The 49,686-nt window shown below is 31.5% G+C and carries 57 protein-coding genes and 2 tRNA genes; 19 read left to right on the forward strand and 40 right to left on the reverse strand.

Going from position 1 to position 49,686, the window contains the following annotated elements; all coding sequences use genetic code 11:
* From B5E87_RS15640 to B5E87_RS08795, 4 genes are all read right to left on the reverse strand, one after another.
* Nucleotides 1-295 (reverse strand): transposase family protein (locus B5E87_RS15640; RefSeq protein ID WP_143746892.1); only part of this gene is annotated, 295 nt, incomplete at its 3' end.
* Nucleotides 296-391: 96 nt separating this feature from the next.
* Nucleotides 392-808: a DUF6431 domain-containing protein gene (locus B5E87_RS15695; RefSeq protein WP_353477938.1), complete on the reverse strand. Its 417-nt coding sequence runs from the start codon at nucleotides 806-808 to the stop codon at nucleotides 392-394.
* Nucleotides 809-1,137: 329 nt separating this feature from the next.
* Nucleotides 1,138-1,518, reverse strand: a complete 381-nt coding sequence (locus B5E87_RS08790) for a hypothetical protein (RefSeq protein ID WP_087244556.1) — start codon at nucleotides 1,516-1,518, stop codon at nucleotides 1,138-1,140.
* Entirely contained in the window at nucleotides 1,493-1,639 is a 147-nt protein-coding gene (locus B5E87_RS08795; protein WP_087298223.1) for a helix-turn-helix transcriptional regulator, read from the reverse strand. Before B5E87_RS08795 ends, B5E87_RS08790 begins: the two co-directional genes overlap by 26 nt.
* A 209-nt stretch (nucleotides 1,640-1,848) precedes the next feature.
* Between B5E87_RS08795 and B5E87_RS08800 the strand changes: the two genes are divergently transcribed.
* On the forward strand, nucleotides 1,849-3,459 hold the full coding sequence (locus tag B5E87_RS08800) for a nucleoside kinase (protein WP_087244558.1): 1,611 nt from the start codon (nucleotides 1,849-1,851) through the stop codon (nucleotides 3,457-3,459).
* 36 nt (nucleotides 3,460-3,495) lie between these two features.
* Here the strand turns inward: B5E87_RS08800 and B5E87_RS08805 are convergent, their stop codons facing one another.
* The 3 genes from B5E87_RS08805 to gpr form a co-directional block, all read right to left on the reverse strand.
* Entirely contained in the window at nucleotides 3,496-3,780 is a 285-nt protein-coding gene (locus B5E87_RS08805) for a hypothetical protein (RefSeq protein WP_087244559.1), read from the reverse strand.
* On the reverse strand, nucleotides 3,777-4,487 hold the full coding sequence (gene spoIIP, locus B5E87_RS08810) for a stage II sporulation protein P (RefSeq protein WP_087244560.1): 711 nt from the start codon (nucleotides 4,485-4,487) through the stop codon (nucleotides 3,777-3,779). Before spoIIP ends, B5E87_RS08805 begins: the two co-directional genes overlap by 4 nt.
* Before the next feature lie 88 nt (nucleotides 4,488-4,575).
* Entirely contained in the window at nucleotides 4,576-5,544 is a 969-nt protein-coding gene (gene gpr, locus B5E87_RS08815) for a GPR endopeptidase (RefSeq protein WP_087244561.1), read from the reverse strand.
* A 122-nt stretch (nucleotides 5,545-5,666) separates the two neighbouring features.
* On the opposite strand from gpr, the gene rpsT reads away from it, so the two are divergent.
* The 6 genes from rpsT to B5E87_RS15260 all read left to right on the forward strand — a co-directional run bounded on the left by rpsT (nucleotide 5,667) and on the right by B5E87_RS15260 (nucleotide 9,439).
* Nucleotides 5,667-5,930 (forward strand): 30S ribosomal protein S20, encoded by a 264-nt coding sequence (gene rpsT / locus B5E87_RS08820; protein ID WP_087244562.1) that lies wholly within the window; start codon nucleotides 5,667-5,669, stop codon nucleotides 5,928-5,930.
* 104 nt (nucleotides 5,931-6,034) lie between these two features.
* On the forward strand, nucleotides 6,035-6,352 hold the full coding sequence (locus B5E87_RS15700) for a DUF6442 family protein (RefSeq protein WP_087244563.1): 318 nt from the start codon (nucleotides 6,035-6,037) through the stop codon (nucleotides 6,350-6,352).
* Nucleotides 6,353-6,361: 9 nt separating this feature from the next.
* A complete protein-coding gene (locus B5E87_RS08830; protein ID WP_087244564.1) occupies nucleotides 6,362-6,682 on the forward strand; it encodes a DUF6442 family protein in 321 nt (106 codons plus the stop codon).
* Between the two features lies 1 nt (nucleotide 6,683).
* Nucleotides 6,684-6,902: a helix-turn-helix transcriptional regulator gene (locus tag B5E87_RS08835; protein WP_087244565.1), complete on the forward strand. Its 219-nt coding sequence runs from the start codon at nucleotides 6,684-6,686 to the stop codon at nucleotides 6,900-6,902.
* A 50-nt stretch (nucleotides 6,903-6,952) separates the two neighbouring features.
* Nucleotides 6,953-8,740, forward strand: coding sequence for an oligoendopeptidase F (gene pepF / locus B5E87_RS08840; RefSeq protein WP_087244566.1), 1,788 nt, complete (start codon nucleotides 6,953-6,955; stop codon nucleotides 8,738-8,740).
* Between the two features lie 102 nt (nucleotides 8,741-8,842).
* A complete protein-coding gene (locus B5E87_RS15260) occupies nucleotides 8,843-9,439 on the forward strand; it encodes a helix-turn-helix domain-containing protein (RefSeq protein WP_206080708.1) in 597 nt (198 codons plus the stop codon).
* A gap of 128 nt (nucleotides 9,440-9,567) precedes the next feature.
* On the opposite strand, the gene B5E87_RS08850 is transcribed toward B5E87_RS15260, so the two are convergent.
* A complete protein-coding gene (locus B5E87_RS08850; RefSeq protein ID WP_087244567.1) occupies nucleotides 9,568-11,211 on the reverse strand; it encodes a hypothetical protein in 1,644 nt (547 codons plus the stop codon).
* A gap of 175 nt (nucleotides 11,212-11,386) precedes the next feature.
* Here B5E87_RS08850 and ispG point away from each other — a divergent pair, with 175 nt between their 5' ends.
* The gene (gene ispG / locus B5E87_RS08855; RefSeq protein ID WP_087244568.1) at nucleotides 11,387-12,448 is read left to right on the forward strand and encodes a flavodoxin-dependent (E)-4-hydroxy-3-methylbut-2-enyl-diphosphate synthase; all 1,062 of its coding nucleotides are present in this window, start codon (nucleotides 11,387-11,389) and stop codon (nucleotides 12,446-12,448) included.
* A 49-nt stretch (nucleotides 12,449-12,497) separates the two neighbouring features.
* Here ispG and B5E87_RS08860 read toward each other — a convergent pair whose 3' ends face one another.
* The 3 genes from B5E87_RS08860 to tig form a co-directional block, all read right to left on the reverse strand.
* Entirely contained in the window at nucleotides 12,498-13,004 is a 507-nt protein-coding gene (locus B5E87_RS08860; RefSeq protein WP_087244569.1) for a hypothetical protein, read from the reverse strand.
* A 94-nt stretch (nucleotides 13,005-13,098) separates the two neighbouring features.
* Nucleotides 13,099-13,269 carry a hypothetical protein gene (locus B5E87_RS15200; RefSeq protein WP_164483489.1) on the reverse strand — a complete coding sequence of 57 codons (171 nt, stop codon included), beginning with the start codon at nucleotides 13,267-13,269 and terminating at the stop codon, nucleotides 13,099-13,101.
* Between the two features lie 110 nt (nucleotides 13,270-13,379).
* A complete protein-coding gene (tig, locus tag B5E87_RS08865) occupies nucleotides 13,380-14,333 on the reverse strand; it encodes a trigger factor (RefSeq protein WP_087244570.1) in 954 nt (317 codons plus the stop codon).
* A 124-nt stretch (nucleotides 14,334-14,457) separates the two neighbouring features.
* On the opposite strand from tig, the gene B5E87_RS08870 reads away from it, so the two are divergent.
* A complete protein-coding gene (locus B5E87_RS08870) occupies nucleotides 14,458-14,718 on the forward strand; it encodes a hypothetical protein (protein ID WP_087244571.1) in 261 nt (86 codons plus the stop codon).
* On the opposite strand, the gene B5E87_RS08875 is transcribed toward B5E87_RS08870, so the two are convergent.
* Together B5E87_RS08875 and B5E87_RS08880 are read right to left on the reverse strand one after the other, a co-directional pair.
* On the reverse strand, nucleotides 14,691-15,554 hold the full coding sequence (locus B5E87_RS08875) for a deoxyribonuclease IV (RefSeq protein ID WP_087244572.1): 864 nt from the start codon (nucleotides 15,552-15,554) through the stop codon (nucleotides 14,691-14,693). The two genes, B5E87_RS08870 and B5E87_RS08875, sit on opposite strands and share 28 nt — an antisense overlap.
* Nucleotides 15,554-16,924, reverse strand: a complete 1,371-nt coding sequence (locus B5E87_RS08880; protein ID WP_087244573.1) for a DEAD/DEAH box helicase — start codon at nucleotides 16,922-16,924, stop codon at nucleotides 15,554-15,556. The genes B5E87_RS08875 and B5E87_RS08880 overlap by 1 nt, the downstream gene beginning before the upstream one ends.
* A 299-nt stretch (nucleotides 16,925-17,223) precedes the next feature.
* On the opposite strand from B5E87_RS08880, the gene B5E87_RS08885 reads away from it, so the two are divergent.
* On the forward strand, nucleotides 17,224-17,847 hold the full coding sequence (locus B5E87_RS08885; RefSeq protein WP_087244574.1) for a helix-turn-helix domain-containing protein: 624 nt from the start codon (nucleotides 17,224-17,226) through the stop codon (nucleotides 17,845-17,847).
* Between the two features lie 113 nt (nucleotides 17,848-17,960).
* Nucleotides 17,961-18,296: a hypothetical protein gene (locus tag B5E87_RS08890; protein WP_087244575.1), complete on the forward strand. Its 336-nt coding sequence runs from the start codon at nucleotides 17,961-17,963 to the stop codon at nucleotides 18,294-18,296.
* Here B5E87_RS08890 and B5E87_RS08895 read toward each other — a convergent pair.
* Both B5E87_RS08895 and B5E87_RS08900 read right to left on the reverse strand, forming a co-directional pair.
* Nucleotides 18,289-19,857, reverse strand: a complete 1,569-nt coding sequence (locus B5E87_RS08895; RefSeq protein ID WP_087244576.1) for a MutS-related protein — start codon at nucleotides 19,855-19,857, stop codon at nucleotides 18,289-18,291. The genes B5E87_RS08890 and B5E87_RS08895 overlap by 8 nt on opposite strands.
* A 50-nt stretch (nucleotides 19,858-19,907) precedes the next feature.
* On the reverse strand, nucleotides 19,908-20,480 hold the full coding sequence (locus B5E87_RS08900) for a MerR family transcriptional regulator (protein WP_158095586.1): 573 nt from the start codon (nucleotides 20,478-20,480) through the stop codon (nucleotides 19,908-19,910).
* 82 nt (nucleotides 20,481-20,562) lie between these two features.
* On the opposite strand from B5E87_RS08900, the gene B5E87_RS08905 reads away from it, so the two are divergent.
* Nucleotides 20,563-21,474, forward strand: coding sequence for a 4-hydroxy-3-methylbut-2-enyl diphosphate reductase (locus B5E87_RS08905; RefSeq protein WP_087244578.1), 912 nt, complete (start codon nucleotides 20,563-20,565; stop codon nucleotides 21,472-21,474).
* Nucleotides 21,475-21,526: 52 nt separating this feature from the next.
* Here the strand turns inward: B5E87_RS08905 and B5E87_RS08910 are convergent, their stop codons facing one another.
* The 24 genes from B5E87_RS08910 to B5E87_RS15575 form a co-directional block, all read right to left on the reverse strand.
* Nucleotides 21,527-22,870 carry an MATE family efflux transporter gene (locus tag B5E87_RS08910; RefSeq protein WP_087244579.1) on the reverse strand — a complete coding sequence of 448 codons (1,344 nt, stop codon included), beginning with the start codon at nucleotides 22,868-22,870 and terminating at the stop codon, nucleotides 21,527-21,529.
* Between the two features lie 61 nt (nucleotides 22,871-22,931).
* The gene (locus tag B5E87_RS08915; protein WP_087244580.1) at nucleotides 22,932-23,201 is read right to left on the reverse strand and encodes a hypothetical protein; all 270 of its coding nucleotides are present in this window, start codon (nucleotides 23,199-23,201) and stop codon (nucleotides 22,932-22,934) included.
* Between the two features lie 37 nt (nucleotides 23,202-23,238).
* The gene (locus B5E87_RS08920; RefSeq protein WP_087244581.1) at nucleotides 23,239-23,796 is read right to left on the reverse strand and encodes a histidine phosphatase family protein; all 558 of its coding nucleotides are present in this window, start codon (nucleotides 23,794-23,796) and stop codon (nucleotides 23,239-23,241) included.
* 114 nt (nucleotides 23,797-23,910) lie between these two features.
* Nucleotides 23,911-24,462, reverse strand: a complete 552-nt coding sequence (locus B5E87_RS08925; RefSeq protein ID WP_087244582.1) for a DMP19 family protein — start codon at nucleotides 24,460-24,462, stop codon at nucleotides 23,911-23,913.
* Between the two features lie 9 nt (nucleotides 24,463-24,471).
* Nucleotides 24,472-24,930 carry an NUDIX hydrolase gene (locus B5E87_RS08930; RefSeq protein ID WP_087244583.1) on the reverse strand — a complete coding sequence of 153 codons (459 nt, stop codon included), beginning with the start codon at nucleotides 24,928-24,930 and terminating at the stop codon, nucleotides 24,472-24,474.
* A 1-nt stretch (nucleotide 24,931) separates the two neighbouring features.
* Nucleotides 24,932-25,675, reverse strand: coding sequence for a Nif3-like dinuclear metal center hexameric protein (locus B5E87_RS08935; protein ID WP_087244584.1), 744 nt, complete (start codon nucleotides 25,673-25,675; stop codon nucleotides 24,932-24,934).
* Nucleotides 25,665-26,348, reverse strand: coding sequence for a tRNA (adenine(22)-N(1))-methyltransferase (locus B5E87_RS08940; RefSeq protein ID WP_087244585.1), 684 nt, complete (start codon nucleotides 26,346-26,348; stop codon nucleotides 25,665-25,667). The genes B5E87_RS08935 and B5E87_RS08940 overlap by 11 nt, the downstream gene beginning before the upstream one ends.
* A gap of 1 nt (nucleotide 26,349) precedes the next feature.
* A complete protein-coding gene (rpoD, locus tag B5E87_RS08945; RefSeq protein WP_087244586.1) occupies nucleotides 26,350-27,630 on the reverse strand; it encodes an RNA polymerase sigma factor RpoD in 1,281 nt (426 codons plus the stop codon).
* An 8-nt stretch (nucleotides 27,631-27,638) separates the two neighbouring features.
* Nucleotides 27,639-29,381, reverse strand: a complete 1,743-nt coding sequence (gene dnaG / locus B5E87_RS08950; protein WP_087244587.1) for a DNA primase — start codon at nucleotides 29,379-29,381, stop codon at nucleotides 27,639-27,641.
* 15 nt (nucleotides 29,382-29,396) lie between these two features.
* Complete coding sequence (locus tag B5E87_RS08955; protein WP_087244588.1) at nucleotides 29,397-30,767, reverse strand: glycine--tRNA ligase; 1,371 nt, start codon at nucleotides 30,765-30,767, stop codon at nucleotides 29,397-29,399.
* A 137-nt stretch (nucleotides 30,768-30,904) separates the two neighbouring features.
* A complete protein-coding gene (locus B5E87_RS08960) occupies nucleotides 30,905-31,819 on the reverse strand; it encodes an alpha/beta fold hydrolase (protein ID WP_087244589.1) in 915 nt (304 codons plus the stop codon).
* A gap of 1 nt (nucleotide 31,820) precedes the next feature.
* A complete protein-coding gene (locus B5E87_RS08965; RefSeq protein WP_087244590.1) occupies nucleotides 31,821-33,635 on the reverse strand; it encodes a YgiQ family radical SAM protein in 1,815 nt (604 codons plus the stop codon).
* Between the two features lie 71 nt (nucleotides 33,636-33,706).
* Nucleotides 33,707-34,447, reverse strand: coding sequence for a DNA repair protein RecO (recO, locus tag B5E87_RS08970; RefSeq protein ID WP_224759474.1), 741 nt, complete (start codon nucleotides 34,445-34,447; stop codon nucleotides 33,707-33,709).
* Nucleotides 34,425-35,321, reverse strand: a complete 897-nt coding sequence (gene era, locus B5E87_RS08975; RefSeq protein WP_087244591.1) for a GTPase Era — start codon at nucleotides 35,319-35,321, stop codon at nucleotides 34,425-34,427. The genes recO and era overlap by 23 nt, the downstream gene beginning before the upstream one ends.
* Entirely contained in the window at nucleotides 35,318-35,713 is a 396-nt protein-coding gene (gene cdd / locus B5E87_RS08980) for a cytidine deaminase (RefSeq protein ID WP_087244592.1), read from the reverse strand. The genes era and cdd overlap by 4 nt, the downstream gene beginning before the upstream one ends.
* Nucleotides 35,714-35,716: 3 nt before the next feature.
* The gene (ybeY, locus tag B5E87_RS08985) at nucleotides 35,717-36,178 is read right to left on the reverse strand and encodes an rRNA maturation RNase YbeY (protein WP_087244593.1); all 462 of its coding nucleotides are present in this window, start codon (nucleotides 36,176-36,178) and stop codon (nucleotides 35,717-35,719) included.
* An 11-nt stretch (nucleotides 36,179-36,189) separates the two neighbouring features.
* A complete protein-coding gene (locus B5E87_RS08990) occupies nucleotides 36,190-38,217 on the reverse strand; it encodes a cysteine peptidase family C39 domain-containing protein (RefSeq protein ID WP_087244594.1) in 2,028 nt (675 codons plus the stop codon).
* 59 nt (nucleotides 38,218-38,276) lie between these two features.
* A complete protein-coding gene (locus B5E87_RS08995) occupies nucleotides 38,277-39,458 on the reverse strand; it encodes an aspartate aminotransferase family protein (RefSeq protein ID WP_087244595.1) in 1,182 nt (393 codons plus the stop codon).
* Nucleotides 39,459-39,461: 3 nt separating this feature from the next.
* Nucleotides 39,462-40,583 carry a M20 metallopeptidase family protein gene (locus B5E87_RS09000; RefSeq protein WP_087244596.1) on the reverse strand — a complete coding sequence of 374 codons (1,122 nt, stop codon included), beginning with the start codon at nucleotides 40,581-40,583 and terminating at the stop codon, nucleotides 39,462-39,464.
* A 9-nt stretch (nucleotides 40,584-40,592) separates the two neighbouring features.
* The gene (gene dapD, locus B5E87_RS09005) at nucleotides 40,593-41,297 is read right to left on the reverse strand and encodes a 2,3,4,5-tetrahydropyridine-2,6-dicarboxylate N-acetyltransferase (protein ID WP_087244597.1); all 705 of its coding nucleotides are present in this window, start codon (nucleotides 41,295-41,297) and stop codon (nucleotides 40,593-40,595) included.
* The gene (dapF, locus tag B5E87_RS09010) at nucleotides 41,290-42,135 is read right to left on the reverse strand and encodes a diaminopimelate epimerase (RefSeq protein ID WP_087244598.1); all 846 of its coding nucleotides are present in this window, start codon (nucleotides 42,133-42,135) and stop codon (nucleotides 41,290-41,292) included. The genes dapD and dapF overlap by 8 nt, the downstream gene beginning before the upstream one ends.
* Nucleotides 42,136-42,334: 199 nt before the next feature.
* Nucleotides 42,335-43,180 (reverse strand): hypothetical protein, encoded by an 846-nt coding sequence (locus B5E87_RS09015; RefSeq protein WP_087244599.1) that lies wholly within the window; start codon nucleotides 43,178-43,180, stop codon nucleotides 42,335-42,337.
* A gap of 82 nt (nucleotides 43,181-43,262) precedes the next feature.
* Complete coding sequence (locus tag B5E87_RS09020) at nucleotides 43,263-43,775, reverse strand: ChbG/HpnK family deacetylase (RefSeq protein WP_087244600.1); 513 nt, start codon at nucleotides 43,773-43,775, stop codon at nucleotides 43,263-43,265.
* Nucleotides 43,771-43,947 carry a ChbG/HpnK family deacetylase gene (locus tag B5E87_RS15575; RefSeq protein ID WP_275112311.1) on the reverse strand — a complete coding sequence of 59 codons (177 nt, stop codon included), beginning with the start codon at nucleotides 43,945-43,947 and terminating at the stop codon, nucleotides 43,771-43,773. The genes B5E87_RS09020 and B5E87_RS15575 overlap by 5 nt, the downstream gene beginning before the upstream one ends.
* 225 nt (nucleotides 43,948-44,172) lie before the next feature.
* Here B5E87_RS15575 and B5E87_RS09030 point away from each other — a divergent pair, with 225 nt between their 5' ends.
* The 4 genes from B5E87_RS09030 to B5E87_RS09045 all read left to right on the forward strand — a co-directional run bounded on the left by B5E87_RS09030 (nucleotide 44,173) and on the right by B5E87_RS09045 (nucleotide 45,977).
* Nucleotides 44,173-44,829: a VanZ family protein gene (locus tag B5E87_RS09030; RefSeq protein ID WP_087244602.1), complete on the forward strand. Its 657-nt coding sequence runs from the start codon at nucleotides 44,173-44,175 to the stop codon at nucleotides 44,827-44,829.
* Nucleotides 44,830-44,853: 24 nt separating this feature from the next.
* Nucleotides 44,854-45,558, forward strand: coding sequence for a hypothetical protein (locus tag B5E87_RS09035; RefSeq protein ID WP_087244603.1), 705 nt, complete (start codon nucleotides 44,854-44,856; stop codon nucleotides 45,556-45,558).
* A gap of 262 nt (nucleotides 45,559-45,820) precedes the next feature.
* Nucleotides 45,821-45,897 (forward strand) — tRNA-His (locus tag B5E87_RS09040).
* Nucleotides 45,898-45,903: 6 nt separating this feature from the next.
* Nucleotides 45,904-45,977, forward strand: a tRNA-Gly gene (locus B5E87_RS09045).
* A 74-nt stretch (nucleotides 45,978-46,051) separates the two neighbouring features.
* Here the strand turns inward: B5E87_RS09045 and B5E87_RS09050 are convergent.
* Nucleotides 46,052-46,408 (reverse strand): transcriptional regulator, encoded by a 357-nt coding sequence (locus tag B5E87_RS09050; RefSeq protein ID WP_087244604.1) that lies wholly within the window; start codon nucleotides 46,406-46,408, stop codon nucleotides 46,052-46,054.
* A 1,378-nt stretch (nucleotides 46,409-47,786) separates the two neighbouring features.
* Between B5E87_RS09050 and B5E87_RS09060 the strand changes: the two genes are divergently transcribed.
* The 3 genes from B5E87_RS09060 (at nucleotide 47,787) to B5E87_RS09070 (ending at nucleotide 49,221) form a co-directional block, all read left to right on the forward strand.
* Nucleotides 47,787-48,086: a matrixin family metalloprotease gene (locus B5E87_RS09060; protein ID WP_087244606.1), complete on the forward strand. Its 300-nt coding sequence runs from the start codon at nucleotides 47,787-47,789 to the stop codon at nucleotides 48,084-48,086.
* Between the two features lie 11 nt (nucleotides 48,087-48,097).
* Nucleotides 48,098-48,622: a hypothetical protein gene (locus tag B5E87_RS09065; RefSeq protein WP_087244607.1), complete on the forward strand. Its 525-nt coding sequence runs from the start codon at nucleotides 48,098-48,100 to the stop codon at nucleotides 48,620-48,622.
* A 191-nt stretch (nucleotides 48,623-48,813) separates the two neighbouring features.
* A complete protein-coding gene (locus B5E87_RS09070; protein WP_158095587.1) occupies nucleotides 48,814-49,221 on the forward strand; it encodes a hypothetical protein in 408 nt (135 codons plus the stop codon).
* Nucleotides 49,222-49,686: the final 465 nt, after the last annotated feature.

The raw sequence follows: 49,686 nt of genomic DNA on the forward strand, positions 1-49,686 counted from the left end.
TTGGACATCTATATCTGCGAGCTCTGTAATTGATGATGCATTTCTTGTTTGTCAGTATGGAATGGTTGATATGCTTGACACTATAGTCCTTGACTCTGTCTGTCATGTTGAGGCAGACAGGACACTGGTGGGGCTTCTTCTTCAGTGTCACATCAATATAGATACCATCCTTTTGATGATGGATATCGAATGTTTCGATATCCTTGTCCTCGATATTGAAGAAAACAAGGAAATCATTCTGGGAAATGATGCAGCTGGACATGGTCGTGGTATTATCACACATCGTCATCACCATCCAAAGCCAATAGAATCTGTAATTTCATAAAACATCCCGTCCTTTCTTTTTCTACATCTTCATGATAGAGGAAATGGAAGCAGAAAGACATAAAGGTCATGTGGTTTGAAAAGAGAAATACAGTTTTCTGGAAAATTTCTTATAGATGAGCAGTTCATCTATTGGGCAGTTGCCAAGCTTAACGATGAAATAGTATATGTGAGACAGTTCGATAATAAGATGATCTGTTGAATCAGAAAGAATGGAAACAATATCATCGAAGGAGACAGCAGATAGGAAAGGAATCATGGGAAAAAGAAGCAGCGCATGAGTTTTGCCGCAATGAGGGCATATGACTCTCTGGATGTTGATGGAGCTGTCCTTGAAGTTTCTTTTATAGTAGCCATGAACAGACAAGCCTCTATGAGAGCATTTTGGACATGACAGAAGAGACAAATCCAGTGAAAAGATAACATTGGAATAATTTTTTTGATTAATGGTATTGATTTTTCTGCTGGTTTTTAATATTATCATATTGTCGTTAGGACAAGATGAGACTCAACTTTGGTCGGGAGGGTTTCATCTTTTTTTCTTTCTATAGATTTCAGAAGATATATCCTGATAATACCATTATAGAATTTCCCGTGATTTTAAACCAGCATAAGAGAAAACAAAAAAAGAGATTTCCCGTAAAACTTATTCGTTTTGGGAAACCCCGTGACTTCTTAGACTATCTTCTTTTTTTAATCATAAACATATGATTACCAATAATTTCATCATAAATGAGCTAAAAAATATACAAATAAACATTTATATTCAAGATAAAAAAATGAATCCGCATCTTAATTATCAAACTTTTATATCTAGTGAATATTCTTAAGCTTCATTCGTCTTGCTTTTATCTTTCCAAGAACACCCGACAAGTACATTGCAATCACAATTAACATACCAAAGTCCAAACCCAGCCCTGCACTTGCTATATATTCGTATAAACTGTCTGGTGTATTCAAACCTAATGTTTCAATTACTAAAAACGCTATCATTCCTAACAAAGCAGCAATCGTTAACCAAAATAATTTTATCTTTATTTTTTGATTTATTGTTTCCGCATAATTCGATAACTTTAATACTGTTTCTTTGACTTCTTCATTCATTTTCTCACCCTTCCTTTCTCCATCAATAATTTCAGGGATACCCACATTATAGAACTCAGCCAAATTAATCAAAATACTTATGTCCGGCATATTTGTGCCTCTTTTCCCAATTTGAAATTGTCTGTCGTGTGACGTAAATTTTATCAGCTAACTGTTCCTGTGATAAATGTAGTTGATCACGATATTTCTTGATTTGTTGTCCTATTTCCATTGTATTTCCTCCTCTTTTCATACTTATTATATAATGTCTTTATTTACAATGTCTAATACCTATAATAAATATTTATCATGCTTACAAAGCATGTTTTATCATTAATGCTTTTCTTGTATTCCTTGCATCAATTCCATATATTTTTATGATATTATACATATCAATCATTGTGAAAACATGGTAAGATATTTGATAGAGGAAGTGTTAATATGTTACTGACTATTCATCAACATAAAATTGAAATCAATCAGCCTACAAGTTTAGAAACAATTACGAAAAAGTATTTTCCAGACCAGCAGATTTATGCTGGTATAGTGAATGGGAAATTATACGAACTCAATCATATTATTGAAAATGATGCGACTATTGAATGGGTCGATGAACAAAGCATCATTGGTAAACAAATCTATGAAAGAACACTCACATTTGTTTTTATTGTGGCGACAAAACAATTATTTAAAGATGCTGTGATTCATGTTGAATTTACGTTTCAGGATGGACTATACTGCTCTATTCAAAAAAAGGAAAGTCTGACACCACAGGATGTTGATCAAATCAAACAAAGAATGTTAGATTTGATTCAAAAACACTCCAAAATAACACGTCATGTCATGCCACAAAATCAGGCTATTGACTTTTTTAAACAAAATCATCATGAAGATAAAGCTCATTTATTACAATATCGTTCAAAAGACACATGCAGTATTTATGAAATGGAAGGCATTTATGATTATTTTTATGGTTTTATGCTTCCTGATGCTTCATATCTCAAACAGATTTCTCTACAGTTCTTTGCGCCAGGATTACGTTTAGGACGTTATGATATCACTTTTCAACACTATAAACTTTTCCAGATTATGAAAGAATATGAAGAATGGGGTGAGTTAATAGATGTTCCTACTGTCGCAAAGATGAATGAAAAAATTGTCAAAGGTCAAATCAATGAACTAATGTTAATGTCAGAAGCGATGATTGAAAAGAAATTAGCAGAATTAGCAACATATATAGTCAAAGAAAAAGAGCATCTCAAAATGATTTTAATTGCAGGACCTAGTTCTGCAGGCAAGACAACTTTTTCTAAGCGTTTAGGTATTCATTTAAAAATATTAGGGATGAGCCCTATCACAATTTCTATGGATGATTTTTATTTGAATCGTACACAAACTCCTAAGCTTCCTGATGGCAGTTATGATTTTGAAAATATTGAAGCTGTGGACTTAAAATGTTTCAATGAAACCATGCTTCATCTGATTCATCATAAACCTGTTTATTTACCTCGTTATCATTTTCAAACAGGTTTCAGAGAATATGATAAACATCCTACTGTATTATCTGATCGTCAAATTCTTATCATTGAAGGTATTCATGGATTAAATCCACGTACTTCTTACTATATACCTGAAAATGCGAAAATGAGAATATATATCAATGCTTTAACTCATTTAAATTATGATAATCATAATCGTATTCCAACATCGGATTATCGCCTGATTCGTCGTATTGTCCGTGACTATCAGTTTAGAAATGCTGATGCTACAGAAACAATCCGTCGTTGGAAAAATGTAAAAAATGGAGAAGACAAATATATTTATCCTTATCAGGAAGAAGCTGATGCTATTTTTAATACATCTATGGTATATGAGCTCGCTGTCTTAAAACCAATTGCTCAAAAGTTATTATTACAAGTATCCCCAGAATCTAAAGAATACATTGAAGCTAATCGTCTTTGTAAACTGCTAGATTACTTTGTAGAAGCCAAAGTGAGTGTACCACAAACTTCAATTCTCGCTGAATTTGTAGGTAATTCTATCTTTCAATAAAAAAGATGTCGATGTGTTTAACATACCGACATTTTTTCATGAAATAAACAGACTAATAAAATCAGAAAATATTTTTGCGATAAATTCAATAATATTGACACACCATTGACTCAATGTTTCCATCATTGTCCCCACACGATTATCTGATGTATCCTGTAAAGTAATGACTGACTGAATTTCTTTTCTTGAAGATACATCTTCTTCAAACTGATCAATCTGTCTTTCAAACAAAGTTCTAGATACCTGATGATCACCAAAGAATAAGCTCATCACACATATAAGAAGCAATACACAGCATAAATCAATCCAAAACTGTTTCATGCACTTAAATATTCATCTAAAACCATTGCTAAAATATTCAAAGAATTTTGAACTTCTTCATATGTGTTTTCATTTGCTCCAACTTCTATTAACACCATATTATCAGTAACACCTTGATTATAATGACTTTGTTTAAGATAAACACCTCGACATATTTTAGGAATCTTTTCATTCAACATATCAGCCAGTTTTTCACAACGTTTATTGACTGCACTGTAATGAGAACTTCCCTTTCCCACAACAAACATTAATTTTGCATAATTTTTATGATCCACAGTAATTGTTGATAAGTTCTTTTTAATAGAATCCCTATGAAAATCAATAACCAAATCATACTTTCCATGTTTTTCAACTGCCTGTGTTAAATACTTTTGTGAAACACTATATGATTTGGCATAATCAATATGATTTTTGGTTTTATACAATTCAAAATCCGTTGTTTCATAATCGACTTCATAACCTCTGTTTTCTAACAATTGCATTAAATAACGACTCCCTTCTTTCACTGACTTTGTTGCATACTCTTCACCTTGATGCGTATTATAAATATAAATTGATTTTCCATTAAGCTGCTTTTTCACATTGGTTGTTGTTAATGAAGACACAACATTTTCAACACTTTCACTATAAATGCTTTGAAAAGGAAGATTGAATAAAATCACAATCACCACAACTATTTTGAAAATAATTTTTATATTTTTATTCATAAAACCTTCCCTCCTCTAACTATACAATGAACTATATGCAAAAAAAGTTATTTTTAGTACATAAAAAAGAAATTCATAAAAGAATTTCTTAATAAGTTATACTATTAATACTTGTTGATAATAATTTAGATAACATTTCAATATCAAAATCAATCTGTTTATCACTCATAACAAATTGATTTTCAATGGGATTTAAAACTTCATTTAATAATTGGATACGCTTTTGTTCACTTAACTGTCCAATTTCTCCTAATATCAAACGTCTTTGTACTTCATTCAATCGTCCTTCATAACGCTTACGTTTTCCTACCTTTAAGGCTGTTGAAGGATCTAAAGATTCTTTAAAATAACCCTCCAACAGATTATAAACATCACTCACTAAACTAGAAACATGAATGACTGTTGGTACACCAATAGCCAAAACAGGAACACCCATTGTTGCTTCACTTATATTTTTACGATGATTGCCAATCCCACTTCCTGGATATATACCCACATTATTCATTTGAATTACACGACAGATCTTTTCATAACTTTGTGCACACAATGCATCAATAGCGATAACCAGATCAGGCTGAAATTCCTGTACCAATGCCAACAACAAATCGGCTGTTTCCATACCCGTATGTGCCATTACCCCTGGGGCAATACACATCGTATCATAATACTGATGACGATGTCTTTCTTCGATAGAATAATGATGCGTGGCACGAATCTGATTCAATGTTCTCGGTCCAATCGCATCACTTGTGAGAGTGGGATTTCCCAATCCTATCCATAAGATAAGCGGATCTATTTTCTTGACCTTCTCTTTAATAAGGAGAGATAACTGCTTTTGAAAATGTTGTGAAATTTTTTCAAAATCCTGATAATCAGGAAAACTGATTTCAATATATTTGCCTATATCATGAGGATAAAGAGGACTGGTCTGTAATATTTCAAATGTTTCAATAGAAATATCTCCATCTTGTTTTTGATGATGTTTATAATCTTTCTCTCGTGTTGCATAAGCCAATGATTCTATGGCTAAATCGCTACGTGTATAATATTTATTCATATTCTCACCATTATAAGCATTACCAAAATTAAAAAAATATAATCAATTATCAATAAAACATTGCATTTATCATCTATTTTTGGTAGAATAACATGGCAAAAGTCAAAGTGAGGTGAAAGATAATGGCAAACATGAAACAACAAATCAAACGTTATAAAAATGACAACAAAAAACGTTTAATCAACAATTCTTATAAAAGTGCTTTAAAAACAGCAATTAAAAACGTAAAAGCTGAAGTTGAAGCTGGAAATAAAGAAGCTGCAATTGCTGCATACAATGTAGCTGCATCTAAATTAGATGCTTCTGTCAGCAAAGGAATTCATCATAAAAACTATGCTAGCAGACAAAAATCTAAATTAGCAAAATTAGTGAACTCTATCGCTTAATGAGATAGAGTTTTTTATTTATCTTGTATGTCAAGTTTTCTTGACATACATTTTTTATCATCCTATAATAAAAGTGTAAAGAAAACTTGACATGAGGTGATATAATGCATAAAGAAGATATTTTAAAAAAGAATCAAAAAACAATGAATAAAGAATATGACTTTTTTCTTGATCAAAAAACACTTCCTATATTAATGACTGTTTTTATCATTTTGTGTTTTGCAATGATGTTGTTCTCTTTTATAACCCCATTCCAGCAGGAAATCTTTTATACCTCAACAACCCTGTTATTGACGTTTCTTGCAGCATACTTTCTTGCTTATTTCTATTATTTACGTATATCGAAATACTTATATATAGGCCTTTTCTTCCTTGTTTTCTTGATGTTTTCTGTAAGTTATCTGTGGTTATTGATTTGGTAGGTGAAACATATGGATAAAAATAAAATTCTTGATTTATATCGTCATGAAAAAGATGAAAGACAAGTTCAATGCCAAAGAAAAGCGTTATTGAAAGGTATGTCTTTTCTTGTAACTGTTGCTCTCACATTGATGTTCTTTTCTTTTGAATTTCAGGAAGTTCCAACAGTCTTTTATACCATTTATATCTTGATTATGCCTATAGCTGGATTGTCATTGAGTATGCGTGGTTGGTATGATAAAAATAAATTCTATTTCATATGTGGGCTTGGTTTGATTGTTCTTTGTCTTATCAATGGTTATCAATATATATCTATCATGGTTGGCGTTTAATATGAATGAAAAATTAGTACTTAAAAATCATTTAAGAAAAGCAAGAAATGAAAAAGGACTCTCACAAATGGAATTGGCCAATATGGTTGGTGTATCAAGACAGACAATCTCATCTATTGAAAATGGACAATTTAATCCTACTGCTAAACTGGCATTAATTTTATGTATTGCATTAGATAAGACATTTGAAGAAATCTTTTATTTTGATATATCAATTTGACTTTCGTTAGTCATAGGATTATCATGTGTATATGCAAAAAGGAGGAACATATGGAACGTAAAAGTATTGCAATTGAGGATACATGGGATTTATCTCGTATCTATGCAAATAAACAGGAATTTTATACAGATTTAGAAAAAGCAAAAGATTTATTATCATCTTTGCTTCAACAAAAAGATTCTTTTTTAGAAAATGATGATCAATTCTTAAAGTTTCATCAAGATGAAACAATGTTATCTCGTTATATTCAAAAATTACATTGTTTTGCGCATTTACATTGTGATGTTGAACCTAATAACCAGGAATATCAAACAATGTATGCCGCCATTCTTTCATTCTATGATCAAGTGACTTCATCTTTAGATTTCTATACTGTTATGATGATTGAAAACAGTGATAAAGTTGCTCAATATCTTGAAGATGAAAAATTAGAAGATTATCGTTATAGTTTACAGGAAGTTTTAAGACAAAAAAAGCATGTCTTATCACAGGAATTAGAAACTATTATTTCTAAAACATCTTCTATTTCTGATATTTCTTCTCAAGTGTTTGATGCTTTAAGATTAGATTATGACCCTGTTCATGTAGATGGAAAAGAAAAAGTCTTAAACAGTGCAACCCTAACAGAATTTCTTAAAAACAAAGATCCTAAAGTCAGAAAAGAAGCGTATCATAACTTCTTTAAAGAATATAAGAAATTTGAAAATGTTTATGCTGCAACATTATCTGGTGTTATGAAAAAAGATGCATTTTATGCTGATGTGAAAAACTTTGAAGGACCATTGGAAGCCAGTCTTTTTGATGATAATGTACCAACATCTTTATTCTTTAAAATTTTAGAAAAAGCAAATGTACAATATCGTCCATTATTTCATCGTTATAACGCTTTAAAAAAGAAGATTTTAAATCTTGATACGATGTATAATTATGATTTGAATATTCCTTTGGTTCAATACCAGACAAAAAAATACACAATTGATGAATGTTTTGATATTATTTTAGATGTTGTTCAAATCTTTGGTGAAGATTATGTCAACATCATCAAAAAAGCCAGAGAAGAAAGATGGATTGATTATTATCCACATGCTGGTAAACGTATTGGTGCCTATTCAAGTGGCTGCTATGATACAAATCCATATATTCTTATGAATTTTATTGGTGATTATAATTCACTTTCAACGATGATTCATGAATTAGGTCACAGTGCCCATAGTTATTTATCTTGTCATCACCAGTCACCAGTGAATTGTGATTATCGTATTTTTGTCGCTGAAGTTGCTTCAACAGTCAATGAAACATTGCTCATTAACTACATGTTAGATCATGCTTCAAGTGAAAAAGAAAAAGCCTATTTCTTATATGAACTCCTAGAAAATTGTGTTGGTCTTATTTTCAGACAACCTATGTATGCTGACTTTGAGCATATTTTACACACATGGGCTAAAGAAGGAAAACCAATGTCATCACAAATGATTACAGATTTGTATTATACTAAAAACGCTGAATATTATGGACCAGAAATAACAATGGATGAATATGTAGGTTATTCTTGTTATTATATTCCTCATTTCTATTATAACTATTATGTTTATAAATATACTTTAGGAATGACTGTTGCTTTAGCCATTGTCTCACGTTTATTAAATGGTGATGAAAAACAAAAAGAAGCTTATCTCAACTTCTTAAAATCAGGTGGCAGCAAAGATCCTGTTGACCTTTTAAAAGATGCTTTAGTCAATCCTTTAGAAGATCAATTATACGATGATGCTTTCCATTATTTTGAAACAATTTTAAATGAATTTGAAAAAATTATCCTAGATATGTCAAGCACTTTGTAATAAAGTGCTTTTTTTATAAAGCAACTGATAGTTGACAAAGAGTTGGTGGTCTTTTGAATATCATTTGATATAATGATTATACAATGAAAGGTGGTTTATCAAATGTCATTAGGTCAAAATATAAAAAAGAAGAGACAGCAAATGAAATTATCTCAAGAATATGTTGCTGAAAGATTAGGTGTTAGTAGACAAGCTGTTTCAAAATGGGAAACAAACCAAAGTGAACCCTCAATGAAAAATCTTATTGAACTTGCTGAATTGTTCCAAATCAGTTTATCTGAACTTACAGATACAAAAGATTCACACATACCAATCATCAATCAGCATGTCAAATGTTCTTATTGTGGAAAAGAAGCTCGATATTTTTTAGACCAGACAAAAACTCAAGCCTATTGCTCACAAACATGTCAATTGGCACATACTGAAGCTTTAAACAAAATCCAAAAACAACTGAAATGGTTTTATCTTGGTATTATCTTATCTATTCTCCTTTTATTAACAAGTGCTTTATCTCTTTTACCATTTCAAAAAAACATAACGACAGGATGTGGTATGTTATGTCTAGGTATGACACTCATTCTATTTCCCTTTTGTACACCTGAAACCTATCAAAAATTTGGCTATCTTAAGAGCACTCAAATTGGACGTTTTTTAGGCTTTCTCGTTGAATTATATGCTCTTTTTATACTATTTCTATGAATAATTAAAGCAGTGTTTCCACTGCTTTTTCTTCTTGAAATAGAAGTATATTCAAAGAATAAAAAATCCCTAAAATCAATATAATCATCAATAAAAAACCATCGACATATATGATGATATGTTTACTTCTATTCAATCGTATATCCTATTTGTTTAATCATTGTTGTGATATCTTCTTGTGATAATGTCTGTTGTAACAATGAAGAAGCGTTTGACATTTTCATTACAATTCCATGATCTACAATCATAAATCCCTTTGATGAATAGGCTAATTGTAATTGATTTTCTTTCTTCTTATAATGATCATAACAGTCTTTTTGATCTTCAAAAGCTTTTGTAGCATCCTCTTGTGCATAATATGTATAAATTCTTAAATAAGGGTTATTATAAGTTCCTGTTTTTTCCATATCCGTCAAAGAATCAACTGCTATATATTCAGGTGAAAGACGTTGTTCCCAATTCCCTAAAATATGATTTTTTTCTTCAACATAAGGCTGCATTTGATCTAAGACAACTTGTCTTTGTTTCATCATCGCAAAAACTGCTTCTACATCATATGGAAAAGATGCCAAGAAAGCCTGCCATAATCCTATAGCTATACATACAAATACAACAAAAACAGTCCATTGTACACTATATTGATAAACTTTAGGGAACTTCTCATTTGATGCATATAACCCTTGATGTTTTTTCAAATAGAATTGTTGATGACGTAAATATTGTCTTTTGATTTCACTGATACGTGTCTTTATAATTGTATAAAGACCCCATACAATTGTTAAACAAATACAAAAAGAAATGACTTTTACGAATTCTAAATCTAAGATTTCTAAATAATAAAATAATGGAAAATGACTGACAATTCCATAACAAAAATCTAAAAGACTATAAATCCAATCTCCCAAAGGTATATATTCTAAAATATTTTTTAATCTTAATGCACTCACAGCCTGAAAATTTCTATAATAAGAAATCAAAAGAGCTGTTGATATATAGATAGGCATTGAAAATGCACCAAAAATATTTTTAATACTATTTGTAAAAGTACGAATGTATAAAATGATTTGTTCTTTTTTTGTTAAATCTTGAACAGTCCCTTCTACAAGTTCATGATTTTGAGCAATTTTGATATAGGCATAATAATAGCGTTCAAAAAAATGATGGTTTCGTCTAGTATGTATTCTTTTTTCAAAAGATTGACGAATATAATCCCAAGGATCATCTTGACAACACTGTAAACTGTGATAACAATCATCAAGACTCATTTGTATTGATGTTTGTTTTTGATAATCTTTTTTAAATAAACTGATTATATATAAAGTCGTAAATAACACAATAAAAAGAAATGTTAATCCTACAATACATAAAAATATCGGTGAAACTTGTTGAAAATAAGTGATTGTTTCTGTTGGAACACGAAAGAGCCCCTCCAACAAACTTACTCCTATTTCACTAATCAACTGATAAATCGCATTAAAAAAATCAATTGCGAAAAACAGATAAGCAACCCCTGTTGCACAGATCATTGATCCTGATACAATAAATAAGATTGCAAATAATAGCCAACTGATTACATTCCATACACTATAGATTTTAGTCATAATCTGACGATACTGATATAAAAATGTATGTAACTGTGTCTGATTATTTGTTGATATCTGTTGATATGCTTTTTCTAATTCTTCGTTATCATTGTCTGTTTTCAGTTTTTGATACAATTCATCAACAATATGCTGATTACGAAAAAAAAGTATATCTTCATACTTGATCATAAATTTCCTCTCCCTCCTTTGGTTAGTATAGCATAACGGTCGAAAAAAGGAAAATATTGTTTATTGATTTTCGATAACTATAATATATGATAAAATCACTCTCAATAGAAAATAGGGAATAGATTTATTTTTTGAATAACTTCGTGTATAATAAAAACAGAAACGAGGTTAGATTATGTTAAGAACAGAAACAAGATCATTTCAAATTGGACATTTAACAATGGGTGGCAATAATCATGTCATTATTCAATCTATGTGCAATACCAAAACAAAAGATGTAGAAGCAACTGTCAAACAGATTCATGAGTTGGAAAAAGCAGGTTGTGAAATGGTAAGAGTGGCGATTTTTGATAAAGAGGATGCATCAGCAATTGCTGATATCAAAAAACAGATTCATATTCCTTTAATTGCTGATATTCATTTCGACTATCGTTTGGCTTTACTGGCAATTGAAAATGGTATTGATAAAATTCGTATCAATCCTGGTAATATTGGTTCTATGGATAAGGTTAAAGCTGTTGTAGAAGCCTGCAAACAACATCATATTCCTATTCGTATTGGTGTCAATGGTGGTTCTTTAGAAAAAGATATTTTAGAAAAATATGGAAAACCAACGGCACAAGGGATGATTGAAAGTGCCAAAAAACATGTTGATATTTTAGAGTCATTAGATTTTCATGACTATGCCATTTCTTTAAAATCATCCAATACTTTATTAACCATCGAAGCTTATACTCTTGCCAGTCAAACTTTTGATTGTCCTTTACATATTGGTGTTACAGAAGCTGGCACAAAGCTTGGTGGAACGATCAAATCAAGTTTAGGTATTGGTACATTGTTATATCAGGGTATTGGTAATACCATTCGTGTCTCTTTAAGTGCTGATCCTGTAGAAGAAATCAAAGTTGCTAAAACATTATTAAAGGAATTAGAACTGATTGATCATGTTCCAACTTTGGTATCATGTCCAACTTGTGGTCGTATTCAATATGATTTGATTCCAGTCGCAAATGAGATTGAAGATTTCTTGAATACTATCCATGCTGATATCACAGTCGCCATCATGGGATGTGCAGTCAATGGCCCTGGTGAAGCAAAACATGCTGATATTGGTATTGCCGGTGGTGTTAAAGAAGGTTTATTGATTAAAAAAGGTGAAGTTATAAAAAAAGTCAAACAAGAAGACATGGTCCAAGTCTTAAAAGATGAAATACTCAAAATGATAGAAAAGCAATGACAAAAAATCATTGCTTTTTTATATTGGCGTTTTTTATTTCTACTATCTTTTATAAATCCCATTTGATTTGATATATACATCGTAATAAATCATCCCAATATTTCTGTGATTTCCAAAGAATTTGACTCTTATTTATATCTCCAAGTTCAATATCAAAAAGAACATTTTTTATATCATTCTCAAAAAATATCCATCTGATTCCATTTGTATAAAGAACCTTTTTAAACGATTGAATATGTCCATTTAACTGTTCATCATTTCCATCAAGTGAAACTGTTGGCATTTTTACTTCAATACATCCATATAGCTTCGCATTACTGTCCTTTTCTCTTGCCAATACAACAAAATCCGGGAAACCTGCTTGCCCATAAAACTTCATTGAAATATCACTTTTTCTCCTTGCAGATACATCTCGTATAGATAATGGAGATGTATTTGGTGATTCTCTTATCATACTTGCTACAATGGAATAAAGCTCAATTTCTACACCAGCATTTTGAATCAGTGCTAATTCTATTTCTTCTTTATAATATTCAAAATTTCTTAATACCGACACACTTTATCCTCTCCATTTTTATCATTTCATTAAACGATCTTGGACAATCCTCATAGTTTATTATCTTTAAATAACATCTTCTTACTCACATTTGTCAATGATTGTCTTTTTTTATTTTTAAAAAACCAATCAGAATCAAAATAATACCTAAAATAGCAATGGGAATATAAACCATATTTGGAAGCCTATAAACAAATTTATCTATCCCAGACATCACAATATAAATGACAATTCCTAAACTTATAAAAATATTCTGATTTTTCATAGTCTCATCTCTCTTTCAACTCTCACCAACATCTATATCCATTATATTATAATATGTTTATTAGCAGATTTATTAAATAAATAAAAACAAAGATTGCCCTGAGACAATCTTTACTCCATAATAAATTTAGCACTGTTTAAAATCAATTGACTTGCTTGAATACGATTTAAATCACGTCTTAAACCTTCTAAATCAATCTTTTCTAAAATATCTTTTTTATCCATTTGATATTGTTGTGACATCAAATCAACCTGACGGTCAACATCTTCATCACTTGTCATTAAATTTTCAACACGAATAATTTCATCAATAATAGCTTCAAAAATAGCTTGTTGTTTAGCAGCTGGCATTAATTGTGCATGTAATGCATCCATATCCATTCCCATCATTTGAAGATATTGTTCTAAAGCCATACCTTGTCCAGCTAATTCATTGCTGACATATTGAACATGTTGATCTAAAGCTTTTTGAATATCAGCTTCATCTACTTCTACATCACTGTTTTCAATCAAAACACCTAAAACTTTATTTTCTTTTTCAGCACGTAATGTCTGAGCATTTTGATTTTCTAAACTTTCTCTGACTTTCTTTTTGAAATCTTCCACTGTCTCAACATCTGGCATTTGGAAAGATTTAACGAATTCTTCATCAAGTTGAGCTTGTGCTTTTGATGCAATGTGATGAACTGTAACCTGGAAAATAACATCTGCACCCGCTAAATCAGCAACCCCATAATTTTCTGGGAAAGTTAGATTTAAATCTCTTGTTTCTCCTTTTTTCATACCAATCATCTGTTCTTCAAATCCTGGTATAAATGATCCAGAACCAATTTCTAATTGATATCCTTCAGCAGTTCCACCATCAAAAGCCACTCCATCTTTTAATCCTTTAAAATCAATTGTTGTGACATCCCCGTTTTCAACAGTTCCTTCTTTTTCAACCAATTGACTCTTTTGTGATAATAAATGTTGGATTTCTTTTTCAACATCTTCGTCTAATACTTGACGTGAAGTCACTTTGACTTCAATTCCTTTGTAATTTCCTAATTGATTAACTTTACTCATCTTTCTAATCCTTTCTATTTAAAACGCTCATATTCTATCATACAATTGATATTTGACGCAAGTCTTATCAAAAATGTGGTCTATTTTCTTAACGCCTACATAGGATATAGTTAAGGAGGAAATTATGACAAATCAAAACAATGAATATATATCATCACTTCAACTAGATGATTTTCAAGTTCTTTTAAAAGAATTTGATATCGAACTTGATCAATCTACACAACAAAGATTATTAAACATGATTAAAAACAATCAATACGCCTTACAACATGAACAATATCATTTTGTTCTAGAAAACTATATAAAAAAATTGACAAGTGAATTCACTTGTCAAAAAATACTTGTATTATTAAATCATTATTTTAAACCATTATTAAATGTTTGATGAACAAACATATTGATTTCTTCACGATAAGGAGCTTTTCCATCAATATAAGGTGTTTCAAGAATCTTTGGAACATCTTTTAATTGAGGATGATGAACAATAGTATTGAGTGTATCAAAGCCAATATATCCATATCCAATATTTTCATGACGATCTTTATGAGCTCCTCGTTCATTTTTAGAATCATTCACATGAACAACCAATAAACGATCTAAACCTATCTTTTGATCAAACTCTTTCAACAAGTCATCAAAATGAGTTAAATCATAACCTGCATCATGTAAATGACAAGTATCCAAACAAACACCCAGTAAAGAAGATAACTTTGTATGTTCAATAATATACTGAAGCTGATCAAAAGTTTTTCCAACTTCACTTCCCTTACCTGCCATTGTTTCTAAAGCAATATGTACTTTTTGGTCTTCATGTAAAACTTCATTCAATCCTTTTACAATCTGATCCAAGCCAGCCTCATCCCCTGCTTTGACATGAGAACCAGGATGTAAAACCAAACGTTTGATACCAATAGCTTCACATCTTTCAATTTCTTCTTTTAAAAAGCGTACAGCTAACTCAAATGTTTCAGGCTTAATCGTATTTGCCAAATTGATAATGTATGGCGCATGAACAACAACATCCTGAATATCAATATGATGTTCTGCCATCAATGCTTTGGCTTCTTCAACACGTAACTGACTCACTGGTTTTCTGGCAGTATTTTGTGGAGCACCTGTATAAAACATAAATGTCGTTGCATCATAGGATAAAGCTTCTTTCACTGATCCTAGCATCATTTCTTTTCCACTCATGGAAACATGACTACCAATCTTCAACATTACTGTGCCTCTCTTTCACGTTTTTCTCTTTGTGCCTGTTTTGCACGTTCTTTCTTTTGTCTTCTAATGTCCTGTTTAATCATCGCACGTCTTTCTTTTTGAACCATAGCTTCAATTTGTCTTTTACGTTTTTTCTTATATCCAGGTTTCACTTTGGCTGGTTTTCTGACAATAGCTGAGATTTTCTTTTCTAATTCAGTTTGATGTTTAACACGTGTCTTACGTTTTTCTCGTTCTTGACTTTGTTTAAACTGCTGTCCTTTTAATTCCTTGACTTCAAAATGAATACCTTTTTTCTCCAAGGCTTCAACCATTTGTTGATTATACGTATCATACATATTATAACATTCACCCGTATATTTTCCACGTCCACAACGACCACTACGATGAATATAGAAATCTAGCTCAGTTGGAAATTCCATATTAATAATATGACTGACACCATCAATATCAATCCCTCTTGCAGCAATATCAGTTGCGACAATATATTGATATTCCATATTTTTGATACGACGCATCATCTGTCGCCTTTCTCTTGGCTCCAGATTTCCATGTATTTCTCCAACCTTATAGCCATCTTCACGCAACTGATGACTTAACTGTTCAACTTCTTCACGTTTATTACAGAAGATAATACAAATGTAGGGATCAATGACCTGCATAATATTTTTTAAAACTTCATAACGCTGACGATGTTTCGTTGGAACCAGATAATGTGAAATATTACGTGATGTTGACAGATGCTCATCAATTTCTATAATCTTTGGTGAGTCCATATATTTCTTTAAGAACGGTCTTAACATTTGTGGAATTGTTGCGGAAAAGACAAGCATCTGAAGATTCTCTTTCATCTTTCCAAGTACTGCATCAATATCCTCTAAATAACCATACTCTAATGTCATATCTGCTTCATCAATGACAAATATATCCGCAGTTGTAATTTTAAGAGCCTGTTCCTCTAAAGATAAATCTTTAATTCGTCCAGGTGTTCCAATAACCAAATGAGGTTGAACATTCAACTTTGAAATTGTTTTTTGTTTATCTTTACCACCAATGATTAATGAAACCCTTAAATTCTTATTATAATTTATAAAAACTTTAGCCTGATCATAAATCTGTTGTGCCAATTCTCTTGTAGGAGCAGTAATGACTGCCTGCACACAATCTGCTGATGTCTCTATCATATCCATAATTGGAATTAAAAAAGCATGTGTTTTCCCTGTTCCTGTCTGTGATATGCCAATCACATCTCGATGTTTATAAACAAGTGGAATGACTGATTTTTGAATTTCTGTTGGTGATTGAAAATTCAACTTTTGTAATGTTTCTTTTACAAAAGGTTGAAATTGATATTGTTCAAATAATTTCATATAATCGCCTCCTTTTAGCCATATGATTATACACTAAAACTTTTAAAAAAGCAAAAAACTTTGATAAAATCTTATATTTTCTTTGATTATTTGTCAAAGCAAAAAGAGGGAAAGACATATTTGACATATATCTTGATATTACAAATGATCCTAGATACAATAATAAAAAGCCTTTTATTAAGCAAAAGCAAACAAAGTGACAAAAAGAACGTAAAAGTTGTCAAAATGACCACATCAGTTGGTAGTATTGCTTTTTTATTTTTTGTTATAATATGAGTGCCTAAGAAAGGAGACTATATATGAACATTGCTGATAGAATACAACATTTAAGAAAAGTAAAAGGGATATCACAAGAAGAACTTGCCAATCAAATTGGTGTTTCACGACAATCCGTTTCTAAATGGGAAAGCGAACAAACTTTACCAGACATTGAAAAGATTATTTTATTGAGTGACTTTTTTGAAGTAACAACAGACTATTTACTCAAAGGTATTGAACCCGCTCCTCATGAGTCTATATCAACGCACGAAAAACCTAATGGTGTCATTTTTACAATTGTTGCAACGACAATGAATGCCCTTGGATTGATTGTTGCTGCCATGATATGGAATGAAGAACAGACTGCCATAGCAACACTCACCGGACTCATTTTGATTATCTTTGGATGTATGATTTATGGTATTGGTATGGTCATATCAGATCAATCTTCTCAGACAAAAGCCAAACAATTATTTTGGTCCATAAATATATGGACATTAACATTCATTCCTTTATCTATGGCATATAACATCATGACAAGTGGCTTAGGAACTGCTCCATATCCTCTTCTTGATGCTTCCTATGTTGGATTTATTCTTTTTTGGATGATTTATATCATGCTTGGCAGTATTGTTAATCTTCTCATTTATAAACAAAGAGCATAAAATATCTCATGACGATTTTGATGATTTCTCTTCAAAGTCGTTATTTTTCTTTATCCAAAACACAAGTATCATCTTTTTTCTTTTAACATATCTTAACATAGGAGGTGTTAATCATGTATCCACAATATCCACCCTATGATTTTTATCCCTATTATCCACCAATGATGTATCAAAAACCATCATTATTACAATCTATGAGATATTCACTTCATCAGATGAATCTTTCATCAACGATTCAGACAGCTCAAAAAACACTTTATACGGCTAATCAGCTCATTCCTATTATCAATCAATTACGTCCTGTTTTGCATAACGCCAAAACAGCTTTCCGTGTTGTTAAAGCTGTGAAGAGTTTTGATTTAGATGACATAGATGAGGATATTGATAAAAATGTTCAAGTGGAATCACAGACTTTTGAAAATATGTTACCAGTAAGAAAGCCTAGTTAGGCTTTCTTATGGCATTGATAATGTCTGCATCATATCCATAAATTTCCAATAATGCAATCGCATTTCCTACTGTACAACGTCCCTGATGTATTTTATAATCACAGGATAATTGATTATTCACAATCGCATCACGGAAACAATACTGATCAATCCAAGGAAACTTTTCAACCAAAGATAAATCATGTGTTGTCACCAAAATCAATGATGAACTTTGAAATAAATAAGTCAAAATAGCCTGAGAAATCATCACACGTTCTTTTTCATTTGTTCCTCTTAAAATTTCATCAATAAAGATCATACAATCCTTTTCTTTCACATCATCTATCATGGCTTTTAAAGTTTTAATTTCTTTTACATAATAACTATCTCCTGATGTTAAATCATCTTTCATATGAATGGCACTATGAATCGTATAATGATAACACTTCCATTCATCTGCAAAACATGTATGCAAAGTTTTCGCCATCAGCATATTGATACCAATCATTTTTAAGAATGTAGACTTACCTGATGCATTGGATCCTGTAATCATACAAGAACGTGTTGTTGAAAAACTATTTTTTACAGGATTAGAAATTAAAGGATGGTAAGCTTCGACAAATGAAAGCTGTTTATCTTGTGTTAATTCAGGCAAACACGTGACATAACGTTCACGTACTAATCGCACACTTAAAGCAACATCTGCAGTTCCTAAATATTCATAGAAAGTAAGCATATAGCTTTCCATGTCTTCTTGATGCTTTAATAATATGAGATATTGATGTAGTGATAACATAAAGAAGCTTTGGATTGTCTGTGTGAAATAGAAAACATCTATTTTAGAAATCTTATAAATGACACGTGCCAATACTGTATATGTCTTTGCTTTTTTAAGCATTGGCTTTAATTTTTGAATATCTTCTTCAGGAAAAACACGATGTTTAACCAAATGTGATAAAGCTTCAATCATAAAACAATAACTCATTGTTTCCGTCACAATAGTCTTTGTACGTTGACTATAATAAGTATTCAAAAGAATCATCAAAGCTGCATATATACAAAGTGGTAAAAAAATCAGCTCACCTAAGAAAAACCACATGATGATAAATACAATCGGACAAAAACCTAAGCACATGATAAGTCGTCTTTCCCATAACGAAAAGACTTGAGAATGCTGAAACAAGCCTAAACATGCGTCATATTCTTTACTTAACTGATAAAGTTGATAAAGTGTATCAGATAAGATTTGAGGATTCTGATAACGCTGAACCATCATTTCTAACAAACGATGATCACATTGTTTTGATAACATACGACCATACATATATTCTCTACCTATATTCGTATAGGTAAAGTCACATTTCTGTAAAACTTTTAATAACAGAAAATCATCAATTTCCTGTTTAGATATTGCTTTTTCTTTTAAAGTTTCAGCATATTCCTCATTCCATTCTATTTCATCCTTTTCAAGCTGATATGGAAACAGTTGAACTAATCGTTTATGCATAAAAACATTCCATAAGCCTTTCAAAACCATAATCACTATCAATATCAGTAAAATAGCTACCCAAAATATCATCATGGTATCTCACCTCACCTTGACTTTACAGCACTACCCTTGGGGTAAAGCAACTATTTTTTTATTTTTTGATAAATTTCATATAAAAACAGTCTAAATGTAGAAGAAAAGTGAATCACTAAAATAAGTAACATGGCTAAAGAAGCCAATATAGATAAAAATGAGTCATTATCAAATAAAAATAAAGCATAAATAAAAATAGATAAACAAATTATGATTTTTTCAAAGGGTAGGATGGTTTGTGTAGAAGAATTGATTTTTTTCAATTGTTTGGTTTGTTCTAGCTGATGGCTTAAATTATCTAATGTCTGTTTTTGCGTCAAACTCTTTTTCACATCATCAATATATTGTAATGATGTTTCAATATCAAAAATCTGTTTTTCATATTCTTCTTTTTTCAGATCAAAAATATCATATTGATTATTGATCAGTATATCTTTAATTTGAGAAATAGAGAAATCAAGTTGTCTTAAACATTTAATCTGCATCAATCTTTCAATATCTTTCTGTTGATAAACACGATAACCATGAGCATCTTTTTGAGGATGAATGAGCCTTTTTTGTTCATAAATCATAATCGTTTTCTTAGATAAATTTAATTGTTGAGAAACTTCCTGAATATGCATCATTAATCACCTGTTTTCATTATATAAAGATTTCTTCATCATCACAAGAAATTATGATACAATGAAGTGGAGGTGAAAAGGTATGCAAGTGAAAGCTATTACCCCAAGAGGATATTGTAAAGGTGTCGTCCGTGCTATTGAAATAGCTAAAAACGCACAAAATGAACAACAACCTATTTATATCTTAGGAATGATTGTTCATAATCAATATATTGTTGATGCATTAAAAGAAAGAGGTATTCAGACAATTGATATTCCTGGTCAAACACGTCTAGAATTATTAAATCAGATTCAACACGGAACCGTCATTGTCACTGCTCATGGTGCCAGTGAGCAGGTATTTGAAAAAGCGAAAAATAAAGGCCTCAATGTCATTGATGCCTCATGTTTAGATGTGATTAAGACACATGATTTAATCAAAAAGAAATTGAATGAAGGATATGACATTTTATATATTGGAAAAAAAGGACATCCTGAAGCTGAAGGTGCTATTTCTATTGATGAAAAACGAGTTCATTTGATTACCAGCAAAAATGATATTCAAATGATGGATCCAAATAAGCATTATGTGATGACGAATCAGACAACCATGTCTTTATATGATGTCTATGATTTATGTGAGTATGCCAAAACGATACTTCCTCATGTCACAATCGAAAAAGAAACTTGTACAGCAACGAAAATCAGACAAGAAGCTATTAAAAACATGGAAGAAGATATTGATATTGTTTTCATTGTGGGTGATCCTCATTCTAACAATACTCAAAAACTAGCAAGCATTGCTAGTGAAAAGAAAGAAGTTCATATGATTGAGAGTCTTGATGATTTAAATATTAACTGGTTAAAAGGGAAAAAGAAAGCTGCAGTCTCTTCAGGTGCATCTACACCAACCTATTTAACAAATCAAGTTATAGAATTCTTACATCAATTTAATGAAAATGATCCTCAGACCTTCTTTAAACAACCGATAGACTTAACAAAAATATTAGACTAAATGCATGTTTTCATGCATTTTTTTATTAAAAAAGTTTTCCAGAAAGGAAAACTTAATCATCAGGTAACCATTTCACTTTATGATAATAAATAATAAACATAATAGCAGCACTGATCCATGTCACTGGCCAGCCAAAGAAAACAAAGAAAACATCAGATGTCATTGAGGTTACAATAGCTAAATAAATCTGTCTTAAAATAACAAAATTAAATACCATAATATACATTGGGATAGATGATTTTCCAGCCCCTCTTAAAACACCATTATAGATTTGTACAATTGGTAATAACATATAACATGTTAAAAAGGCAAATAACATTTTCCATCCTGCTTCTACTACTGCCTGATCGCTATTAAAGATACGAATAACATCTCTTCCAAAGAAGAATAAAAAGACAGTCATAGCTCCCACAACCGCAAAAGTCATCCATAAAGCTATCTTTGAACCACGTTTGACACGATCATATCGCTTAGCTCCAATATTTTGTCCAACAAATGTTGTAATTGCCATATTAAAACTTTGTAAAGGCAAATTCACAAAACCATCAATACGAATCGTTGCTGAATAACCTGCCACAACATCTGAGCCAAAAACATTGACATAAGATTGCACCACGACATTAGATAAAGACACAATACTTTGTTGTAAAGCCGTAGGCAATCCAATCATAATAATACGCTTTAAAATAGGAAGATGAAAACGAATTTTTCTTATTTTTAAAGCATAGACTTCATCACTTTTCATCAAGACAATACAAACCAGTAAAGCACTTAATGCCTGAGAAACATCAGTTGCAATAGCTGCTCCTGCCACACCCATATGGAAACCTCTCACTAACAATAAATCTAACACAATATTTGTTAAACAGGCTGCTACTAGAAAATAGAGCGGCCTTTTTGAATCTCCAACAGCACGTAAAACACCTGCCCCCATATTATAAATTAATGCAAAAGTGATTCCACCAAAATAAATTGTTAAATATGTTGATGATTCAGGAAACACATCTGCAGGTATACCTATCATATGTAGAAGTGGATTAGTGAATAAAACACCAACAATCGTTAAGAAAATAGCCATAACAATCGTTAAAGCTGCTGAACTATGAATAGCCTGTTTTAATCTTTTAGAATCATTGGCTCCGTAGTATTGAGCAATCACAACTCCTGCACCTGTTGCCAATCCCATAAAAAAACCAATAAGCATATTTGTGATAGGTGAAGACGCCCCAACAGCAGCCAATGCCTGTTTAGAAACATAATTCCCTACGACATATGCATCTACAGTATTATATAGTTGTTGGAATAGATTTCCAATCAAAAGTGGGATTGAAAACCAAAAAATAGATTTTGCTATACTTCCATAAATCAAATCTGTAGATTTTCGACTTTGATCCATCCTTTTCTCCCCTTTCCCTATACAAACAATTATTGTACTCCTGTTTTTTATTTTTACAATACTATAAATCTACAAAATCTATGGTTCTTAAAGAATTAATATTTTGAATAAGATCTTTTTGCATTTCTATTTCAACACGATATGGATAAGATGATTGATATGTATCTAATTTTTGATCAATCATTAAAGCTTCTTTTTCATGATGTTCAATCCATCTTTCATAAATAGATAAAGTGCGTAATCCCACTAAATAAGACTGTATATTTTTTTGAAAATCAATACTTAATGATTGATATAATGGAATCGCTTTTGAATCATTACCAAAAATCATTTCACAATAAAAAGCACTTCTAAGAGTGCTTCATTTCTTAAATGTTCAGCATTTCAACAAATGTAAATTGACCTTGATCATAATGAAAATGTAAAATACTACAATTCCCTAATTTTTGACCATTCAATAATTGTTCAGGTTGCCCTAAATGTGATAAAAAACAACGACAAGCTCCAGCATGTGATACAGCCAAAACAGTCTGACATGCATCCTGTTCCATAATATCCTTTAGCGTTGTTACCATTCTTTCCATAACCTGTAATCTTGTTTCTCCCCCATAAATAGGAAAGAAATCATCATATTTATCAACAGGAGGATTTAAATCTTCACTTTCACCTTCAAACACACCAAAATATCTTTCTTTAATTCCCTTTAATCTTTGATAAGGTTGATGAGTCACAAGTTCAAGTGTATCACAACATCTTTCAGACGTAGAGCTATAACAATGATCAAAATGAATATCTTTTAATAATTCTCCTGCTTTTTGAGCTTGTTCTATTCCTTTTTCAGTTAATGGAGAATCACACCATCCCTGTATCTTTCTTCTTTGATTAAATAATGTTTCACCATGCCTCATTAAATATAAATCTTTCATATTCCATACCTCCATAAATATTATAGATGAAACCTTGACCACACTCAAGACAAACGACACTATAAAGAAAAACACTCCTAAGAGTGTTAAAATTCAAATTGTTATTTCATCAATTCATTTTTCTATAAATTCATCTTTATATTCTTGAAGATATTGAATAAGAAAATGATAACATTCTTCTTCTACATCATTGTAGTAGTACTCATCTATTTTATTTAACTGCTCAGACATTTTTGGATCACTATACATTTCTACAATCTCATGGGCATTCTTTAAGTATTGATAACTATCATTCAACTTTAAAGTTTGTAAAGTATGAAGTGTAGATTCAACAAATTCATAACCATTATAAAAAAATTGTTCAATACCACCACTCCCTGTTTCTCCAAGAAAATGAAACACCAGCCAAAAATTCCTTTGATATTCATTTAACTGATCCAAATCATAACCATAATCACAAAGTTCAGATATGCGTAGCCAAACTTCATCAACTGACTCTTGCGTCATATCCTGATGAAGAATATCTTCTAAGGGCTTTTGTGGAATTTCATGAAAAATATCTGTTGCAAGTTCCTTTTCCAGTACTGATGCTCTTTGACCAGTTACATAAAAATAAATACCTATAAAAAAGAAAGCAGCAATCAATCCAATTACAATTTTCTTCATTTTTAAACCTTAATAACAACTTTCCTGATAATCTATTAACTGATCATTTTCATAAACAATCTTTGCACTATGAAATTTTGAATCTTGAATCCATTCAAAGAAATGATAATCACCTTCCCACATAGGTAAAGATGAAATCTGATCATTGTCGATCCACTGTAAAATACCTTCATCACATTCATGAATTTCACCACTAAAATCCCAGCATGTATAAACAAACATCCCTTCATCCTGACCGTGGTAAAGTTTAGGAAAAACAACAAATCCATGAAGCTGAAGCTTTAGCGCAGTTAAACCTGTTTCTTCATAGATTTCTCGTCTCATGCATTCTTCAGCACTTTCACCCTCTTCGAATTTTCCACCAACACCAATCCATTTTCCACCATTGATGTCATTTTCTTTTTTTATACGATGGAGCATAAGTGTCTGATGATCCTTTTGAATATAACACATGGTTGTCAAAATCATATTATCGGTAGTGATAATAATCAGGAGAACTTCCTTCTATTATCTCTACATTCACTTCCTTTTCTAATAATTCTTTTAATTTTCTCACCATCATGTTTTCTGCATGATGATGAATATCAACCAATAACATATGATGGTCAACTGCATTTTTCGCATGACGATATTTGGTATCTCCAGTTAAATAGGCATCTGCTTTTCCATAGAACTGTGACATAAAATCTGCTCCACTTCCCCCACATATCGCAACCTTACGAACCATATCAGCATGTCCAGCATATTGAAAATGCTTTAAATGATAAGTTGTCTGTACATGGTCAAGAAAATCATCCATTGTCATAGGCTGATTCAAAGTGGCTATGCGTGTGATTCCATCTTCACCACGTTCGATATCATGAACACATAATGCTTCCATGAGCCATTCATTCATTGCCACATTATCTAAAGCCGTATGTGAGCTATAAACAACAATATGATGTTCAATAGCTTTAAAAATAAATGCGCCCATAAAATCATCCTGATCAATATTCACAATGGGATCTAATAAAAATGGATGATGTGTAATTAACATCTGACAACCCTTTTCAATAGCTTCATCAATAGTCTGTAAATCAGCATTTAACGCAATCATTATCTTAGAAACTTCTGTTTCAATCTGACCAATCTGTAATCCACATTTATCCCATTCTTCCTGTAAAGAAAGAGGAAAATGCTTTTCCATAACTGCAATAATCTCTTTAGCCTTCATTGAGCTCACCTTCTATCATTTCAATCATATGTAAAACTTCCTGATAACGAGGATGGTTTTCCTCTAAAGAAGTCAATATATTTTGATAAATATGTAATTGTCTTCTCCATTTTTCATAAAATAAAGTATTTTTCTTTTGTCTTAAATAAGGTCCAAAATAAATATCTTCTTCCTGATAAGAAAGTTGTTTTGATGTTTTCTGACAAACCATAATTTCATAAATATGATGTGCATCTTTCACAATATCTTCATCAATAATTTCTATCTGATGTAAATAAAGATACTCACGTAAAACTTCTAAACCTACATTAGCCTGTAAAAATAATCGTTGATCTTGGATATATTCAGGAAATTCATCTAATATATCCACAATTAACTTACCACCCATACCACAAATACTAATCATATCGACTTGTTGATCTAAAAGTGGATGAATACCACTGCCAAGCAGTGGTATGACTTTATTCTCTAAATGATAACTCCCAATCGTTTCTATAGATGCTTGGATAGGTCCCTTCGCTATATCACAGGCATAAGCCTTTTGAATGACATTTTCATTCACTAAATAACAAGGTAAGTAAGCATGATCAGTTCCTATATCTCCAAGACTTTCTCCATGTTTATATTTGATAATCAAGTCCGCAATGGCCTGTAATCTTTTTGATAGTTTCATATTAACGATCTAAGAAATCCTTTAAACGTTTTGAACGTGATGGATGTTTTAATTTTCTTAAAGCTTTGGCTTCAATCTGACGGATACGTTCACGTGTGACATTAAATTCTTTACCAACTTCTTCAAGTGTTCTCGTACGACCATCATCAAGACCAAAACGTAAACGTAAAACTTTTTCTTCACGATCTGTTAATTCTAATAAAACTTCATTTAATTCATCTTTTAATAATTCATTCGCAGCATAATCATCTGGTGACATTGCCCCTTCATCTTCAATGAAATCTCCTAAATGTGAATCATCTTCTTCACCAATTGGCGTTTCTAATGATACAGGTTCTAAAGATATCTTTTGAATTTCACGTACTTTTTCTGGTGTCATACCATCCATCTTTTCAGAAATTTCTTCTGCTGAAGGTTCACGTCCTAATTCTTGGATCAATTGTCTTTGAACTCTTGTTAATTTATTGATCGTTTCAACCATATGAACTGGAATACGAATTGTTCTAGCCTGATCTGCAATAGCACGTGTAATAGCTTGTCTAATCCACCATGTTGCATATGTAGAAAACTTAAATCCTTTTGTATAATCAAATTTTTCAACAGCTTTGATAAGTCCCATATTTCCTTCTTGAATCAAATCAAGGAATAACATTCCTCTACCAACATATCTTTTTGCGATAGATACAACAAGACGTAAGTTGGCAGCTGCCAATTTCTTTTTAGCTTCTTCATCACCGTCTAATATTCTTTTCGCAAGAGAAATTTCTTCGTCATGACTTAATAATTCAACACGTCCAATTTCTTTTAAATACATTTTCACTGGATCATTAATTTTTACATTGCTTCCAAGCTGATTAGAATCATCTTCTTCCTCATTGCTGTACATATTAACAGTATCTCCTGTTAACATGTCAAAATCGCCGCCAAAGTCTAAATCAGCAACATCATTGTCAATATCTGAATCTAAATCATCTAAATTATCCAAATCATCCAATGTTTCTAATGCTTCAAGATCATCCAAATCACTTGCCATACCACTCATTAACTGATCATCATCAATATCATCTAAAGCATCAAATCCATCTTCAATTAAAATATCATTATCCGTAATAAAAGATAATAATTCTTCAGCTGATTCATCATCTAAGTCATACTTTGTTAAAAAGGCATCTAAATCATCTTGAGATAATTTACCACCCATAGCTTCAGCTGTTTCTTTGATTAAATTCTTCAAATCATCCAATGTCACTGGTGTTGCTTTCTTTTTCATATCCTTTTTCATATTACTTTTTATTGACCTCCTAATTTAACAATCTCATTTAAAATCTGTGCCTTTTGTTGAGGATCTAATATATAACGAAATTGTTCTAATAACTGTTCTTTTTTCATTTTCTTTGCATGATTTCCTATGGTTTCTATATAATCATCTATCGCTTTTTCTTCATATTCTTGAGGCAAAGGAGATTGTGCAATCTCTACCACAGTTTGTATCAAATCTTCTTTTTGTATACTATTTATCAAATCTGCAATTTCTAATTGATTATGATGACGATAGTAGTCAATAATATAAGAAGCAATGATACGATATTGATCATTGTACATAAAACCTGCTTTTGCTTCATATTTCAAAGCGACACTTTTATGATTTAACATATAAAATAACAAATCATGTTCAGCTTGCTGATATTTATCCTTTAAATGTGTTATTTTCTTTTGCGGGACTCTTGTTTCCTGATGAAATTGAGGTTTCATCCCATTGATCTGCTGATGAATCAGATCATAAGAAAAACCTGACTGTTTCGATAAAACCTGAATGTAATAATCCTGATCAATAGGATCATGAATTTTAGCAATTTCATAACACATTTTCTCTAAATAATTTTTACGATCATCATAATTTTGAGAATCTATTTTCTGATACTCAAAATTCATTAAAAATTCAATCGGTTTCAATGTCTTTTTAAGGGCTTCCTGTAATCCTTCTTTACCTTGTTCTTCATAGATTTCATCAGGATCATGATTATCAGGTAAAACAATAATGGATACCTGAAAACCAGCTTCCTCCAATTCTCTGGCAGCTTTACTCATAGCTGTTTGCCCAGCCTGATCACCATCCAAACACAAATGAACATGATGCGTCAGACGACGTAAAGCCTGAATATGTCCCTTTGTCAGAGCTGTTCCCATAATAGCAACTGTATTTTCAATACCTGCTTTATACATCGCTATGACATCCATAAATCCTTCCAGTAAGTATATAAATCCAGCTTCTTTAACCGCATCTTTACATTGATGGTAATGATAAAGTGTCTGTCCTTTAATAAAAATATCAGATTCAGGAGAATTGACATACTTGCTGTCAGTTTGTGTTGGTTTATAAATACGTCCACTAAATCCAACAACCTGTCCTTGCTGATTATACAATGGAAACATAATACGATCTTGGAAACGGTCAAAATGCTGATATGATTCTACAATCAGACCAGACTTGACCATATCTATTTCCTGAAAGCCCAATTTTTCAAATGCCTGATATAAAGTTGACTGCAAAGGTGCATAGCCAATTTGAAATTCTTTAATCAATTCATCAGAAAAATGACGTTTCGTTAAATAAGCTTTTGCTTCCAGTCCCAATTTTGTATTGAGATAGTAACTATAAATTTTCTGTGCTTCTTCGTGCATTTGATAAAGTGAAGCATTTTCTTTAGAAATCGGTGATGAAACGACATCTAAATGATATTCACTTAAATCAATATGACCTATTTCGGCAACTTTTTTAACAGCTTCTATGTATGATATTTTTAAATATTTCTGTAAAAATGTAAAAACATTGCCTCCCGTACCACACACAAAACACATAAAAATTTGCTTATCAGGCGAAACAGACATTGAAGGATGTTTATCATCATGAAAAGGGCATAATGCTATGTAATTTCTTCCTTTCTTTTCCAAAGGAAGATACTCGCCAATCACATCAACAATATCAACGCTCTGCCTGATTTCATTTATCTTTTCCTGTGATAGACGTGCCATATATGCCCTCCTTTATTAAAAACGAATCTTTTTTGTTAGATAATCTACAAGTTCATGAATTGGTAAACGAATCTGCTCCATTGTATCTCGATCTCTTAATGTGACAGACTGATCATTTTCACTGTCAAAGTCAACAGTTATACAATATGGCGTTCCAATTGCATCCTGACGACGATAACGTTTTCCAATCTGTCCAGCAACATCGTATTCCACATTAAATTCCTTAGCTAACAACTGATAAACTTCCATAGCTTTATCACTTTGTTTTTTTGTAAGTGGTAAAATAGCTGCTTTTACAGGTGCCACAGCTGGATGGAAATGCATCACAAGACGTGTTTCTTTTTCCAACTGTTCTTCCTCATAAGCATCAGCTAAAACAGATAAGAATAAACGATCTGCCCCTACTGATGGTTCAATAACATATGGTAAGTATTTTTGATTCGTTTCAGGATCTAAATACTCTAGATTTTTCTTAGAATATTCCTGATGTCTACCTAAGTCATAATCTGTACGATCAGCAATACCCCATAATTCACCCCATCCAAATGGATAAAGATATTCAATATCACTCGTTGCCTTAGAATAGAATGATAATTCTTCTTTTTCATGATCTCTAAATCTTAAATTATCTGCACTTAATCCTAAGTCCAATAAAAATTGCATACATTGATTTTTCCAATAATCAAACCATTCTAAATCTGTATCTGGCTTTGTAAAGAATTCTAATTCCATCTGTTCAAACTCTCTTGTTCTAAAGATAAAATTACCTGGTGTAATTTCATTTCTAAAAGATTTCCCAATCTGACCAATTCCAAATGGAACTTTTTTACGTGATGTTCTTTGAATGTTTTTAAAATTCACAAAAATTCCCTGAGCCGTTTCAGGTCTTAAATAAACAACACTTTTGGCATCTTTGACAACACCCATATATGTTTTAAACATCAATTCAAACTCACGAATATCTGTAAAGTCTTCACTTCCACAGTTTGGACATTGAATATGATGTTCTCTAATAAATTCCATCATTTTTTCTGGTGCCCAACCATCACTATGAATATTTGGATCATAATCTTCAATCAATTTATCAGCACGATGTCTTGTTTTACAATGTTTACAGTCAATCAATGGATCACTGAATCCACCAACATGCCCACTAGCTTCCCAGACACGTGGATTCATAAAAATTGCTGAATCTAATCCAACATTATATGGTGATTCCTGAATAAAACGTTTCCACCATAATTTCTTAATATTATTTTTCATTTCCACACCTAAAGGACCATAATCCCAAGTGTTTGCAAGCCCATCATAAATTTCAGAACCCTGATAAACAAATCCTGAATTTTTTGCATGAGCAATTAATTTATCCATATCTTTGTTTGCCATATTTATACCCCTTTTTATTTATGTTTATACCTATATAAAATAGCAAAGACCTAGCACAAGCCAAGTCTTTTATTTATATATTTACTTCGTATTTATACCCTTATAGTAGTCATTTGTCAACCAACAATGAGTGTACTTTATAAATATGTCCTTTCATTTAGCCATTTCAGTATACTCTTATAAACCAACTTTTTATCTTTTTCAAACAACAAGGCATGTCGTTGCCCTGAAAAGATTTCAAATGTCAGATCCTGAAGCGGTATTTTTTTATATTTTTCAATAAGTTTTTGAATATGAGGACACATAGGATCATTTTCACCAATACCAATATATATTGATAAAAACGAAGGAATACTCATGATTGTTTTTTCAGTATTGACTTCCTGTATCATATGAATGATATCTCGATATCCTTGAACAGTATATGCAAAATGTGACATAGGATCATCCAGAAAACGTTGTCTTTCATCCTCATCACTCGTTAACCAGTCCATATCACTTGTCATGCGAATTCTTTTATTTAAACGATGACGAAGATAGCGAGAATATTGTTGTGCTTTATGAAGTGGTCCCTTCCACATCTTTAATAAACGTAAATAAATACGTTTCAAATAGAAGAAATCAACTTTTGAAGGTGTTCCCAGTAATAAAGCTCCTTCAATAAAGTCACCAAAAACAGTCATATACTTACGTATCAAAATAGAGCCTAAATCAACTCCCAGCATGAAATAAGGTGAATCAGGATACTTTTCACGAATAATCATCTGCAAATGATGCATATCTTCAATCAGATGCATAGGCCCATCATGTTCTCCAAAATATCCCTGTTCAAAATCAATTAAAGAACGTCCATGTCCAGCGAAATCACTCACTACCACCACAAAGCCTTGACTTGCTAGAAAAGAAGCAAAATGCTCATAACGTCCAGCATGTTCTCCTAAACCATGATGAATCTGCACAATGCCTTTTACACGAATCACAACTTGAGGCTCATAAACATGATAACGAATATTGATATGCATGGATGATGTAAAGAAAGCAGTACGTTTCATATCATGACCCCCTTCGTAGTGGTCGTTTTTGACCTTTTGGTTTAATTAAACATTTCTTTTGAAAACCAATTAAATCTGTTCTTTTTGCTAATGTTAAAGCTTCATAGACAAGATGATAATTTTGTGGACGACGATATTGCATCAAAGCACGTTGCATTGCTTTCTCTTTTGGTGTTTTCGCAACATAAACAGGTGTCAAATCTCGTGGATCTAACTCTGTATAATACATAGCTGTTGATAAAGTTCCAGGAGTTGGATAAAAATCCTGAACCTGTTCTGGCTGATGATGGATATCTCTTAAATATTCAGCCAATTCAATAGCACTGTTTAAATCACTACCTGGATGCGATGACATCAAATAAGGAACAAGATACTGATTTTTGTTCATCTCTTTATTGAGTCGTTTATACTTATCCACAAACTTTTCATACAGTTCACGATGAGGTTTTCCCATTTTATCGAGAACCTGATTACTGATATGCTCAGGAGCAACCTTTAATTGACCACTGATATGATGTTGAATCAGTTCTTTAAAAAATGTATCATCCTGATCATACATTAAATAATCATAGCGAATACCCGAACGAACAAAGACTTTTTTAACACCTTCTAAACTTCTTAGTTTTTTAAGTAAAGCCAAATAATCACTATGATCGACTCTTAATTGACGACATGGTTTTGGCCATAAACACTGTCTGGTCGGACAGGCTCCATGTGTCGTTTGTTTTTCACAGCTAGGAAATCTAAAATTCGCTGTTGGTCCTCCAACATCATGAATATAACCCTTAAAATCTGGATCCTGGATAATTTTCTTAGCTTCTTCAACTAACGACTCATGAGAACGTGATTGAATGATACGTCCCTGATGAAAGTTTAAAGCACAGAAATTACAGGCCCCAAAACAGCCACGATTACTGATAAGTGAAAAACGCACTTCTTCAATCGCTGGAATATAATCATAGCTTGGATGATACGTTCTTTGATAAGGCAAAGCATATGTATCATCAAACTCCATCTGTGTTAATGGGCGATTAGGGCGATTTTGTACGACATAAAATCCCTCATATGGTTCAACCAATGTTTTGGCATTATAATGATCAGTATTACGATATTGAATACCAAATGATTTGGCATATTCTTTTTTATCATGAGTCATATCAAAAAACGATGGTAACATGATATGATCATCTGGAATCATAGATAAATCCTTTGTTTTAAAAACTGTTCCATCTAAATAAGTCAAATCATGCACGTCAAGTCCTGCATCTAATGCTTCAGCAATCTCAATAATGCTGTTTTCTCCCATTCCATACATCAATAAGTCTGCATTCGCATCAATTAAAATAGATTTTCTGACTTTATCATCCCAATAATCATAATGAGCCAAACGTCTTAGACTGGCTTCAATACCACCAATCAAAATGGTTGCATCATGATAAGCTTCACGCACTTTTTGACTATAAACAATCACTGCACGATCAGGTCGATGACCCATTTCTCCATTATTAGAATAACTGTCTTTTTTTCGTCTTTTCTTGGATACACTATAATGATTCACCATTGAATCAATATTACCACTAGAAATCAAAAAGCCAAGACGTGGTTTGCCAAAACGCTGAAAATCATCCAAACGACGCCAATCTGGTTGTGCTAAAAAACACACTTTAAAACCACGACTTTCTAAAGTACGTGTAATAATCGCTGCACCAAATGATGGATGATCAACATAGGCATCTCCACTAATATAGACAAAATCAGGCTGTTGCCATCCTCTTTCTAACATTTCTTCTTTTGTTGTTGGTAAAAATTGTCCCATAACATTTCCCCTTTATATGCTCATATTATACACTAATTTGTTTTGAAGAAAAATAAAATTGTGTAGAATTTCTACACAATTTGATGAATAAAACGTGATGTTTTCAACTGAATTCCCGTATATTCTTCAATCAACGATTCCATTAAAGGCACCAACACCTGAATGGCTGATGAAGAAATATGTAAATGATCAATAGCGGTTATGGGAATCTTATGAATATGTCGAAAAGCTTTTAAAATATCCTGAGAATAGGGCTGATGATGTCCTATGTGTTTTGAACATAAAAATCCTCCATCTTCCAATGAAATAGAAACAACTTGAGGTGAACCACATAAAACACAGCCATCAACATCTAAAGATACCCCGTTATGTTCTAAAATAAAGACATTAAAAAGCAGATAAACAAGCAATGGTGGATATCCCAAATCCAAAGCATGTAAAGCTTCATATAACATTCTATATTCTTTTTCTAAAGGTTGATTATCTTCAACATAGCGATAGAAATATTCTAGAATATACTGTCCAACAATCTCACTTTCCAAATTTTCTTCAATGTGTCTAAAATAATCAAGTGGTGTAGCCTTAATCAATGTACTCATTCCTTTTTTTAAGGCAATCGTCAACTCACTTAACATCATTTCTTGACACCCACGGGCATTCTTGCTTGTCATTTTACGAATCCCACGTGCCATCACACTCATTTTCCCATATTCATGACTATAAATATGTAAAATCATATCATTTTCTTTATACGGTGTTTTCTTTAAAATAACAGCTTCAACAACTTCCTCATGAATAGTCATTTTCATCATAACCAAACTCTCTTAAATACTTTTGTTTATTACGCCAATTCTTTTCTACTTTCACAAAAAGTTCTAATGTAACTGGAGTTTGTAAAAAACGTTTCATTTCACGTCTGGCATTTTGTTTAATCTTTTTAATCATACTTCCCTGTTTACCAATAATAATAGCTTTTTGACTTGGACGATCCACAACAATCGCCGCCATGACATGAACACCATCTCCATCTTCAGTCATACTTTCAATCACAATCGCAACACTGTGAGGCACTTCTTCATGAGTAAAATATAAAATCTTTTCACGAATAAATTCTGCCATAATAAAACGTTCTGGATGATCAGTAATATGATCTTTAGGATAATACATAACCCCTTCTTTTAAATCGCTTTTGATTGTATCCATGAGATGTTCAACATTATCCCCATTTAAAGCACTAATAGGAATAATTTCTTTAAAATCAAACATTTCTTTCCATTCATTTAACTTTTGAATTAATTCATCTTTTGACAACAAATCAATCTTATTTAAAAGAAGATAAACAGGTCCATCTGCTTCCTTTAAACGACTGACAATAAAACGATCTCCTCGACCAATCTTTTCATTCGCTGGCGCAAGCAATAAGACAATATCCACACCATAAATGCTATTTAAAGCATTGGTATTCATAAAAGATCCTAAACCATCCTGTGGTTTATGAATCCCTGGTGTATCCATAAAAATAATCTGCGCTTCATCATCTGTATAAATACCTTGAATCGTATTACGTGTCGTTTGTGCTGTTGATGATGTAATCGCTAATTTTGTTTTTAAAATATGATTCAATAATGTTGATTTTCCAACATTAGGGCGTCCAACAATACTTACAAATCCTGATTTAAATGTCATAAACTCTCTCCTGTAAATGCACGAGGTAATAACTCCTGCATATTTGTGACTTCATAATAATCTTTACTTCCTAAAATAATAGGTGTAAGGGGATCTAACAATTCAGCCAAAACCTGACGGCAGGCTCCACATGGTGAAATAAGTGGTGAACAGTCACCAACAATGGCTAGTGCTGCAATATCATCCTGGCGATAGCCTTGACAATAAGCCTGAAACACAGCATTACGTTCAGCACACATTGTTGAACCATAAGCCGCATTTTCAATATTTGTGCCATAAATTTTTTGTCCATTTTTCAACAATAAACAGGCCCCCACACGAAAATGAGAATAAGGAACATATGCATTTTGCGAAGCTTTGAATGCTTCATCAACAAGTTCTTGATAATCCATATTCTAACCTCTTTCTATTCCTAACTGATTTAAAATATCTTTTTGTAAAGCTAACATTTCTTTTTCATCATCTTCATTCATATGGTCATAACCAAGCAAATGTAAAAGTCCATGTGTCATTAAAAAGCACATTTCACGTTTTAATGAATGTCCATATTCCTGTGCCTGCTGACAGGCATGTTCATATGAAATGAATATATCCCCTAAGCTTCTTGGCATACCGGCCACATAATATTGTTCATTATCTTCTAATGCAAAACTGATCACATCTGTTGCACGATCAATATGACGATAATCACGATTCATCTGATGAATCTGTTCATCATCAACAATCACACATGATAATTCTACATCATCATCAATCTGCAATGTCTGTAATGTTGTTTCAATAATTTTTCGAAAAACAGCTTCATAATCTTCCTGACATAAATGCTTTTCATCTTCATATACAAAATCAATATTCATCTTCTCACCCTTTATTTCTTTATTTTTCCTTTTTCAATTATAACACATTCCATATTCTTGTTCACTATCTTTGTTTGATGGTTAATCATAATATAAATTTTTCCTTCATCATTTTTCATCAGATAACGTAAAATTTTATTTGCTAAACGTGTATCCATATGTGAAAAAGCCTCATCTAAAATCAGCACATCCCAGTCACGACACAACATGCGAATCAATGCGACAACCTGTCTTTGTCCAAGGGATAGTGGATATCCATTTTCTGACAAGACAATATGCATCATATCATTTAAACTTTCCTGTCCAAATGTTTTTAAATAGAATTGTATTTTCTTTTCATCCTGACATAGAAAATTATCTTGAAGTGTCATATGTAAAAATGTTGGCGTTTCATTTAAATATCCAATATGTTCATATAAAGAAGCCAAATCAATCTGCCTCAATTCTAAATCATTGATATAAATATCACCCTGATATGCTAAGTCTTCTGCTAATAATAACTTTAAAAGGGTTGTTTTTCCACTACCTGTAATACCTTTAATCCACAGATGATGTTGGATATTTAAATCAATATGTTCTAAAACTGGCAACTGATAACCATAAGCATAAGTGACATCATCATAACGAATAGATGTAATCGGTTGATCAAGAGTACATTTTGATTTCTCTAAATCAACTTCAAAATTCTTATACTTATCATAAATCAAACTGACCTGTTTATACTGACTGGCTAAAGCAACCATATTTAAAACCGGCTGAATGCAATAAGAAACCAGCATATAAAACATGATCAACTGTCCCATTGTAATATGTTGAAGATGAAAAAGATAAAATCCTACCAATAAAACAATACCATAACATAAAACAATCAAATATTGAATTAAAGACTGAAATTGATTTAAAAATAAGGCTTGTCTTTCTTTTAATAAAGCTTCATCTAAATAGACATGATAACTTCTTTCACGTTGTCTTTGAAACAAATGAAAATAGCGAATTAAAGAATGATTATCGATCAATTCTAACACATGATGTCTAAAAAGATAATGTGCTTCTAAATAATTTTTATTTATGCTTTGAAAATCTTTTAATCGAAAATAACTGATGACACATATGACTATAAAAGTCACTGCTACAATCAAGGCTAACCAGATATTCAATAAACACATACCCACAAATAAAACAACAAAGAATAAACCATCTAAAAAGAATTTCTCAAAACACTCCAGACTCATTTCTGTCAAATCAAAAAGACTTAATAATTGACTTTGAATCACACCATGATCCTGATAAAAAAATGAATGTGACTGTTTCAACATATTCATAAGTGACTGAAAAACATAATCTTCATCCATAGCCTTTTGGAGATGAATCATTTCTTTCATTTTTAATTGTGTCATATATGTACGTATGCATTCTAAGGTTGTATAAGCCATCGCTAATATGGCCATATAGAAAAAGGCAGTTTTCAAATGAATATAATCAATCAGAATCTGAAAAAAATAACTGCTGCCATAACCAATAACCGCAATCCATAGACCTTTCCATATCAAAGATATCATATAACGCTGATAAGCAAAAAAGGTATCTTTTAAAAATTGTCTATAACTTTTATAATGAAGCTGAGGAACACGTCCCACATGTTTAATCACAATGACTCTTTGCCCATAATGTTCATTCATCTCTTCTATGTACATTTTGACTAATCCTTTTGCTGGATCACCAATGATATACTCTTCATCTTTGATCTCATATAACACAACAAAATGTCCTATTCCATCATAAATCATATATAAAATACATGGACACTTCACTTCTCTAACAACATCTTCTAAAGTAGCTTCATAGGCTTTGGCTTCAATCTGATAACTTTTTAAACATTCAATCATACCTCTTATAGAGATTCCATTTTGATTTAATCTGGCTTTTTTCTTTATATTTTTGATTTCATCATAAAAATGATAATATTTTAAAATCATATCAATACAATAAGCTCCACACGACTTTTCTTCATCTTGTAATTCAATTGGATATTTATGCATAGAAAAACCCCCTTACTTCTATATACGCAAAAAGTAAGGGGTTTTTCTTTTTTTTATGATCATTTTTTTAAAATTTTTTTCAATTTCTCAATAAATTCATCAACATGTTGTGGAGTGATAATCAGTGGCGGTAACATACGAATCACATTGCTGCCAGCTGTTACAACAATAACACCATCATTTAATAATGCTTTCACAACACTTTTCGCTTCTTGATTCAATACTAATCCTTGCATCAAACCAAGTCCACGACGTTCTATCACGCAATCAAACTGATCAACAACTTCATCTAAACGTTGAATGAGATACTGCGAAACTTCCTGAACATGTGGTAGAATCTGATCTTTTTCTAAGATGTCAAAAACTGTTTTGACTGCCATACAAGCAAATGGATTACCACCATATGTACTTCCATGATCTCCTGGTTCCATAGCTTGTGCCCATTTTTTATTAGCCACAAACGCACCAACTGGAATTCCACAGCCAATTCCTTTTGCCAGACACACAATATCAGGTAAAATATCATATTGGAAATAAGTCATGATTGTTCCTGTTCGCCCCATACCACATTGAACTTCATCTAAAATCAGACAAATATCATGTTCATTACATAAAGCTCTTAAATCTTGCATGAAGGCTTTATCACAAGGATAAACACCACCTTCACCTTGAACAGGTTCCACAATAATAGCTGCAGTACGTTCATTAATGAGACTTTTGACACTTTCGATATCATTTAATGTGGCATAACAGACACCATCAATGAGTGGTCCAAAGGCTTTTTGATAAGCTGGATTCCCTGTTAATTTGACAGAACCTGTTGAACGTCCATGAAAAGAATGATGAAATGATATAATCTCACTATCTGCTTTACCATGTTTTAAATAATAATATTTTCTAGCCAGTTTTAAAGCGCCTTCTGTTGCTTCTGTTCCTGAATTACAGAAAAAGACGGCTTCTAACTGTGTTGCTTTTTTGACAGCTTCAGCTGCTTCTACAGCAATTGGTGTATAAAAATAATTTGATACATGTGTTAATGTTGCCATCTGTTTTTGCATAGCTTCAACATAGGCAGGATAATGATATCCTAATGAATTGACCCCAATACCTGCATAAAAATCTAAATATCGACGTCCATTTGTATCATATAAATAAACACCTTCACCTTTTTCTAAAACAACATCATAACGACCATAAGCTTTTAAAAAAGCATTTTCCCCTCTTGTATACCAATCTTCCACAATTTATACCCCCTTTATATTTCTAGCCAATTTCTCATATAAATCAACTGCCGTTTCTAAAACTTCTTCATGAAAATTAAACGTTTCCGTATGTAATCCACTTTGATATTCCTGACATTTTGTACCTACAAAAAAGAATACCCCAGGAATTGCTTTTTGATAAAAAGCAAAGTCTTCAGCTAACATCAATGGTTCATCCAATTCAATATATGTCGATGGATCCACACATGCTTTCAATTGTTGATACAATGATTGATGATTCATCACTGGTGGATACATAGGTGGACAACTCCATTCAATCTGACAGTTATAACTTTTCATTAAACCATCATGAATAGCTTGTATTTCCTGTGTCATTTTATGAAAAAGAGATTCATCATAACAGCGTAATGTTCCATGCATACAAGTTTGTGTAGCGACACTATTACGTGCTGTTCCACCATGTATTTCCCCAATATTGAAAATAACTGGTGAAAACGGTGAAATATGTCTGGAAATCATTGTCTGATATTGCATATAGGCATGGTTAGCAATCATGATACTGTCAATACCTTCCTGCGGTAATCCTGCATGTGCTCCTTGTCCATGAATGGTCACATCCATTTCACCACACATAGCCATTAACGGTCCACTTTTACAGGCAATTTTGCCTTCCTCAATCATTGGCATTAAATGCATTCCAAAAATAGCTTTCACATGATATTTTTCTAAGACACCCGATTCTACAACCAGACGTGCTGCGCCTGGTGATTCTTCAGCAGGCTGAAACAACAAAAGAATATTATAGTTCAATGGTTCTTTGATTTCTTTTAAACGTTTCGCAAAACCTAATAAGGCACTCATATGTCCATCATGACCACAGGCATGCATACAGCCTGGATGTTTTGAAACATAATCCACCTGATTTTTTTCATGAATAGGCAAACCATCAATATCACTACGAAAAGCCAAAGTTGACTGACAACCATAATCAATATAAACAAGCGTTCCTGTTTCGATAATACTTTCCCAATGATATCCCATCTGTTCTAATTCATGACGTAAATACTCTGCCGTCTGATATTCTTTTAAACCTAATTCGGGAATCTGATGTAAATCTCTTCTCCAGCGTTTGACATCTTCCATAATCTCACCTTAAATTTTTCTTAAATCATCCATTAACTGTGTCTTTTCTTTTGTTTCATCTGTTTTTTCTTCTTTAATGATACGTGCTGGATTTCCTGCAACAACAGCTCCAGCTGGCACATCATTCAAGACAATACTTCCAGCTCCAACAACAGCACCTTTACCAATACGAACACCTTCTACAACAACTGCATTCGCACCAATTAAAACATCATCTTCCAAAACAACGGGTTTGGCACTAGGTGGTTCAATAACTCCTGCTAAGACTGCTCCAGCTCCAACATGGCAGTGTTTTCCAACTTCAGCACGACCACCTAAGACAGCTCCCATGTCAATCATTGAACCTTCACCAATTTTAGCACCAATATTAATGACAGCCCCCATCATAATCACGGCATTATCTTCAATTGTCACATTTTCACGAATAAATGCTCCAGGTTCAATACGTGCATTAATATTTCGCATATCTAACATAGGTATAGCACTATTACGACGATCTTGTTCTAAATAAGTTTCTGTAATTTGATCTTGATGAGCTTCTAAATATTTTTGAACATTATCCAAATCACCAATCAAAACACGACTTGTTTCTGTTCCAAATACTTTGATAGAGTCATCTATTGGTAAATCATGTCCATTAACATAAACCTTTACAGGTGTCTGTTTCTTTGCATCTCTAATATATTGAATAATTTCTTGTGCTGTACTATACATTCTTAAAATCCTCCTCATTCATTATTCCTTCAAAAACTGTTCTGGCTGGTCCTTCCATGAAAATATGTCCGTCCTGATATTGAATATTTAAAATACCACCTAAAAGTTCCACATCAACCTGTGAGTCACATAATCCATTGACATAGCTGGCATACATGACGGCACAGGCTCCCGTTCCACAGGCCATTGTTTCTCCCGATCCTCTTTCCCAGACACGCATCTTTAAATGCTGGCGATCAATCACCTGAACAAACTCAGTATTGACTGATTCAGGAAACATTTCATTTTTTTCAAAATATGGACCTATCTTTTCAATTTCAAAATCAAGCTGATCAACATATGTTACAACATGGGGATTCCCCATAGAAACAGCTGTACAACGATAAATATGATGATTGATGTTTAAAGGTTCATCAACCATTTGTTCCTTATTAAAAAGACAAGGTATATCCTGCGTATTCAAAGACGGTTGACCCATGTCTACTTTGACTGACTGCACTGTTCCATTTTCAACATGTAACCAGACTCTTTTGACCCCAGCCAATGTTTCAATTTCCAAATAAGTTTGATCTGTTAAATGATGATCATAAACGAATTTAGCAAAACAGCGAATCCCATTCCCACACATCTTTCCTTCACTACCATCACGATTAAACATACGCATGAAAAAATCATATTTTTGTGAAGGTAAAATCACAATCATACCATCACTACCAATACCAAAATGACGATCACTGATGCGGGTAATAAACTCAGGTGTCATATCCACTTTTTGATGGATTCCATCTACATAAATATAATCATTTCCTAGTCCTTCCATCTTTGTAAATTTCAGCATTTTTTCACCTCTATCTTTTTGAAATATATTAACATTTTTTTGATATAATGAAAAGTCTTTTGAAATATTTGCATATATTAAAAATAAGGTGAGTCTATGAAATATATGTTTAAAAAAATCAATCAAACGATTTCTATTTTATTAATTGTTTTATTACTCATGATTATCTATTATCATAGTGTATATTAAAAATAACGGCTTAGCCGTTATTTTTATCTGTATGATCTTGTGGTTGTTTTTGATCCTGTTCTATTATCTGTTCTTGTTGAATTGTTTCTGTTTGTGTATCTGGCGTAGACTCTACAGGTTGATCCAATTGAGAATCTATATTGTCTTCTATCAATGTTTGTTTTGTTTTCTTTTTATTTTTTAAAACAAACACAACAATTCCAATAATAACTAATGCCCCAATTCCAATAAAAATAAATGTCATATCCATACCAGCTGATTTTGGTGATGAAATTACGATTTCATTTGTTGCATGAGACTGGCTTACTAATTCTAAAAGATCAATTTTCACATTTTGTCCATCAACAGTTCCTACATTAGATGTTGCTTTCCCTGGCATTTTGACATTAATAACCATTTCTAAACCTAATGCTTTCATCTTATCTACAGAGTAATCTGCTGATTGTAATAATTGAGAATCCATTTGTTGACTGAGATCTTCCATTGGTAATTTAAGAACTATACAATCCTTACCATCAATGGTTTCTTCAGTAATGTTCACTCCCATTTCATCTGCTGTTGAAGCTAACCCTTCCATACGTACACCAACCCAATTTGATGCATTGATTGTTTCTTCAATTGATGTCACTTTGACATTTTTTGTTTCTTCTGAAGATAACATCTGTTCTTTCATTTGTTCAACAAATTCTTCTTTTGTCATTTGCGAAGCTGTCAAAGCACTTTCTTCCATCAAAAAGTCCATAGATGTATTGACACTTTTATCAGCATTGACTTCAAGATTGATTGTCATTTTCATACATCCTGTTAATAAGAAAACAGCTAATAACAACGACAACGTTTTTAATAGTTTTTTCATAGATATTCTCCTTCCCTATTTTCATTGTAACATAATCCAACAAAATATGGGATTTTTTATCATGACATTTTCAAATTCATTTTTATATGTTTCCAAAATGAATGAATTCAATAGAATGCTCTTGTATAAATCCCATAACTCTTGGATCCATTAATGTTGCCAATTCTTTTGCCCTTTGGATATTATAACTGCTTAATTCTAATAAAGTTTGATCAACATAAGCTGGATGCAAAGCAAATTCAACACTTTCTCTTTGTTCTTTTAAACTTTGATTCAATAATTCCAGTAACATTTCTACAGTCCCATGATCATAAAAATCCGGAATATGGCATGGTGCATAACGAATACCATTTTGTGCTAAAATAGCTTCTATTTCCTGTGTTTGAGCACGCATCGGTAAATTGTATTTTTGAGCCAGTTTCATAGCTGCCTTTAATTGTTTAGGTGTTGTACAAACATGAAAATCAATATGATCGGGCTGTAAACCTGTTGCTAAAAACTTATCCATTTGAGCCTGATATTCCAAATCAAGTTCACTTTGATCACTCTTTTCAATGATCTGTGGATCACGATAAAAATGATCATTTTCATCAATTTAATGTTTTTAATCCTTTCACAATTGAATATTGCGCTGTTGTAACGAGGTGAATCCCCACATGTAATAAATCAGGATATTGTTTCATCAACGAAACAGCATGATCAAAACCAGGCATATTGACCATTAAACTTGTTGAAGTCAAAATCCCCTGTTGAAATCCTTCTAAAATAGCTCAATTAACACCTTTTGAAAAACCAAAATCATCTGCATTCATAATTACTTTCATTATAAGTCCCTCCATCTTTTATATATATTTTATCACAACATTAAGACAATCACTATCTGCTTACATCATATCACACGTAATTTTGACAGAATGATACAAAAATGATTTTTGATATATGACTTATATATGTTATAATGTTCACCAACACATGAGTAAAGGAGAATATAAATGCGATTATCTGAATTTTTAAGATTAGCAATTCCTTCAGTTGGAGTAGCCTGCTTTATTGTAGGTATTCTGGCTATTGTTTATTTGGCTTACATCTTCAAATCAAAAAAATATCAACAAACACCGCTAGACATCAAAAAACTTATTTATAGAGGATTATTGATAGGCTATATCTTAGTTGTCATAATAGCAACGCTAGGTCGTCCAAGCTATTCCTTTGATATGAAAGCCAGCACTGAATTATTCAGCTCATATAGACTCGCTATAAATCATTTTGACATGCGTGAATGGCGTAATATCATTTTAAATATATGCATGTTTATACCTCTAGGATTCTTATTACCGCTTGTATCTTCAAAAATGAAGCATTGGTGGATGACTTACATAGCTGGAATCCTTTTGACACTGTGTATTGAACTTACACAATTGTTAACCAATCGTGGTATATTTGAAATAGATGATATTTTGAATAATGCTTTAGGATGTATGATAGGTTTTGGGTTCTATTCTCTAGGACGTTACATCTATCAAAAATATAAAAAGCATCAAACAAATATGATACATACATTTATGGCTCAAATACCTCTCCTATTAACAATCATTGCTTTCTCTACTATATTTATTTCCTATTCTAAACAGGAATTAGGTAATCTGTAACAAAACTATTATAAAACTGTTGATATGTCACATATTGAAGTGACTAGTCTTGTTCCATTATCTGATGAGACATCTTTGCAAGATGTTTATAAAACCAAACAGTATACACAAGATGAATGTTATGATATCATTCAACCTTTTTTCAACAAGTATGGATTAACTATTGATGATACTCAAACAGATATCTATGATGAAACTATTTATTTCTATTCTCAAAATAGAGAAATCCTAGCCAATATTGATTATAGTGGTGGAACTTTCCATCTTTGGTATACCAATGAATCAGATACACCACAAGACAATTTAACTGAACAAGAAGTTAAAGACATTATTCAAAAAGAAGGCATCCAGATTCCTCAACAAGCCACTTTTACATCATTAGATGATGGACAGTACATATTTGAAGTTCAAGATATCGTTGATCATCAATACCTCAATGGCTCTATTTCTTGTCAAATCAACGCAAATAAATCGTTTATCTCTTTAGGTTATGATTTAAAAACCTATGATTCTTATAAACAATTTCCAATCATTTCTCAACAACAGGCTTTTGAACTTATAAAAGATGGAAAATTCAATCAGGATTGGATGATGAGTTTGGATCAGGAAATCATTATCCATTCTGCTAACCTCGTCTATGTTGAAGATTCTAAAGGTTTCTATCAGCCAGTCTATTTATTTGGAATAGAAAACGATCAAATCATCTACATTCCTGCTATTCAATCATAACGCAAAAAAATGATGAATTCTTCATTGAGATATGATCCCTATATAAAGAAGACATCATTTATATATCACGATTACATATTTCAAACTATTTAACAAACTCTCATTTCTTATATAACTATCAAATTTTAACGAGATTCTCACTTATAACACTTCTTATTTTCATACTCAAATAAAATAATTTTGAAAAAATAAAAAAATAACTTTACAAATGCTTTAAAATCTTATATACTTGTATTTGCCTGATTGAGGTATACAAGATCTGGCGGTCGTGGCGAAGTGGTTAACGCACCGGATTGTGGCTCCGGCATTTCGTGGGTTCGATTCCCATCGACCGCCCCAGAGTATGCGGGTGTAGTTCAATGGTAGAACTTCAGCCTTCCAAGCTGACTACGTGGGTTCGATTCCCATCACCCGCTCCATATGTAAAGTTAAACTCCTTATGAAAATAGGGAGTTTTTTATATTCTTTTTATTCATCATCATAAGCTCTTACATTATTCAACGGAAAAATCATTAGTAACAGGTTGATTATCAATAATATTTTCTTTTTCATTTTCGATTCTTTCCTTTTCTATCACTGTTTTTAGTATTTCAACGTATTTTATGAATTCGTTTCTTCCATAGTCTGTCAAATGATATGTTGTTAATGGTTTATCATTGTAAATTCTTTTGTGTTTTAAAATGAACTGACTTTGAATGAGCTTATTAAGATGTGTTGCCATATTGCCATCACTACAATTACATATCTCTTTTAATTGTCTATATGAAAGATCACTTTTATACAAACTAGCAATAATCTGTAAACGTATATTTGACTCAAATGCTTTAGATTGTTCAGATATGTTGTTCATTGTTCTCACCTCCCATATATAGCACAACAAATAAATTCGATAGAATGCAAGCTATTAGATATGTTTTGATAATGTCTATTAATGAAAACAATGTCTGTGTAAACAAAGAAATATTCGTCAATGTAGGGAAATATATTGAGTATAAAAAGCTAAATATTAAATATACAATATTTATTCCTATGATCCAAAGAATATATCTCTGTCTTATATAGTAATGTATGTAAAATAACATGATAATGTTGATAATCATAGACATTGGAAAAGTCAAGTAAAAGGTAAAAAGGAAATCAGCATTTATATAAGTCATTATGCAGCTCATAATTTGTTCTGAAGAAATAAGCAAAGGAAATATGAACCAAGTTTTTAAAAATTTCCTTTCCTGTAATGAAATTACTTTGTTGATTGATTTCCATAATAGAATTAAAAGAATACAATTGAAACCAATTTGACATGAGTTCTTTATTGGATAATAAAAAGAAAAATTGTAGAGCTGATAATATATATTGATATTATCAATGATAAAACAAAATACTGAATATAGAGATAATCCCATTATCCAAAAAGCAAAGACTTTTTGGATATAATGACATGATATTTTTTTATTCAAGAGATAATCTACATCATCCTGTACCTGTGATATTAATGATAATTTTTCAGATGCTTTCATAAAAATAATTCTCCTTTGTTCTTATAAAATCTTAAGGCATTATTAAGATTTTTTATGAAACATTTACTGTAATAAGTATAGCATAAATTTGTAAAAAAAAAGAACTTATCAAAAAATATAATCATTATATTAAAAGAACTTTTAAATTAAAAGTATATATGATAAACTAAATATAGAAAGTCATACATTTAATTGTTATCACTATAATATTTTAATGGTTTAGATATATGTATAATATTTAATATATATTATTTTGTATTATTATGACAGTTAGTCTATTTAGAATTGACTTTTATTAGTTAGTTATAAAAGAAGGTGATTCCAATGTATAAATGTATGACCATAAAAGTAAATGAGTTAAATATATAACACAATATTTTATAATTACCCATATTATAATCTCTGTTTTGTATTTTATGAATAATCATAAATTTTAGAGTGTAGTCAATATTATAAAATAAATTTACAAGAAGTTACAATATATATTATCGAATATAATAAAATATAGCAAAATCTTTATATTTACATTTATAATTACATTTTTAACTTTCATTTCATCAAATCATATCGTTAATGCCTTAACACCTAAAATATCAAAAACATGCAGCCCATTATGTAATAAGCTCTTCTGTCAAATATGGAAAGAAAAACTTTAAACTTCAATATACTAAAAATGGAAGTACAAATTGGACTACTTCTATTAAAAATGGTATGAAACAATGGAATGACGAAGGTGCAAGCATCAGTTTAGAGACTTCTACTTATAAAATAGAAAGTAAAGCTTATGATACTGCTTCATGGGCCGGAAACACTACAAAATACACAATATATTTAAACGATTCAGCAGTTAAAAATGATACACAGAGATCAGAAGTAGTTGCTCATGAATTAGGACATACATTAGGGTTAGGACATGTAAATTGGCAAAGTGAATTGATGCGTTCAACTGGTTTAAAAGGTTCAGCTAGTCTATATGCTGGAGACATTACTGGTTATCATAAAATATGGTAGGAGGAGATTGTATGAAAACAGTACTAAAAAAATGGAAAGTTTTAATCGTTTGTCTTACAGCTATTATATTTGTTTTTATAATATTTATATTTTATTCCCATAATAAGCAAGTAACTGTTGTAAAACATATCCCTGATAATTCTACTGCAAAAATAGTAGGAGATTATTTAGACGAAGATGATCTTATTAAAGCACCTTATATTCTTGAAGGTACAGTAACTGATATCAGTCCATCTTTTGAATATGGAGGCATTCCATTTGTTAAAATAACATTTCATATTAATGATATATTATACTCTCAATCCGAATTAAAAGATAGCATTACAATTTTAAGAGAACAAGAAATGTTTACACCTCTTGAGAAAAATCAACAATATATACTCTATCTCTATGATTATGAAGGACCTATCGCTTCTCAAGTAAAAATGATTTGTGGTGGAAATTTGGGAGCATATGAAATTGTGAAAGAAGAAGTGACTAATGCAAGTCAGTCAATAGAAGAATATAAACAAGAGGTGAAAAAAGCTCTAAAATAATAGACTCTTTTGTACAAAATCGTTATTTTTAAATTATTATTAAAGTATAGATTCATTAGCGTAAAATCATAATTATTTTTATTGAATAATATATAAGAATACTTTGAGGAGGTAAAAGTGTGAAAATAAAGAAAATGATACCAATAATTCTATTGGTGGTATTCACTATAGTGATTATTTTTGTTAGCTTTATGAAAAAAAATAAAGAAATTAATGAAACACTTTCAATTGGAACCGAGTATGGAGTCCAAGTAAATGATAAACAGCTTTATACTTTTACTATCAATAATATATCAAAAGTACAGACATATTCTGATTGCGAAATCGTTATCATAGATTTCACTTATAAAAACAATAATATTGAAGATAATTTTATAATTAATCAAAAGAATTTCGATGTGGTTGATGATTCAAATCAACAAATTGAATATATTGATTGTTCATTGATTCATAATAAGCCTAGAATAATAAAGAAAAATCAAACATATTCAGCTCAATTAGCATATTCTATTCATAAAAATACAAAGGAACTTTTTTTAAAATTCCATACACAATATACAAATGACACTGCGTTATTTCAGCTTCCAGTATATAGATGATAAAAGTCAATATTATAATTGGATTTCAAAAACATAATACGAGTGGGATATTTATTATAGCCACAATTATAATCAATGTTGTTGATCAATAATATGGCTTTTTCATTTTACGCTTACGATTATAATGCAGATACAAAGAAGGAAACATTTGTAAAATGGATTACCTATAAAGTTAAACCCGTCAATAGAAGTACATGCTGGTATATTTCCTGTGATATAAAGCAAGAATGGTAATGGTTTGATAATAACTGTTATAGTACAAGGACATAACTATAATACTAGAGTTACAAATCCTGTATATAAGTTTATTAAAAATGTATGATAATAACTCTATCATAGTTTAATGTGAGTATTTCACTAAAAAGATGACACCGTTTCACTCATTTGATGACGTCATCACACTAGTGTGATGATAAAATAGTCATTATAGATTTGACCATAGTGGCATCTTTTTATTAATCCTTT

Origin of the sequence: Massilimicrobiota sp. An142 (assembly GCF_002160725.1) — a bacterium.
Taxonomy (GTDB): Bacteria; Bacillota_I; Bacilli_A; order Erysipelotrichales; family Coprobacillaceae; genus Allocoprobacillus; species Allocoprobacillus merdigallinarum.

Bases quoted from the DNA above. Each gene is read 5' to 3' on its own strand.
- B5E87_RS15695 (WP_353477938.1), bottom strand. From the start codon at position 808: ATGATAATATTAAAAACCAGCAGAAAAATCAATACCATTAATCAAAAA.
- B5E87_RS08790 (WP_087244556.1), bottom strand. From the start codon at position 1,518: ATGCCGGACATAAGTATTTTGATTAATTTGGCTGAGTTCTATAATGTG.
- B5E87_RS08795 (WP_087298223.1), bottom strand. From the start codon at position 1,639: ATGGAAATAGGACAACAAATCAAGAAATATCGTGATCAACTACATTTA.
- B5E87_RS08800 (WP_087244558.1), top strand. From the start codon at position 1,849: ATGTTACTGACTATTCATCAACATAAAATTGAAATCAATCAGCCTACA.
- B5E87_RS08805 (WP_087244559.1), bottom strand. From the start codon at position 3,780: ATGAAACAGTTTTGGATTGATTTATGCTGTGTATTGCTTCTTATATGT.
- spoIIP (WP_087244560.1), bottom strand. From the start codon at position 4,487: ATGAATAAAAATATAAAAATTATTTTCAAAATAGTTGTGGTGATTGTG.
- gpr (WP_087244561.1), bottom strand. From the start codon at position 5,544: ATGAATAAATATTATACACGTAGCGATTTAGCCATAGAATCATTGGCT.
- rpsT (WP_087244562.1), top strand. From the start codon at position 5,667: ATGGCAAACATGAAACAACAAATCAAACGTTATAAAAATGACAACAAA.
- B5E87_RS15700 (WP_087244563.1), top strand. From the start codon at position 6,035: ATGCATAAAGAAGATATTTTAAAAAAGAATCAAAAAACAATGAATAAA.
- B5E87_RS08830 (WP_087244564.1), top strand. From the start codon at position 6,362: ATGGATAAAAATAAAATTCTTGATTTATATCGTCATGAAAAAGATGAA.
- B5E87_RS08835 (WP_087244565.1), top strand. From the start codon at position 6,684: ATGAATGAAAAATTAGTACTTAAAAATCATTTAAGAAAAGCAAGAAAT.
- pepF (WP_087244566.1), top strand. From the start codon at position 6,953: ATGGAACGTAAAAGTATTGCAATTGAGGATACATGGGATTTATCTCGT.
- B5E87_RS15260 (WP_206080708.1), top strand. From the start codon at position 8,843: ATGTCATTAGGTCAAAATATAAAAAAGAAGAGACAGCAAATGAAATTA.
- B5E87_RS08850 (WP_087244567.1), bottom strand. From the start codon at position 11,211: ATGATCAAGTATGAAGATATACTTTTTTTTCGTAATCAGCATATTGTT.
- ispG (WP_087244568.1), top strand. From the start codon at position 11,387: ATGTTAAGAACAGAAACAAGATCATTTCAAATTGGACATTTAACAATG.
- B5E87_RS15200 (WP_164483489.1), bottom strand. From the start codon at position 13,269: ATGAAAAATCAGAATATTTTTATAAGTTTAGGAATTGTCATTTATATT.
- tig (WP_087244570.1), bottom strand. From the start codon at position 14,333: ATGAGTAAAGTTAATCAATTAGGAAATTACAAAGGAATTGAAGTCAAA.
- B5E87_RS08870 (WP_087244571.1), top strand. From the start codon at position 14,458: ATGACAAATCAAAACAATGAATATATATCATCACTTCAACTAGATGAT.
- B5E87_RS08875 (WP_087244572.1), bottom strand. From the start codon at position 15,554: ATGTTGAAGATTGGTAGTCATGTTTCCATGAGTGGAAAAGAAATGATG.
- B5E87_RS08880 (WP_087244573.1), bottom strand. From the start codon at position 16,924: ATGAAATTATTTGAACAATATCAATTTCAACCTTTTGTAAAAGAAACA.
- B5E87_RS08885 (WP_087244574.1), top strand. From the start codon at position 17,224: ATGAACATTGCTGATAGAATACAACATTTAAGAAAAGTAAAAGGGATA.
- B5E87_RS08890 (WP_087244575.1), top strand. From the start codon at position 17,961: ATGTATCCACAATATCCACCCTATGATTTTTATCCCTATTATCCACCA.
- B5E87_RS08895 (WP_087244576.1), bottom strand. From the start codon at position 19,857: ATGATGATATTTTGGGTAGCTATTTTACTGATATTGATAGTGATTATG.
- B5E87_RS08900 (WP_158095586.1), bottom strand. From the start codon at position 20,480: ATGCATATTCAGGAAGTTTCTCAACAATTAAATTTATCTAAGAAAACG.
- B5E87_RS08905 (WP_087244578.1), top strand. From the start codon at position 20,563: ATGCAAGTGAAAGCTATTACCCCAAGAGGATATTGTAAAGGTGTCGTC.
- B5E87_RS08910 (WP_087244579.1), bottom strand. From the start codon at position 22,870: ATGGATCAAAGTCGAAAATCTACAGATTTGATTTATGGAAGTATAGCA.
- B5E87_RS08915 (WP_087244580.1), bottom strand. From the start codon at position 23,201: ATGATTTTTGGTAATGATTCAAAAGCGATTCCATTATATCAATCATTA.
- B5E87_RS08920 (WP_087244581.1), bottom strand. From the start codon at position 23,796: ATGAAAGATTTATATTTAATGAGGCATGGTGAAACATTATTTAATCAA.
- B5E87_RS08925 (WP_087244582.1), bottom strand. From the start codon at position 24,462: ATGAAGAAAATTGTAATTGGATTGATTGCTGCTTTCTTTTTTATAGGT.
- B5E87_RS08930 (WP_087244583.1), bottom strand. From the start codon at position 24,930: ATGATTTTGACAACCATGTGTTATATTCAAAAGGATCATCAGACACTT.
- B5E87_RS08935 (WP_087244584.1), bottom strand. From the start codon at position 25,675: ATGAAGGCTAAAGAGATTATTGCAGTTATGGAAAAGCATTTTCCTCTT.
- B5E87_RS08940 (WP_087244585.1), bottom strand. From the start codon at position 26,348: ATGAAACTATCAAAAAGATTACAGGCCATTGCGGACTTGATTATCAAA.
- rpoD (WP_087244586.1), bottom strand. From the start codon at position 27,630: ATGAAAAAGGATATGAAAAAGAAAGCAACACCAGTGACATTGGATGAT.
- dnaG (WP_087244587.1), bottom strand. From the start codon at position 29,381: ATGGCACGTCTATCACAGGAAAAGATAAATGAAATCAGGCAGAGCGTT.
- B5E87_RS08955 (WP_087244588.1), bottom strand. From the start codon at position 30,767: ATGGCAAACAAAGATATGGATAAATTAATTGCTCATGCAAAAAATTCA.
- B5E87_RS08960 (WP_087244589.1), bottom strand. From the start codon at position 31,819: ATGAAACGTACTGCTTTCTTTACATCATCCATGCATATCAATATTCGT.
- B5E87_RS08965 (WP_087244590.1), bottom strand. From the start codon at position 33,635: ATGGGACAATTTTTACCAACAACAAAAGAAGAAATGTTAGAAAGAGGA.
- recO (WP_224759474.1), bottom strand. From the start codon at position 34,447: ATGATGAAAATGACTATTCATGAGGAAGTTGTTGAAGCTGTTATTTTA.
- era (WP_087244591.1), bottom strand. From the start codon at position 35,321: ATGACATTTAAATCAGGATTTGTAAGTATTGTTGGACGCCCTAATGTT.
- cdd (WP_087244592.1), bottom strand. From the start codon at position 35,713: ATGGATTATCAAGAACTTGTTGATGAAGCATTCAAAGCTTCGCAAAAT.
- ybeY (WP_087244593.1), bottom strand. From the start codon at position 36,178: ATGAATATTGATTTTGTATATGAAGATGAAAAGCATTTATGTCAGGAA.
- B5E87_RS08990 (WP_087244594.1), bottom strand. From the start codon at position 38,217: ATGCATAAATATCCAATTGAATTACAAGATGAAGAAAAGTCGTGTGGA.
- B5E87_RS09000 (WP_087244596.1), bottom strand. From the start codon at position 40,583: ATGGAAGATGTCAAACGCTGGAGAAGAGATTTACATCAGATTCCCGAA.
- dapD (WP_087244597.1), bottom strand. From the start codon at position 41,297: ATGTATAGTACAGCACAAGAAATTATTCAATATATTAGAGATGCAAAG.
- dapF (WP_087244598.1), bottom strand. From the start codon at position 42,135: ATGCTGAAATTTACAAAGATGGAAGGACTAGGAAATGATTATATTTAT.
- B5E87_RS09015 (WP_087244599.1), bottom strand. From the start codon at position 43,180: ATGAAAAAACTATTAAAAACGTTGTCGTTGTTATTAGCTGTTTTCTTA.
- B5E87_RS09030 (WP_087244602.1), top strand. From the start codon at position 44,173: ATGCGATTATCTGAATTTTTAAGATTAGCAATTCCTTCAGTTGGAGTA.
- B5E87_RS09035 (WP_087244603.1), top strand. From the start codon at position 44,854: ATGTCACATATTGAAGTGACTAGTCTTGTTCCATTATCTGATGAGACA.
- B5E87_RS09050 (WP_087244604.1), bottom strand. From the start codon at position 46,408: ATGAACAACATATCTGAACAATCTAAAGCATTTGAGTCAAATATACGT.
- B5E87_RS09060 (WP_087244606.1), top strand. From the start codon at position 47,787: ATGAAACAATGGAATGACGAAGGTGCAAGCATCAGTTTAGAGACTTCT.
- B5E87_RS09065 (WP_087244607.1), top strand. From the start codon at position 48,098: ATGAAAACAGTACTAAAAAAATGGAAAGTTTTAATCGTTTGTCTTACA.
- B5E87_RS09070 (WP_158095587.1), top strand. From the start codon at position 48,814: ATGAAAAAAAATAAAGAAATTAATGAAACACTTTCAATTGGAACCGAG.